Here is a 42,491-nt window from a genome sequence, read left to right as displayed (position 1 = left end):
ACCCAGATCACCGCCACCGCACCCCCCGGAACCGGAACCGTCCAGGTCACCGCCACCACCCCCAGCGGCACCAGCAACGGACTCAGCTACACCTACATCCCGGCCCCGACACTGACGTCGCTGAACCCCACCTCCGGACCGACCGGCGGCGGCACCACCGTCACCCTCACCGGCACCAACCTGAACGGCGCCACGCAGGTCAAGTTCGGGACGGCCAACGCCACCTTCACCGTCGTCTCCAACACCCAGATCACCGCCACCGCACCCCCCGGAACCGGAACCGTCCAGGTCACCGCCACCACCCCCAGCGGCACCAGCAACGGACTCGGCTACACCTACACGCCCGCCCCCACGCTGACGTCCCTGGTCCCCGCCTCGGGGCCGGCCGCGGGCGGTACCACCGTCACGCTGACGGGCACGAACCTGACCGGGGCCACCCAGGTCAAGTTCGGTTCCACCAACGCCCCGTTCACCGTGCTCTCCCCCACCCAGATCAACGCGACGGCGCCGCCGGGCACCGGAACCGTCCAGGTCACCGTGGTCACCCCCGACGGCACCAGCAACGGGCTGGGCTACACCTACGTCACCGCACCGGTGATCGGCTCGGTGACTCCGCTGCAGGGGCCCACACCGGGCGGGAACACCGTCGTTCTCACCGGCTCCGGGCTGGCCGGGGCGACGGCGGTGAAGTTCGGGAACGTCCCGGCGGCGAGTTTCACGGTGGTCTCCGGCACGCAGATCAACGCCGTCGCGCCGCCGGGCGCGGCCGGACCCGTGACCGTGGAGGTGACCACTCCCGGGGGCACCAACGGACCGGGGGCGTACTACTTCTACGTGGCGGCCCCCGCCGTCACCGCGGTCTTCCCGAACACCGGGCCCACCGCGGGCGGAAACACCGTCTCGGTCACCGGGTCGAATCTGACCCTGGCCGACTCCGTGCAATTCGGTGCGGCCGCCGCGGCGTTCACGGTGGTGACGGACAATCTGCTCACCGCGGTGGCCCCGCCCGGCACCGGCAACGTCGCCGTGAGCGTCACCAGCCCCGGCGGCACCGGCGCCGGAGTCGACTACGGCTACATCGCCGGGCCGGTGCTCACCGCGCTGACCCCGGCGACCGGGCCGGAGGCCGGCGGCAACACCGTCACCCTCACCGGGTCCGGGCTGACCACGACCACCGCCGTCCAGTTCGACGCGACCACCACGGCGTTCACCGTGCTGTCCCCGACCCAGGTCACCGCGGTGGTGCCGCCGGGCACCGGCAGCGCCGCCGTCACCGTCACGACCACGGGCGGGACCAGCAACAGCCTGACGTACACCCGCGTCACCCCGCCGGGTTAGGCGCTCGGCGCGGCTCGTCCCGGGCCGGTCCGGCAGGACCGGCCCGGGATCCTCAGCGAGGCCCGGCCGGTGCCGAGGGCCTCGCCATGCCGGTGCCCTTCAGGGCGTCCAGGGCGTAGACACAGCGGTCCTTGCTGCACGCGTAGACCACACCGCCCGCCACCAGCGGGGATCCGGTGATCTCGCCGCCGGTCGCCAGCTTCCAGCGCAGCTGGCCGCCGCCGGCGTCCAGCGTGTAGAGGCAGTGGTCCGCCGAGCCGAAGTGGACCCGGCCGTCCGCGACGACGGGGGCGCCGATCACCTCTCCCTGGGCGGCGAAACGCCACTTCGGGGTGCCCGTGACCGCGTCCAGCGTGTACAGCGCGCTGCCGCTGCCGACGTGCACCGAGCCTGCCGCGACCAGCACCGGTTCGGTCGACTGGCGGGCCTCGGTCGCGATGCGCCAGCGTTCCCGGCCGTCGGCCGCGTCCAGCGCGTAGACCGTGCCGAGGTAGTCGGCGACGTAGACACCGCCGCCCGTCACCGCCGGGCCGGGCGCGAACGCCGGGGCGCTCAGGAAGGCCGCGGGCGCCTCGAAGCGCCACCGCACCTCGCCGCGCGCCACGTCGAGGGCGAGGACGCGGGTCCCCGCACAGACGTAGACGGCGCCGTCCGGGGCGGGCAGCAGCCGCACCGGGACACCGCCGCAGGCGGCGGCGTCGCCGACCGGGTAGGACCAGCGCTCCCTTCCGGTCCGTGCCTCGAGGGCGCGCAGCCGTCCGTCGGACCACACGTAGACCACGCCGTCCTGGACGGCCGGTCCGGACTCGGGGGTCTCGAAGTCGGCCTGCGCTCCGGAGATTTCCCACAGCTTCTCGCCGTTGGCCGCCTCCCACGCCTGCACCCCGCCGCCGCGGGTGCCGGTGACGACCGTGCCGTGGTCGACCTTGAGCGAGTACACCCAGCCGTCGGCGGCCAGCCGCCAGCGCTCCGAACCGTCCGTGGCGTCCAGCGCGTAGAGGGTGGGACCGTCGGACGCGTGGATGCGCCCGTCAGCCACCGCCATGGCCCACGCCACGTCACGGGTCTTGAACTGCCGCCGTCCGGTGGCCACATCGAGGGCGTGCACCTCGAAGGAGGTGACGTACAGCCGGTCGGCGGCGACGGCGGGGGTGCCCCACACGTCGTTGGACATCCGGAACCGCCACGGCCGCCAACGGGCGGGCGCGCCCGGCGGCTCGGCGGGTCCGGCGTGCGGAGCCGTGGTGGGCGGCATCGGGCCGTCCGGCGCGGGCGACGGCGCGGGGAGCGGCAGCGGTCCCGGGGCGGCCACGGCCGAGCCCTCGGGGGCGGCAGCGGCGGACTGCCCGGTGAAGGCGCCGGCCGGCGGCCGCACCCAGCCGGTGGCCGACCCGGAGGCCGCCCCCGCCTGCGGGTCGCGCGCCTCGCCGGCGCGCGGGCCGGGCCCTATCGGCACCTGCGTGCCGGGCAGCCGCAGGGAACGGCCCTGCGGCTGCGGTCCCGCCTGCTGCTGCGGTGCGGCATCGGCGACGACGGCGGACGACGCGCCGTCCCAGCCCGCCGCCCGGTCACCGGTTGGGACCATGCCGCTGCGCGGATCGGCGGCCGGACGGCTGGCGGAGGGGCCGGGGCCGATCGGCGCGGAGGTGCCCAGCGGCGCGGCACCGCCGGCGTCCTGCCGGGCCGCGCTCGGGGCGTGGTTCGGGGGCGGCGGCACCGCGCCGCCCCCGGCTGCCTTGCGGCCTCCGGCAGCCGCGCCCCGGCCCGCGCCGGCACCCCGGCCGGAGGCCGGGGAGGTCCGGCCGCCGCGCCGGTCCTCGATCATCGTGACCGCGCTGGCGGGCAGCCAGGCCGACGCCGTACCGCTGTCGTCCCCGCCGGCCGCGAACAGGTGCGGCGCCAGCTGCGACTGGAGGTCGGCCGGGCTGGGCCGGTGCTCGGCGGCCATCTGCATACAGGAGTCGATGAGCGGCCGCAGGTCGTCGGGCAGCCCCTCCAGGTCGGGCCCTTCCCGCAGCAGCATGAAGACGGTCTCCACCGGGTTCGCGCCGTGGAACGGCGCATGCCCCGTCGCCGCGAACGCCAGTGTGGAGCCCAGGGAGAAGATGTCGCTCGCGCCGGTCACGCTGCGCGAGTCCCGCGCCTGCTCCGGCGACATGTAAGCGGGCGTGCCGACAGCCACGTTGGTCATCGTGAGCCGGGTGTTCGACACCCCGCTGGCGATACCGAAGTCGATGACCCGGGGACCGTCCTCGACGACCAGCACATTGGACGGTTTGAGGTCGCGGTGGACGAGCCCCGCCCCGTGGATGGACTGCAGCGCCTCGGCGACGCCCGCCGCCAGCCAGCGCACGGCCTGCGTCGGCAACGGCCCGCACTCGTTGACTATTTCCTCGAGGGAGGGAGCGGGGACGTAGGCGGTCGCGAGCCAGGGCACGGCGGCCCGCGGGTCGGCGTCGACCACCGCGGCGGTGTAGAAGCCGCTCACCGCACGAGCCGCCTCCACCTCGCGGGTGAAGCGGACCCGGAACAGCTGGTCCTCGGCCAGTTCGGTCCGCACCGTCTTGATCGCGACCCGCCGGCCCGATGCCGAGCGGGCGAGATAGACCAGCCCCATGCCGCCGGCACCGAGTCGGCCGAGCACCTCGAAGGGCCCGATCCGCCTCGGGTCGTGCTGCGTCAGCTGCTCCACCACTTGCCTGCCACCTCCCCGTCGGGGTCTGACGGATTTCAGCCCCGTGCAGCGTCTCACCGTGAACCGTCCCGGGATACGCAGACCGATTCTTCCTGGCGAAGGCAGTCGTTGCGAACCGGGGGCCAAATCGGGGTGTCTCCCCAGACATTTGTGTGCATAGCGGCAGGCCAACGGAGGTTACCGATGGTCACCCGGAAGAGGTGGCGCGGTTCAACGCTCCGCGGCCGCCAGATCGATGACGGCGAAGCTCGCCCCCTGATTGTCGACCAGGACCGAGAACCGTCCGTACGGAGTGTCCTCCGGTTCGAGGACGACGCGCCCACCGAGCCGCACGGCCGTCCCGGCGGCACGGTCGCAGTCCTGGACGGCGAAGTAGACGAGGAAGTGCGCGGGGAGCTCCGCCGGGAAGCTGCCGTCGATCACGCCACGGCCCGCCACGGCGTTCGCCACGTCCACGGGCCTGCCCGCCGGCGCCCACATCGCGAAGTCCGTGCCGTCCTCGGTGTCCAGGTCCTGCCGCCCGTATCCGAAGACGGCCTCGTAGAAGGGGTCGGCCTTCGCCTTGTCGCGGGTGTAGAGCTCCGTCCAGGCGTACGAGCCGGGGCGGCCCTGCTTCGCGAATCCCGGATGACTGCCGCCCTGCCACAGCCCGAAGACCGCGCCACCGGGGTCGACGGCCATCGCCATCGTTCCGAGCCCGTCGATCGGCCGGGGGTCCATGATGACCTGGCCGCCGGCCGCACGGACCTTCGCGAGGGCGGCCGGGGCGTCCGCGGTGGCGAAGTAGATGTTCCACACCGTGGGGAGGCGCCCGTCCGGCTTGCGGGTGAGCGCGGCGACGGTCTTCCCGTCGTGCGACGCCTGCTCGTAGGGGCCGTAGGCCGTGTCGCCCGGCCGAAAGCTCCAGCCGAAGAGCTCACCGTAGAAGCGCTTGCCCGCCTCGACGTCCGCGAGCATCGCGTCGGTCCAGCAGGGCACTCCCTCAGCGAATGCGGCCATGGCGCCCGGCCCTCTCCTGGGTGGGTGCGCACGCCCTCGGCAGGGGCGCACGTCCTGCCCAGGGGGTGCGTGTCCTGCGCAGGGGGTGCACGGCCTGTGTGCGGGGTGCACGGATGCACGATGGATACCGTCATCGACACGCTAACGGCAGATCAGGGGTTACGCCCGGGTAACCACCGTCCGTACGGACCGGTGCGAGTTTCGGGAACGGGCGGAGGCAGTGCCTCGCCGTCGGGCGATGTCTCGTTCACTACGCTATCCAGCGTTTTCCACCCGTGCGCGGCGCCATTATCCACGGAACTTGTCCACAGCCTGTTGATAAGAGAATTCACCCGTCCGGCCCCGGCCGCGCTTTTTCACTCCGGGGTGATTTGACGCTCGGTACACCGGAAGTCACCGGGTGCCACAGAGGGCTCCACCGCCTCGGAAGTGGCTGGTATTCGCACCGCCGGGCTCCAGCCCCCACCCTCCCTGAGCTGGTTCTTCTCCACAAACGCTGGTCCACTCCCCATTTGCATGCGGCCGAATCGCGATCCGATCACCCCTCGGTAAGCTGACGGCATGACAGGACAAGTTCGCACCGTTGACGGCCGGGTCGCCGGGCGCCGCGGGCAGGCGACGCGGCAGAAGCTGCTCGACTGCCTGAGTGAGATGCTCAGCTCCTCGCCGTACCGCGATGTCAAGGTCATCGACGTCGCCCGTAAGGCGGGAACTTCCCCCGCGACCTTTTACCAGTACTTCCCGGACGTCGAGGGCGCCGTCCTGGAGCTCGCCGAGGAGATGGCCAAGGAGGGGCAGAGCCTGACCGGTCTGGTGGCGGGCCGCTCCTGGGTCGGGAAATCCGGCTGGCAGACCGCCGAGGAACTGGTCGACGGCTTCCTCTCCTTCTGGCGGAAGAACGACGCCATCCTGCGCGTCATCGACCTCGGAGCGGCGGAGGGGGACAAACGGTTCTACAAGATCCGTATGAAGATCCTCAACGCCGTCACCAATTCCCTCACGGATTCCGTCAAGGAACTCCAGTCCAAGGGAAAGGTCGACAAGGACGTCAGCCCGGCGGCCGTCTCCGGCTCCCTGGTCGCCATGCTCGCCGCGGTCGCCGCGCACCAGAAGGGCTTCCAGAGCTGGGGCGTCAAGCAGGCCGAGCTGAAGCCGAACCTGGCTCTGCTGGTCCACCTCGGCGTCACGGGCAAGAAGCCCCCGAAGTAGCGGCGGCCGCTCCACGCCGTTGCGGTGACGCACGGTGCCACGGCCCGGGCAGCGGTGCCATGGCCCGGGGCCGGTGCGAGCTCCGCGGCCGGCACGGTCGGGGAGCGGCGCCGGCGGGGAGCGGTGGCTGCCGGGGAACGACCCTGTCGAGGGGTTGGCACTGACAAGGAGCGGCACGTTCGAGGAGCGGCACCGGCGAGGAGTGGCGCGTTCGAGGAGCGGCACCGACCGGGGATCGGCGGTTCGGGACGAGGACCGACCGGTTGTTCGAGGTGTCCGTGCCCGCCCTGCACACGCCGCGTCCGGTCCGGTGAGGGACCGTGCCGCGCCGACGCCCTCCTCCGACGCCCTGCCGCGCCGCCCTGCCCTGCTGTCCTGCTGTCCTGCTGTCCTGCTGTCCTGCCACGCCGTCCCTGTCCAGGCGCGTCCTGTCATCACCGCGGCGGAGGCTCGGGCCCGTCCGAGCGTCCGCCGCGGTGCCGTTCCGGACTGCGGACGGTGTGTGCCCGGTCCCACGGGGCGGTGGTGGTGTTCCGGGTTCGGGGGTGTTCCGGGTTCGGGGGTGTTCCGGGTTCGGGGGTCCGGGTTCGGGGCGCTCGGGCTCAGTGCCGGTCCGGCCGGGTGACGGTCCGGTCCGGCGTGCTCCGTCAGGCCCGGGGTTCCAGTCGGAACAGGCGGATCCGCCGCTCCACCCTGGCCTGATACTGCGCGTAGGGCGGCCAGAAGCCGACCACCGCGGACCATGCCGACTCCCGTTCCGCATCCTCCAGCAGCCGGGCCCGCACCGCGATGTCGCGCCCCTGCCAGGTGATCTCCGCATCCGGATGCGCCAGCAGGTTGGCGGACCAGGACGGGTGCCCCGGGCGGCCGAAGTTGCTGCCGACCAGGACGAACGTCCCGCCGCTCTCCGGCATGCAGGCCAGCGGCGTCCGCCGCGGCTGCCCGGTCCTCGCCCCCGTCGAGGTGAGGATCAGCCCCGGCAGGAGCCGGGCGCTCAGCAGCACCCTGCCCTTCGTCAGCCGGTGCACCGCACGGTCCAGCGCGGGCACGACGTGCGGCGCGACCTTGGCGAAGACCCGTGTCGTGGAGACCTTCCGGATCAGCCGCACCCCCGCGGGCACCGGTCGGCCTGCGGCGCTCATCGGACGCCCACCGCCCCTCGGCCGCGGCCGTCCCCGAACCGCTCGCCGTCGTCCCGGAACAGCCCGGCGCACGCCGCCGCATGGGCCCGCAGCCGGTGGACGGGGCCGAAGAGGAGCTCGTCCGACGCCGCCCGTTTGAAGTAGAGGTGCGCATCGTGCTCCCACGTGAAGCCGATGCCACCATGGAGCTGGATCGCCTCCCCCGCCACCGTGCGCTGCGCCTCCAGCGCCTGGGCCAGAGCGAGGCTGCCCACCGGAGGCGCGGTGACAGCGGTGGCCGGAGACGGTTCCCGAAGACGCCGGCCCGCGTCCCACGCCGCGTAGTACGCGGCCGACCGGGCCGCCTCGATCCGCACATGGAGGTCGGCCAGCCGGTGCTGGACCGCCTGGAAGGAGCCGATGGGCCGGCCGAACTGTTCCCGCCGGCGGACGTACTCGACGGTCGCGGTGAACACCGCGCCCGCCGCGCCGACCGCCTCCGCCGCGAGCACCGCGGCCACCGTGCCGCCGAGTCCGGCGAGGGCGCTCACCACGTCGGGTGGCTCCACGCCTCCCGCTCGTGCTCCTGCTCCGCGCGCTGTTGCGCCCCCGATTCCCCCGGCTCCCCCGGCTCCCCCGGCCGTACTGGAGGCACCCGGACGGTTCACGGCGGTGGAGTGCGCAGGGCCGCCCGTGGAGTCGGGCGCGCCGGAAGGACGGGAGGTGGCGGGTGAACCGGAGGTGCCCAGCACCTCCGCCGGAACGTCACGCAGTTCGATACGGGCCTGCGGCCGGGTCTCGTCGAGGACGGTCAGCCGGGTCCGCGCCAGCCCGGCAGCGCCGCTCCGGACGAGGAACAGCAGCGTCCGGCCGTGCGTGTAACCGCCTGTGCGGGCCGCGACGAGCAACAGCCCGGCGCTGTGCCCGTCGAGCACCTGGTCGGCCTGCCCGTACAGTCGCCAGCCGTCGGCCCCCCGTCGCGCCTGGACACCGCCCGCACGGCCACCGCCCGCCCAGCCGCCGGCGTCATCAGCGGCACCGTCCGCCGCACCTGCCCGGTGGCCACGACGACCGGCCCCCTCGGCTCCCCGGCCGGCGACGGCACGGCTCCGTGACCGGGGCCCGGTCCGGTCACCGATGGGGGCGGGGCCGGCGTCGCCGGTGGCGCCCTCCGCACCGGTGAGACCGAGGGCGACCGGCAGCAGCGCGGCGGGCACGGCGAGCGCCGCCGTCAGCACACCCGCCGCCAGCTGGGGCAGCAGCGCGGCCCGCTGCTGCTCCGTGCCGAGTGCCCGGATCAGCGGTGCCACCAGCACCGCGCTGGACAGCAGCGGGGAGGGCAGCAGGGCACGGCCGGTCTCCTCGCAGGCGAGGGCCAGTTCGGCCGGACCGCAGCCCACGCCCCCGTACGCGACCGGAAGCGCCAGACCGGGCAGCCCGAGCTGCTCGGCGAGCTGCCGCCAGAGCGCGGCGTCCCAGCCGTACGGGGTCCGCACCGCGGCCTTGACCCGGTCGGGGCCGCAGCGCTTGAGCAGCAGTTCGCGCAGCGTGCGGCGGATCTCGTCCTGCTCCGTGGTGAACGCGGCGTCCATCGGCTCCGGCCTCCTCATCTGACGGTCCGTCATTTCGGAAGGCCGACATCGTAGGGGCCGGGAGGGGAGATGGACAGAGGCGGACGGGCACTCGCGGCGACTTCCGCGGGGTGGCGCGCCCCCGGATCTGATGTACCGTCAGATTCATGTCACCCCTGACAGCCACTGCCGCCCGCAAGGTCGCCGTCGTCGGTGTCGCCCTCTCGGACTGCGGCCGGGTGGACGCGATGTCACCCGAGGGCGGCACCCCGTACGCCCTGCACGCACAGGCGGCCCGGCGCGCGCTCGCCGACTCCGGGCTGGACCGTTCGGTCATCGACGGCTTCGCCTCGGCCGGGCTGGGCACCCTGCCGCCGGTCGAGGTGGCCGAGTACCTCGGACTCCGCCCCACTTGGACCGACTCCACAGCGGTGGGGGGCGCCACCTGGGAGGTGATGGCGGCGCACGCGGCGGACGCCATCGCCGCCGGACACGCCAACGCCGTCCTGCTGGTGTACGGCTCCACGGCCCGCGCCGACCTCAAGGCCGGCCGGCGCACCGCGAACCTGTCACTCGGTGCGCGCGGTCCGCTCCAGTTCGAGGCCCCGTACGGCCACACGCTCGTCGCCAAGTACGCCATGGCGGCCCGGCGGCACATGCATCAGTACGGGACCACGCTGGAGCAGCTCGCCGGGATCGCGGTCCAGGCGCGGGCCAACGCCGCCCGCAATCCCGAGGCCATGCACCGGTCGCCGATCACGGTCGACGACGTCCTCTCCGGCCCGATGATCGCCGACCCCTTCACCAAGCTGCACTGCTGCATCCGTTCGGACGGCGGCTGCGCGGTGCTGCTGGCGGCCGAGGAGTACATACCGGACACGGCGAAGGCACCGGTGTGGGTACTGGGCACCGGCGAAGCCCTCTCCCACTCCGCGATGTCCGAGTGGGAGGACTTCACGGTCTCGCCCGCCGCGGTGTCGGGGCGCCTGGCCTTCGCACGCGCAGGAGTCCGGCCCGACGACATCGATCTGGCCGAGATCTACGACGCCTTCACCTACATGACCCTGGTGACCCTGGAGGACCTGGGATTCTGCCCGAAGGGGGACGGCGGCGCGTTCGTGGAGAACGGACGGCTGTTGCGGGACGGCGCTCTGCCGGTCAACACCGACGGCGGCGGCCTGTCCGCCTGCCACCCGGGGATGCGCGGGCTGTTCCTGCTGGTGGAGGCGGTACGACAACTGCGCGGCGAGGCGGGCGAGCGGCAGGTACGGAAGCGGGCGACGAGCGGGACGGCACACGACTCCCGGACGGCGTCGGGCGCAAACGTGGCGACGAGCGGGGGCCGGGCACAGGGCCGACTCCCCGAACTGGCAGCGGTCTCCGGTACGGGCGGCTGGTTCTGCTCCTCGGGGACGGTGATCCTCGGCCGGGGCTGAAGCGCCGCCCCGCACGTCAGCCCTGCGAAGCACCGCCGGGCACGAGACCGTCGGCGGCCAGCCCCGCGTACACCGCCTCGCCGAGCGCGCTCAGCGCGGACTGCGGGCGGACCATGACGGTGAACTCCTTGATCAGGCCGGCCTCGTCGAACTGCAGCATGTCCATCCCATGGATCTCCTTGCCGTTCACCGTGGCGCGGAAGATCAGAACGTGCGCGTCGGCCTCGGCACCGCCGCCGACGGGCTCGGCCGCGCCCTCGGCCCCCGCCTCACCAGTGGACCGGTCCGCGTCGCTGGACCTGTCCGTCCCGCTGGACCCGTCCGTGGGCCTGGACTTGTCCGTGCTCCTGGACCTGTCCGTGCTCCTGGACCTGGCCGTGCCGCCGAGCTGGGCCGTGCCGCTGAACTCCCCGACGTAGCGGAAGTTCTCGAAGGTCCGCAGCAGCACACCGAAGAGCCCGTGGACGGTGGGACGCCCCTCGAACGGAGTGAACTTCACCGGGCTGTAGAACCGGATGTCCGGTGCGAAGAGGCGCTCGATCGCGGCCAGATCCCGCTTCTCGACGGCCGAACGGAAGCTCTCCGCGGTCGTGTGGACGTTCTCTGCAGCGGGCATGACGCCTCCGCCTCTCCATACTCAACAATATGACTGATCATGCTAGTGACTATGCTGCTCGGGGAACAGGGGCGACGACGTCGCCGTGGCGCAGGCGATCAGGATCGGGAGGGCGAGGCCATGTCGCTGCGCCATGCGGTGCTCGCCGCGCTGCTCGACGGCGAGTACAGCGGCTATCAGTTGGCGAAGGTTTTCGACCTCGGAGTGGCCAACTTCTGGCATGCACTGCCCCAGCAGCTGTACCTCGAACTGTCGAAGCTCGAACGGGACGGGATGGTGGCCGGGCGGCAGATCGTCCAGGAGACCCGGCCGAACAAGCGGCTTTTCACGGTCACCTCGGCCGGTACGGCCGAGTTGGAGCGGTTCGCGGCGAGCGCGTCCAAGCCGTCGTTCATCCGGGACGATCTGCTGGTCAAGATCCAGACCGCCGACCATGTCGCGACGGACCCCCTCATCGAGCAGCTCACGGAGCGGGCGACGGTGGCGGCGGCGAAGGTCGCGCTCTTCGATCAGACCCTGCGGCAGCTGCGCGGCACCCTCGACGAGGAGACGTTCCTGCGGGAGGGCGCGCGGATCGGGCCCTACCTGACCTGCCTGCGGGGCCGGCGGTTCGAGCAGGAGAACCTCGACTGGTGCCGGCAGACGGCCGCCGTCCTGCGGCAGCGGACGGCGGCGCGGCCGGGCCCGTCAGCCGACGGACGGCCCTGAGGGGGCGGGACGGAAGACCGGGACGGCGATCCGCTCGGTCCCCTGAGCCGCATCCCCCTGAGACTCGGGCCGGCGGGATTCGCCCCCTCGGGCCACGCCACGGAAGGCCACTTCGAGATCCTGCCCGACGGCCAGCCGGTCCGGCTCGCAGTCCACGATCTCCGTCATCATGCGCGGCCCCTCGGCGAGGTCGACCACGGCGGCCACATAGGGGAGCCGCTCACCGAACGGCGGCAGGTCGTTCCGGTGCACCACGGACCAGGTGTAGAGGGTGGCCCGCCCACTCGCCCACTCCCAGGACACGTCCTCACTCCAGCAGCGGGGACAGAACTCCCGCGGATAGTGGTGCGCGACACCGCAGTCCGCGCAGCGCCGGATCAGCAGCAGCCCCTCGGCTGCCGCATCCCAGTAGGCGCGGGCGAAGGCATCCGTCTCGGGAAGGTCGAAGCGCGCCGTACCGACCAACGGGGTGCGGGCTTCGACGGATCCCGACTCGGCGGCTCGCGGGCCGTTCGGCCGGCGCGTCACAGGAACAGCCCCCACGCCCCGTCGAGCGACCAGGACTGCCAGCTCACTCCGGTGAAGGCCACGAGCGAGATCAGCGCCATCATGGAGTTCTGCCCCTGCTCGGCCCAGTCGTGGATCATCAGCAGCAGGTAGACCAGATTGAGCAGCAGCCCTCCGACCAGCGCGACCGGCGTGAGGAAGCCCAGGATCAGCCCCAGCCCGAGGGCCAGTTCGGCATGGACGACGACATGCGCCATGAGCTTGGGACGCGGGGCGACGACCACATCGAAGCCGCGTCGCACGAAAGGCCAGCGGTGCTGCGCCGCGACACTTCCCGCCCAGGCTATTCCGGTGCCACGTTCGAACCAGCCCTTCTTGTCCTTGTGACGCCAGCTCTCCAGCCACCACAGGCCGAGGCCGATGCGCAGCACGGCAAGCCATTCGGTTCCGCTGAGGAAGATCGTCCGCACTGGGCCCACCCCTCCACGAATCTGACGATACGTCAGTTCAGCTGATCCGGGCGCCCCGCGCAAGAGGTTGCGGACCGTGATCAATCCGCAACGCATTCGGTATGGGTTTGACGTACACGCGTCAACTGCGGGGCTACGCTCGCGAACATGCCCGACATCACCCCCACGACGCCCACGGCCCGCACGACCTCTACGCACCGTTCCCCCGTGTACGTCATAGGTGGCGGTCCGGGCGGCCTGGCCACCGCTGCCGCACTGGGCGAACAGGGGATACGCGCCGTCGTACTGGAGAAGTCCGATGCCGTGGGCGGCGCCTGGCGCGGGCACTACGACCGGCTCGAACTGCACACCACACGGAGGCTGTCGGCGCTGCCCGGCTTCCCGATCCCGCGCTCGTACGGACGGTGGGTCGGCCGGGACGACCTGGTGCGCTATCTGGAGCACTACGCCGAGCATCACCGCCTGGAGATCGTCACCGGCGTCGAGGTCTCCAGGATCGAACAGCGAGGCTCCACGGCTCGCGCTGCCCAGGAGACCGGCTCCGCATCCGAGTCGGGCTCCGCCCCGGGTCCCGGGGCGGAATCCGGGGCGCATGAGGCATCGGGCTCGGACTCCGCTTCGGGACCCGGCACCTCTTCGACGGCGGGTCCCGCATCAGGACCAGGCGCCCTTCCGGCGGCGGATCCCGCGTCGACTCCCGATTCCGCTTCGCTGCCGGACTCCGGCTCGGGGCTGGACTCCAGGTCGGGGCCGGGCTCCGGGTCGGCGCCGGAACCCGGCACCGGCGGCGGACCGGGCTGGCTGCTGCGGGGCACCGGAGGACGGGAACTCACCACCGATGCCGTCGTCGTCGCCACCGGCTTCAACCACACCCCCTACGTCCCCGACTGGCCGGGCCGGGACGCCTTCGGCGGAGAGGTCGCGCACGCGAGCCACTACCGCAACGCCGCCCCCTACCGCGGTCTGGACGTCCTGGTCGTCGGCAGCGGAAACACCGGTGCGGAGATCGCCGTCGACCTCGCCGAGGGCGGGGCGTCCCGCGTACGGCTCGCGGTGCGCACCCCGCCGCACATCGTGCGCCGTTCCACACTCGGCTGGCCCGCACAGCGGACGAGCATCCTCGTACGCCGGTGGCCGCGCCCCGTAGTGGACGGTGCCGCGCGCGCCGTCGCCCGGCTCTGTGGACCGGACCTCACCCGGCACGGGCTGCCGCGCCCGGACACCGGGCTCTCCACCCGGGCCCGGGACGGTGCGATCCCGGTGCAGGACGTGGGACTGATCAAAGCGGTGCGCTCGGGACGGGTCGAACCGGTCGCGGCCGTCCACTCCTTCGAGCACGACCGGGTGATCCTCACCGACGGCAGCGCCCTGGCCCCCGACGTCGTCATCGCGGCCACCGGTTACCGACGCGGACTGGAGGAGCTGGTCGGCCACCTGGACGTACTGGACCAGCGCGGCCGCCCCCGTTCCCACGGCCGCCGGCCGCCCGCTCCGGGCCTCTACTTCACCGGCTACACCAACCCCATCAGCGGAATGCTCCGCGAACTGTCCATCGACGCGGGCAGGATCGCGCACGCCGTCCGGCGGGAGGAGGCGCGACGGGAGCTGAGCGAGCGACGGGCCGCCCGCCAGGGGCGGCAGGGACGGCAGCGCCGCACGCCCCGGTCCGCGTCCCCACGCGTCCAGGAGAGCTGATCACCCGCTTCCGCGCCCTCCGCTCACCACTCCGCACCCGCCCCGGGCGGGGTCGTGGACGGTGTGGCGGGCGGTGCGGTGGGCGGTGCTTTCCGGACGCTGCGCCGTGGACGATGCGTCCCGGGCGGCGTCATGAGCGGTGCGTCGGGGGCGGTTTCGTGGGGCGGTGTCGTGGGGGCGGTGTCGTGGGGGCGGTGTCGTGGGGGCGGTGTCGTGGGGGGGCGTCATGATCGGCGCATCCCGGGCGGCGTCGTGGGCGGCACGCTCGGGCGGGGCAGGGAGGCGGAGTCGAGCCGGGCGAGAGCGCCCGTCTCCAACGCCGCCCAGATCGCGCCGTCCGGCCCCTGCACCAGGCCATGGGGCTCGGACGACGGGGTGGGCAGGTCGTACTCCGCCAGTTCGCCGTCGGCTCCGATCCACCCGACGCGGTTCGCACCCCACTCGGTGAACCAGCAGCCGCCCCGGGCATCGGCCGTGATGGCGTGGGGGCGGGCCTCGGCGTCGGGCAGCGGGAACTCCGTGATCCCACCGTCCGTCGTGATGCGGCCGATCCGGCCCGCGCCGATCTCGACGAACCACAGGGCCCCGTCCCCTCCGGCCGTGATCCCCACCGGAGCGGACCCTTCCGTGGGCAGAGGAAAGACCGTGACCCGGCCCGCGGTGGTGATGCGGCCGATGGCGTTGGCCTGGTTCATGGTGAACCACAGCGCCCCGTCCGGCCCGGCCGTGATGGCGGAGGGAAAGGCGCCGACGACCGGCAGCGGGAACTCGCCGACCTCCCCCTCGGTGGTGACCCGGCCGATCCGGTCCACGGCGGTTTCGGTGAACCACAGGGCACCGTCCGGCCCGGCGGCAATGCCGAACGGCCCGGCCTCCGCGGTGGGCAGCGAGACATGGCTGACCTCACCGTCAGCCGTGATGCGGCCGATCCGGTGAGCTCGGTACTCGGTGAACCACAGCGCCCCGTCGGGACCGGTGGTGATGACCGTCGGCCCGCACGACGGCGGGTCCAGCGCGAACTCGACGAACTCCCCGGCCCCCTCCTCCTCCCCGGCCGTGGGGAGCACCGAGGACGCAGGGCCGTGCGGATGCGGGGCGAGGCGTCCGATCTTCCCGGCGTGCACCAGGGTGAACCAGAGCGCACCGTCGGGACCGGACGTGACGGCGTACGGCCCGGCCGCCCCGTCCGACACCACGACCTCCCGGATCGCGGCCGCGGCAGGCGGACCGGAGGTTGATCCGGGCGCCGGGCCGGCGACCGGTGCGGCGGCCGGTCCCGGAGGTGAGCCGACCGCCGGTCCCGGAGGCGAGTCGACGGCCGGTCCCGGAGGCGAGTCGGCCGTCGGACCCGAGAGCGAACCAACGGCCGGCTCCGGGGGCGAGTCGACGGTCCGTCCCGGAGTCGGGGCGGAGGACGTGGCAACGCTCGGGTCGTTTCGTGAGGCGTCAGTTGCACCGGACGTCGAGGCGGCGGGCGACGTGGCGGGCGAGCTGGGCGTGGCGTCGGTCATTCACAGTGCCTTCGGTTCGGGTGGCGTTACGGTCATCGAAACGTGCGGAGCGCCCGGAGAGTTGCAACACCCGCGAAGCCCGCGAAGCCCGCGAAGCCCGCGAAGCCCGCGAAGCCCGCGAAGCCCGCGAAGCCCGCGAACAGTGCTACAGGATCCCTCCAAGGTCGACTTTTTCCTGCAGCCCTGTTCCTGACTACGCGTCAGTTGCGTAATCTGACTGAGCGTCAGTTTGTCTGGCGGCGTCCTATCGGCCATCGAGCAGGAGCGGGCGAGACGATGCTTGGATCGACTCATGGCACCCTGACCACGCACTCCCGCCCGGCCCGCGTCGCGGCCTGCGGTGAGCACTCCCGGACCACGGTCCACGAGACGGCGGATCCGGGCAAGGGCACCGACGTCAGTGGGCGCCCCCTGCACCTGCCCGTTCCCGATCTCGACCGCTTCTTCCGGCCCGAGTCCATGGCCGTGATCGGCGCGTCGGACAGTCCGGGCCGCCCCAATGCGGGGATCACCCGCCGGCTCATCGACTGGTCCGAGCGGGTCGGTGCCCGCCTCCACCCGGTCAATCCGAGTCGCCGCACCGTCTACGGGCTGCCCTGCCACCCGTCCGTAGCGGAGCTGCCGGGCCCGGTGGACCTCGCTGTCGTCCTGGTGGCCGACCCCCTTCCCGTGATCGAGGAACTGGCTGCGACGAAGGTCAGGTTCGCTGTCGCGTTCGCGTCCGGCTTCGCGGAGACCGGCGACGACGGTGCCGCCGCGCAGAACCGGCTCGCCGCGGCCGTCCAACGCTCCGGGCTCCGGCTCCTCGGCCCCAACACCAACGTCAACGCCTTCGAGGAGTTCCGGGAGGACCTTTCGGGCCCCGCGATCGCCCTCATCACCCAGTCCGGCCATCAGGGCCGGCCGGTCTTCAGCCTTCAGGAGCTCGGCATCCGGCTCTCCCACTGGGCGCCGACGGGCAATGAGGCCGATCTGGAGACCGCGGACTTCATCTCCTACTTCGCCTCACAGCCCGAGGTCGGCGCCATCGCCGCCTATGTGGAAGGGCTGAAGGACGGCCGCAGCTTCCTGCTGGCCGCCGACCGGGCCGCCCGCAACAAGGTGCCGGTCGTGGCCGTCAAGGTCGGCCGGACCGCGACCGGAAGCCGGACGGCGGCCTCCCACACCGGGAAGCTGACCGGAGCCGACGAGGTCATCGACGCGGCCATGCGGCAATTCGGTGTGATCCGTGTCGACGGGCTCGACGAGCTCCAGGACACCGCCGCGCTCCTTGCCCGCGCACGCCCCCCGCAGGCCGACGGCGTGGTCGTGTATTCGATCTCCGGGGGAACCGGTGCCCACTTCTCGGATCTGGCCGCCGCCGCGGGCCTTCCGCTGCCGACGCTGTCCGACGCCAAGCAGGCCGAACTGCACCAGTGGATACCGGACTACCTCGATGTCGCCAACCCCGTCGACAACGGGGGCCACCCGGTGGGCGACTGGCGCGGCCGGAAGATCATCGACGCGATCCTCGCGGACCCCGGAGTGGGTGTGCTCATCTGCCCGATCACCGGCCCCTTCCCGCCTCTGAGCGACAAGCTCGCGCAGGATCTCGTCGACGCCGCGGAAGCCACGGACAAGCTGGTCTGCGTCGTCTGGGGATCGCCGGCCGGCACCGAGGACGCCTATCGCACGACCCTGCTCGGCTCCTCCCGTGTCGCCACCTTCCGGACCTTCTCCAACTGCATCACCGCCGTCCGGTCCTACCTCGGACACCATCGCTTCACCGCGCACTACCGCTCCCCCTTCGACGACGCCCCGCGGACGCTGTCCCCCTCGGCCCGCAAGGCCCAGCCCCTGCTGGCGCCCGGCAGGGAACTCAGCGAGCACGCCGCGAAGCAGCTCCTCCGGGCCTACGGGATCCGGGTGCCACGCGAGCAGTTGGTGACCAGCGCGGCCGCCGCCGTCCGGGCCGCCGGGCCGGTCGGCTATCCGGTCGTCCTGAAGGCATCCGCCCCCCAGCTCGCCCACAAGACCGAACTGGGGCTGGTCAAAGTGGGGCTGACCTCGGCCAGTCAGGTCCGGGACGCCTATCGGGAACTCACCGACATCGCCCGGTACGAACGGATCGAGCTGGACGGCGTGCTGGTCTGCCAGATGATCGAGCGGGGAGTGGAGATGGTCGTGGGCGTCACCCACGACAGTCTCTTCGGCCCCACGGTGACGGTCGGGCTCGGCGGGGTGCTGGTGGAGGTCCTGCGGGACACGTCCGTCCGGGTCCCCCCGTTCGGCGAGGACCAGGCCAGGTCCATGCTGCGCGAACTGCGCGGGCATGCCCTTCTGGAGGGGGTGCGCGGAGCACCTCCGGCAGATGTGGACGCCTTGGTCGAGGTGGTGCTGCGCACCCAACGGCTGGCACTCGAACTGGGCGACGGCATCGCCGAGCTGGACATCAACCCGCTCGTGGTGCTGGAACGGGGTCAGGGCGCAGTGGCGCTCGACGCCCTGGTCGTGTGCCGGTGAGCGAACGCGCCCGTGCAGGGGCGGCGTCCGGATCCGCGCGGCGTACGCCATGGACCGCGCCGGAAGCGCCCGGGGCCGGGCCGACCGGCCCGCCATACCGCTGGCTCCCGTACGGATGCATCCGATCCCGGTGCGGGCCGGGACCGGGACGCCCCACCGTGGCGGCCGGTGCACCGCGCCTTTCCCGCCCCCCGCGCGGGAAAGACACCTCACCGGCCGCCGCGACGAACGCGGATCACCCCGCGCCCGCCCCACCGTCCGAGCGACGAGCCACCACCACATCCCCCACCACCCGCCAAGGAGCTTGCGCATGAATGCCTCCCCCGAGAAGTCCTTGGAGACAGGTGTACTGCACGCCACTGACAACGGCGTCTCGTGGATCACCCTCAACCGCCCCGAGGCACTGAACGCCATCGCCCGGGACCAGCGGGAACGCATCATCGCGCTGCTCGAAGCGGCCTCCGCCGACCCCGCCGTGCGGGCCGTCGTCATCACCGGCTCCGGCCGGGGATTCTGCTCGGGTGCCGATCTGCGCGGCGACACGGCCGCACCCGAACGGGAACGCGTCGCGGGCGATGTGGCCCGGACGATCCGGGGCGGCGCCCAGCGGCTCGTCGCGGCCGTCCTCGACTGCGAGAAGCCGGTGATCGCCTCGGTCAACGGCGCGGCCGCCGGGCTCGGTGCACATCTGGCTCTCGCCTGCGATCTCGTCCTGGCGTCCGAATCGGCCACGTTCATCGAGGTGTTCGTGCGCCGGGGACTCGTACCGGACGGGGGCGGCGCCTACCTGCTGCCCCGTCTCGTCGGTCCGCAGCGCGCCAAAGAGCTGATGTTCTTCGGAGATGCCCTGTCCGCGACGGACGCCGAGCGTCTGGGCCTCGTCAACCGGGTGGTTCCCGCAGCGGCTCTGGAGAAGGTGACGCGCGCCTGGGCCGAGCGCCTGGCGGCGGGGCCCACGCGGGCCCTCGCTCTCACCAAGCAGCTGGTGAACACGTCACTCGACGACAATCGCGCCTCCGCGTTCGCCGCGGAGGCCGCCGCCCAGGAGAGCAACATGACGACGCTGGACGCCGGCGAAGGGGTGGCGTCGTTCAGGGAGCGCAGGCCACCGTACTTCCGCGGCCGCTGACCGCGGGAGCGGTTGCACTGCCGGAAGCCGATGCTCCGCCGGGGATGTGGGCCCGCCGCCGAACGCAGGACCGTCGGAGTACGTGCGACCACCGGTGGCGTCCACCCCGCGCGAAAGGGGAGCAGCCGAGCAGCACCCGAGGCAGTGGCGCATACGGCAGCCGGGAGCAGCCTCGCGAGCAGGAGGTGGCCGGCGCCCTGCCGCCCTCGGACCAACGGCAGCATTCCGGTACTCCGGGCCACCGGTGTTCCGGCACGTCGAGGCACAAAAGCCTGCCGCACAGGCAGCGGCCGCGGCCCTTCTCATCTGACGGAGCATCAGTTTCAATGGTTCTCATGATGGGACATGCGGGCATGGCTGCCACCGTCGTGCGCTACCTCCGCGCGACCGGCTCACCGACCTCCGAGCATCCGGTCGACCCCCTCCCCCGCCCCGACCTGCGCGCCGTCCGGGACGGCGAGCGTCCGCCGATCGACCCGGCTGACTTCCGCCGTGTCCTGGGCGCCTTCGCCAGCGGCGTCACCGTGATCACCGCGCCTGCGCCGGCGAACGCCCCGTCCTGCCCGGACGGACGCCGGCCGACGCCACAGGACGGCACCGGCCCCGCTCCGCGGGGAGAAGGCGGACCGGCGGCATTCGCGTGCCAGTCGTTCGCCTCGCTCTCCCTCGCCCCGCCGCTGGTCGCCTTCATGGTGGCGCGGACGTCCACGACCTGGCCCCGTATCGCCCGGGCCGGGGTCTTCTGCGTGAACATCCTGGGCGCACGTCAGGGCGCACTGTGCCGGAGCTTCGCCGTGAGCAGCGCCGAGCGGCCGGACAAGTTCGCGGGGGTGGCCCACGCACCGGCGCCGGTGACGGGCTCGCCGCGGCTGGACGGCGCGCCGGCGTGGATCGACTGCACGATCCACGCCGTCCACACGGGGGGCGACCATCTGATCGTGGTGGGCCGCGTCGAGGCGCTCGGCACCGACGACGCCGCCGCGGCGGAGGGCCCGCTGCTCTTCCACTGCGGGGCGTTCGGGCGCTTCACCGATTGACCAGTACGCGTCACCTCAGCGCCCTCGCACCCACCGCCGAAGGCCTCCCGCCGCCGACCGCTCAGAACGTCAGCACCCCGCGCGCCACCCGGCCGTGCCGGGCGTCGTCCGCCGCCTTGGCGAAGTCCTCGACGGGGTAGCTCCGGCTGACCAGTTCGTCCAGCATGAGGCGGCCCGCCCGGTACAGCTCGGCGTAGAGCGCGATGTCGCGCTGCGGCCGCGACGACCCGTACCGGCAGCCGAGAATCGACTTGTCGAGATACATCGAGGAGACGCGGAAGGACGCCTCGGCATCGGCGGGCGGCACGCCGAGGAGCACCGCCCGGCCGCCCCGGTCCAGCAGGTCGACGGCCTGCCGGATGAGCTCGGTCCGTCCCACGCACTCGAAGGTGTGGTCCGCGCCGGTGGGGAGGACGCGCCGGACGGCGGCGACGGTGTCGGGCGTGGCGGAGGCGTCGATGAAGTGCGTGGCACCGAACTGCCGGGCCGCTGCCTCCTTCTCGGGGTTGGCGTCCACCGCCACGATGGTCAGCGCCCCCGCCATCCGGGCACCCTGGATGACGTTCAGCCCGATGCCGCCGGTCCCGATGACGACGACGCTCTCGCCGCGGCCCGTCCCGGCCCGGTTGAGCACGGCCCCCACGCCGGTCAGCACTCCGCAGCCGATGAGGGCTGCCGAGGTGAACGGGATCTCCGGGTGGATCTTCACCGCCTGGACCGCCTTGACGACGGTGCGTTCCGCGAAGGCCGAGTTGGAGGCGAAGTTGTGGAGCCGTTCCCCGGCGCGGGAGAACGGCCGGCCGGGGCGCCCGATGGCCGCGCGGCACATGGTGGGCCGGCCGCGGTCGCAGTCGGCGCACGCACCGCAGTTGGCCAGCGTCGACAGCGCCACGTGGTCTCCGGGACCCACGTGCGCAACACCGGGGCCCACGGCTTCGACCACCCCCGCGCCCTCGTGGCCGAGAACGACCGGGACCGGAAAGGGAATGGTGCCGTCCACGACCGACAGATCGCTGTGGCACAGCCCCGCCGCCCGCACACCGACCAGTACTTCGCCCGGCCCGGGGTCGCGAACCTCCAGGTCGTCGACGACCCGGGTCCGCGTGCCGTCGAAGATCACACCTCTCATGACTGCTGTCCCTTCAGGAAGGCCGGACGTCAGGGGGTGGGGCCAGGCGGGCCGAAGCCGAACGAGGCAGGAGGCGAACGGATCAGCTGCGAACGGTTTCAGGAAGGCCAGACGACGGACTGGAGCTCGCTGTACGCGTGGAGGCCGAACGATCCGCCGTCCCGTCCGACGCCGCTCTCCTTGAAGCCGCCGAAGGGCGTCTCGGGGTGGCGCTGAACGGTGTTGATGCCGACATTGCCGCTGCGCAGCCGCGCCGCCAGCCCCCAGGCCCGTCCGGCGTCGGCGCTGAACACGTAGTCGTAGAGGCCGTACGGGGTCCCGTTGGCGATCCGGACCGCCTCGTCCTCGTCGTCGAACGGGATCGCCACCACGACCGGTCCGAACAGCTCCTCCTGGGCGACGGTCATCTCCGGTGCGACGTCGGCCAGGAGCGTCGGGGCGACGAAGAAGCCGGTGGGGAGCGCCGGCCGGGTGCCGCCCACGACGAGCCGGGCCCCCTGCCGGACGGCCCCGGCGATGTACGCCTCGACCCGGTCCCGCTGTGCGGCGGAGATCAACGGGCCGACGACCGTGGAGTTATCCACAGGGTCCCCGACGGTCAGTGCACCGGCGTACTGTCGGAGACCGGCAACGACCTTCTCGTACAGCGATCGATGGACGAGAGCGCGGGTCGGTGCCGTGCAGATCTGACCGCTGTGGAACGACCAGGTGGTACCGACCGCCCGGATCGCCGACGTGGCCACCCTCTCGTCGGCGTCCTCCAGCACGATGGCCGCGCCCTTGCCGCCCAGCTCCATCAGGGTGCGTTTCATCGTGTCGCCGGCGGACTGGGCGATCCGCCGCCCGACAGCGGTCGAACCGGTGAAGCTGATCATGTCGACATCCGGGTGCCCCACCAGCGCCTCTCCGGCCGCCGCACCGGAGCCGGTGACGACATTGAAGACGCCGTCGGGCAGCCCGGCCTCCTGGAGCAGAGGGCCCAGCTCCAGGCAGCCCAGCGGGTCCTGCGGGGCCGGCTTGGCCACGACCGTGTTGCCCATGGCCAGGGCGGGCGCCACTTTGCCCGCGAGGTTGACGATCGGAAAGTTGTAGGAGGTGATACAACCCACGACACCCACGGGGCGGCGGACGGCGGCGGCGCCGATGAGCCCACCGGGCGCGAGCGGACTCGCCTTCACGGGCTGCGGGGCGAGCGGCACGGTGTCCGGCTCCACGGCACCGCGCGCATAACGCCGGAACCGGTCGGCGGCGGTGGGGACCTGGAGGGTTGAGGCGACGCGCAGGGTGGCGCCCGTCTCGGCCTGAAGGAGCGGCACCAGGTCCTTGCCGCGCTCGACGAGCAGATCCGCGATGCGGTCGAGCACGGCGGCCCGCTCGCGGGGATCGGTCCGTGCCCAGTCCTCGTACGCGGCCCGGGCGGCGGTGACGGCTCGGCCGACCTGTGCACCGTCCGCCTCGGGGGCGTGGCCGACCGTTTCCTCCGTCGCCGGATTGATCACCGGGTAGTGGCCGTTGGCGGGCGCCCGCCAACGGCCATCGATCCAGTGCCCGTAGTGCGTCTTCACAGGCATCCGCGTGACTCCTTCGGGAGGCCGAGGACTCGCTCGGCGATGATGCCGCGCTGGATCTCGTCCGATCCCCCGTAGATGGTGTCGGCCCGGGTGAACAGGAACAGATGCTGCAGCGCGTCGAGTTCGTACGGGCTGTCCGCCGACCAGTCCGCCGGCCCGGCTGTCGCCGCCGCGCCCCGTACCTGCATGGCGAGTTCGCCGAGCCGCTGATGCCAGCGGCCCCACAGCAGCTTGGCGACGCTCGGCGCACCCGTGGCCGTCCCCGTGGACGATCCGAGGGTGCGCAGCGCGTTCCAGCGCATGGTGTGCAGCTCGGCCCACTGCCGTACGAGGCGGTCGCACAGCACCGGATCCCGGAGGGCGCCGGTTCCGGCACCCAGCCGCAGCACCCGGTCCAGCTCCTCGAAGAAGCCGATCTGCTGGACCAGCGTGGAGACACCGCGCTCCAGGGCGAGCAGCCCCATGGCGACCCGCCAGCCGTTACCGGGGCCGCCGACCAGGTGCTCGGCCCGCGCCTCCGCACCGTCGAAGAACACCTCGTTGAACTCGGCCGACCCCGACATCTGACGGATCGGCCGCACCTCGATCCGCCCCGGCTGATCCATGGGAACCAGCAGGAAGGAGAGACCGTGATGGCGCCGTGAGTCCGGTTCCGTCCGCGCGAGAACGAAGCACCAGTCGGCGTCCCGGGCGAGAGACGTCCAGATCTTCTGCCCGGTGATCCGGTACGTGCCGTCACCCGGATCCCGCACGGCGACGGTGCGGAGCCCGGCGAGATCCGACCCCGCGTCCGGCTCGCTGTAGCCCTGGCACCACAGTTCCTCACCGCGGGCCACGGCGGGCAGGAACCGTTCGCACTGTGCCGCGTCGCCGTGGGCGAGCAACGTCGGAGCCAGCAGGTTCTCCCCGATGTGCCCGACCCGGCCGGGCGCCTGCGCCCGGGCGTACTCCTCCGCCCACACCACTTGCTGGGTCACCGAGGCGGACCGGTTGCCGTACTCCCCCTGCCAGCCGAGCCCGATCCAGCCGTCCGCGCCGAGCTCACGCTCCCAGCGCCGCCGCACCTCCGGCTCCCCGCCCGCCGCGACGTACTCGCCGGCCAGGTGCTCCCGAAGCCATGCGCGCGCCTCTTCGCGGAAGCAGTCGTCCTCCGCACCGAAGCTGAAGTCCACGCCTTCTCCCCTCGCCGCCCACCTCGTACGGGGTCTGTGTTCTCCCGGGTGCCCGACTGCACCGCGCGGCACCGGTCACCCGACGCGCCATGCCGGGTCGACCGACCCTGCGCCGGCCGACTCCGCGTCGCGGGCTGGGCCTTGCTCCGTTCGCCGGACCGCTTCTGCCCGCACCCCTCGATGAACGCGGTGCGTTCGGTGCGCGCCATTCCGCTCGCTGCGGTGCATGCGGTGCGCAACGTTCCGCTCGCCCCGGTGGCCCGCTCCGGCCCGTCGCCTCCGCCGGGTGCCCCGATCGGTTGCTGCCCGGCCGGCGTCATCGCCCCGGCCGGCGTCGTCACCCCACCGGCGTCACGTACCGGGCCGGGCGTTGGGCCGGTCCCGGACGGCCGCCGCGGCTGCCATCGCCTCCAGCTGAGCGAGCATCGGCATCGGGTCGGTCCCCACCGATCCGGGCAGGAAGTCCGCGATCCGCTCGGGAGTCCAGGCACCCTCGGCATAAGCGGCCCGCAGCTCACGCGGCTGCGCCCACACCGCGATCTTGGGGCCGGCCACGGTGTAGACCTGGCCGGTGATCTTCTCCTGTCGCGCCCGCTCGCTCAGCAGATAGACGACGAGAGCGGCCACGTCCTCGGGCTCCCCGATCTCCTTCAGCTCCATCGGCACGTTCGCCGACATGCGCGTCCTGGCCACCGGGGCCACACAGTTCGCCGTCACCCCGTACTTGTGCAGTCCCAGCGCGGCACTCCGTACCAGCGAGATGACACCGCCCTTGGCCGCCGCGTAGTTGGCCTGGGCGACGCTTCCCTGGTGGTTGCCGCTGGTGAAGCCGATCAAAGCACCTGTGCCCTGGCGCCGCATCACCGCCGCGGCGGCACGGAAGACGGTGAACGTGCCCTTGAGGTGAGTGGCGACGACCGGGTCCCACTCCTCCTCGCTCATGTTGAAGAGCATCCGTTCCCGCAGAATGCCCGCCACGCACACGACGCCGTCCACCCGTCCGTACTCCGCGAGGGCGGTGTCGACGATCCGCTGTCCGCCGGCCATCGTCGAGACGTCGTCGGCGACGGCGACTGCCTCGCCACCAGCCGCCTCGATGTCCTTGACCACGGCTTCTGCGATCGCGCTGCTCGGATCGCCGCCCTCGATCGACACCCCGTAGTCGTTGACGACGACCCGCGCGCCCTCGGCGGCACAGGCCAGAGCAACGGCCCGCCCGATACCGCGACCGGCGCCCGTGACGGCGACCACCTTGCCGGCCAAGAAGTTCCCCACGCCGCGCCCCTTCCCGCAGTTTCTGACGAACCGTTAGATTCTGAGCAGAGGTGGCGCCGAACACAAGACCCGTACCTCAGCGATCCGGCCCCGCCGCACCGAGCCTGGCGACAACCCCTCACCCCCAGCCCTCCGCTCACCGGCAGGCTCCGGCCTCGCACCGACCCCAGAAGGAGACCTCGTGCCACTGCCACCGGAGTTTCACGACATCGCCCGCCGGGTCAACAACTGGGGCCGGTGGGGCGAAGCGGATGAGACCGGCACGCTCAACCTCATCACCGACCTCGTCGTACAAGCCGCCGCGGCCACCGTCCGCAGCGGCCGTCGGGTGCCCTTGGCCCTTCCGCTCCAGCAGGACGGGGTGCAGACGGGCCTCATCCCCGGCCGGGTGAACCCGCTGCACACCATGGTTGCCGTGAACCTGGAGATGTTCGGTCCCGGCACCGTCGCCACCAGCGACGACACCGTCACCATGGCCCTTCAGGCGGCCACCCACTGGGACGGCCTGACGCATGTCTCGCACTCGGGAAAGATCTACAACGGCCGCCCGGCGAACACGGTGACAGCCCACGCGGGCTCGGCGTTCAGCGGCATCGAGAAGGCGAGGCACATCGTCTCCCGAGGGGTCCTGCTCGACGTCGCCCGCGCGCACGGCCGAGAGCGGCTCGACGACGACCACGCCGTCACCCCGGACGACCTGGACGCCGCCGAGGAACTGGCGGGCACCACCGTCCGGTCCGGGGACATCGTGCTGATACGCACCGGCCAGATCCAGCGGTACCTCGCCGGTGACAAGCAGGGGTACGCGTTCCCCTCCCCCGGGCTGTCCATCCGCTGCCCGGAGTGGTTCCACGCCCGCGACGTGGCGGCCGTCGCCAATGACACCCTCACCTTCGAGATCTTCCCGCCGGAGATCGAGAACCTGTGGCTGCCGGTGCACGCGCTCGACCTGGTCGAGATGGGCATGCTGCAGGGTCAGAACTGGAACCTGGAGGAGTTGTCGGAGGCCTGCGCGGAGGAGCGGCGCTACGCGTTCCTGTTGTCCGCGATGCCGGAGCCGTTCGTGGGAGGCACCGGCACCCCGGTCGCCCCCGTGGCACTGCTGTGAACCCACAGCGGTGACCACCCAGGCTTGCGACCGCCGACTGCGGCCACCCTCCGGTGGGGACGCGATCGCCGATCCGCACATGAGGAGCGAGGGGCCCCAAGGGTCGGGACGAAGGAAGACCGGTCGGGTGGCGGCGCGCCCATGCGCACCCCGAGCACGGCACGGCGGACCGCCACCCGGCTCCGGTGCTCAGCCCCGCAGTTCAGCAGGGGCTCGCGGCGAGCACCGGACCACGACCCGCACTCGCCGAGGACCAACAGCACACACGCCCTCGACGTCCCCTCGCGACGAATCGCTCCCACAAGGGTGATCAAGTGAATACGAGTCGTCAACACCCGATCCGAACTTTGCCGCCTATGCCCCATGCGAAATGGCGCATTGGGGTTCATACGCGCCCGCGTTCAGCGGCTGACAGCGGTCGATCTCGCACCAGATACTCTTCCCCGCCCCCTCGGGCTCCCAGCCCCAGCGGTCGGCGAGGCCGTCGACGAGCTCCAGGCCGCGACCGTTGGTGTCGTCACCGTCGGCGTGCCGCGGCATCGGCGCCCGGGCACTGCGGTCGGCGACCTCGACCCGGACGGTCTCGGCCCCGGGGTCGGCCGCATCGGCATCCGGCAGGAGCATCCTCAGAACCGCCGGACAGCCGGTGTGCACCACAGCGTTGGTGACCAGCTCGGAGATCAGCAGGATCAACGTCTCGGCGAGCGGCTCATCGGGCCGTATGCCGGATCGCGCGAGGCGCGATCGAGCCCATCTCCGAGCCCGCCCCACCTCTGCGGGGTCGGGCCGCACCTCCAGCTGAACCTGAAGCACCTGCACCGCTCACACCATCCGAACCGGCGGACACATCGCCGCGCGCCTCCATGTGATCACGGAACGTGATCCCAACGGAGAACAGCATGGTTGACGTACAGTTACCCCAACAAGCGCTTCGGGCATATTCCGGCGCAAAGGAGTATGCGTACTGCATACTGTGCGACACGCGCTGCGGCGACTCGAACAACGGGGCCCGGAACGCCCCCACCGGGCGCGAGCAAGGTGCCTTCGCTCCCCCGGGAGCCTCGCCGCATCGGCCGCACCGGGGTTGTTGCGCATCGGAACCACTCGCACGCATGGGAGCGTACCGGAGGCCGGTGACGGCTCCCCCTTCTCACGCGTCACGTCTCGGACACAACCCGGTATCAACACTGAGTGACGAATCCGGTTGAACCAATCGGGCATTTCCCTGATGTCCACCAGCGGGCGACATCACCACCCGCCCACTTCGTGTCAGCCACCCTGCCCGTCAGCCGCCGGCTCCGCCTCCAGCAGGGAGGCCGCCAACGCCTCCTCCGCTGAGGATTCCGACAGCCACTGGCCCGCCCGCAACCATGCCCGCTTGAGGTGCAGATGCACCTCGGACTCCCAGGTGAAGCCCATACCGCCGCACACCTGCAGACAGTCGCGTGCGTTGCGCGCGGCGGCTTCGTCCGCCAGCAGCTTCGCGGCGGCGATGTCACCACCGTCACCGGTGACCGCGGCGGCGTACACGGCGCTCCGGGCGAGTTCCGCCCGCACCAGCATGTCGGCACACAGGTGCTTGATCGCTTGAAAGGCTCCGATGGCCTGTCCGAACTGGCGTCGCTCGCGCGCGTGCAGCACGGCTGCCTCCACGGTCCGCGCGGCGCTGCCGAGTTGCTGTGCGGCGGTGAGCAGTACGGCTTCCCGGCGCAGTTCCGCCGCCTCGCACCTCGGCGAGCCGAGCTCCGGCGGCGCACCGTCGGACGGCACCGCCGCTGCATGACTTCCGGCGGAAGCAGCGCCTCCTCCGATGGCGCCCCTGCTTCCGGAAGCCTCCTCGTGCCGGTGCAGCGGTGTCAGCGGATCCACCGAGCGCAGCGGGCGGGCGGCGATCCCGTCCGGTGGCAGCACTGCGACAGCCGTTCCACCGATGACGAGTACGGCGTCGGCACTGCTCAGATGCTCCACGAGGGCATCGGCTTCCGCGACGCCCCCGACGCCCGCGGCCTCCCCGGCCTGCACGGCGCCCTCGGTGATTCCGTCCGCGGTCCCGTCGGTGATTCCGTACGGGGCCCCGTCCATCGCGGTGACGATCACTTCGCCGGTCGCCGCGCCCTCGACCAGCCCTGCTGCCAGATGGGTGGCCAGGAGCGGTCCCGGCACCAGCGCCCGCCCGGCTTCCTCGAAGATCAGCACGGCCTCCGGCAGTCCGAGCCCCGCTCCGGCTCCGCTCGGGTGGTCCTCGGGCAGACGCAGCCCGAAGAGCCCCACGGCGCCGAGGTGCCTCCAGAGCTCCCGGTCCACCCGGCCCCCGGACGACTCCGCCACCGGCCCCCCGCTCCCCCACGCATCCGCACAGCCCCCGGAACCGCCGGGTCCAGCCGCCCGATCCGCCACAGCCGCGCCGAAGCCGCCTGACTCGTCGGCCCCACCGAACCCACCCGACCGGACCGCCGCGGACCCCGCGGACTCCGCGAACCCCGCGGCAGCCCGCAGCCGTTCGGGGCCGAAGTGTGTCTCCAACAGCGCCCGGACCGTGCTCCGCAGCGCCGCTTGCTCCTCCGTGAGCCGGAAGTCCATGGTCAGCGCCCCTTGGGCAGGCCGAGGATGCGCTCGGCGACGATGTTCCGCTGGATCTGCGAGGTGCCCGCGGCGATCGTGTAGGAGAGCGACGCCAGCCGGTCCGCGACCCATTCCCGGTCGGCGTCCAGCGCGTCGGCCGCCCCCAGGACGTCCGCCGCAGCGTCGTACAGCTCCTGCCGCGCGTGCGAGTAGCGCAGTTTGAACACCGAGCCGCCGATGCCGGGAACCCCCGCGCCCGCACCACTACCGGGAGCCCCCTGGCGCACCCCGGCTCCCGGAACTCCCCCGGAGCCGCCGCCACCGGCGGCCCGCGCCCCGTCCGCGCTCCCCGGCCGGTGCTGCGCCTCGCTCACGTTCCACTGGGTGAGCCGCCACAGGGCCGTGAACTCCGCCGCGAGCCGACCCAGCCGGCGCCGCAGCACCGGGTCGTCCCAGCGGCCGTTCCGCCGCGCCGTACGGGCCAGTTCGCCCAGCACGCGCCGACAGGCGACAACCTCTCCCACGAAGGCGGTGCCCCGTTCGAAGGACAGGGTCACCATGGTGACCCGCCAGCCGTCGTGCTCCGCGCCGATGCGGTGCGAGACCGGCACCCGCACCTCGTCCAGGAAGACCTCCGCGAACTCCGTCGATCCGGCCAGGGTGCGCAGCGGCCGTACGGTCACCCCCGGCGCGTCCATCGGCATCGCCAGCCAGGAGATCCCCCGGTGCCGCGGCGCCTCCGGGTCGGTGCGGACCAGCAGTTCGCACCAGTCGGCGACCTCCGCGTGGGAGGTCCAGAGCTTCGATCCGCTGACGACGTAACAGTCCCCGTCGCGGACGGCGCGGGTCCGCAGCGCCGCCAGGTCCGACCCGGCCTCGGGCTCACTGAACCCCTGGCACCACACTTCTTCGCCCCGCAGGATCGGCGGCAGCCACCGACGGCGCTGCTCCGAAGTCCCCTCGGCGGCGATGGTCGGGCCGGCGTGCAGCAGTCCGACGAAGTTCGCGCCGACGTAGGGTGCCCCCGCCCGCTCGGTCTCCTCCAGGAAGATCAGGTGCTGGGTGGGGGTCGCCCCTCGGCCGCCGGCGTCCCGCGGCCAGTGCAGCCCCGCGTATCCGGCGTCGTACAGCGCCCGCTGCCAGCCCAGGTCGTACGCCCGCCGCCCCGGCCAGTCGTGCGGGCCGGGCCGCGGCGGCAGCTTCGGCAGCGCGCCGCCCAGCCAGGCCCGGAGCCGGTGCCGGAAGTCTTCCTCCTCCTCGGTGTACGTCAGGTCCATCCGCCGCGCTCACCCGTCCAGATCGAGGTCGAGCATCCGTATGGCGTTGCCGCGCATGAGCTTGTGCACGGTCTCCTCGTCGAGCCCCTTCACATGGTCGAGCGCGACCTCCTTGGTATGCGGGAAGGTCGAGTCCACATGCGGGTAGTCGGTCTCGAAGGTGGCGTTGTCCCGTCCGACCACGTCCAGCGAGGCGACTCCGTGCTTGTCGCGGAAGAAGCAGCAGAAGATCTGCCGGTAGTAGTACGTCGACGGGGGTTCGGGGATCAGATCGCGGACGCCGCCCCAGGCGCGGTGCTCCTCCCAGACGTCGTCGGCCCGTTCCAGGGCGTACGGGATCCACCCCATCTGACCCTCGCTGTAGGCCAGTTTCAGCCGGGGGAACCGCACCAGCACCCCGCTGAAGAGGAAGTCCGTCATCGAGGCCATCGCGTTGTTGAAGCTCAGCGTCGCCTGGACGGCCGGGGGCGCGTCCGGCGAGGCGGCGGGCATCTGCGAGGACGAGCCGATGTGCATGTTCACGACGGTGCCCGTCTCCTGACAGGCGGCGAAGAAGGGGTCCCAGTAGCCGGAGTGGATGCTCGGCAGCCCCAGACAGGTGGGGATCTCGCTGAAGGTCACGGCCCGGACGCCGCGTGCCGCGTTCCGCCGGATCTCCGCGACCGCGAGGCCGACGTCCCAGAGCGGGATGAGGCACAGCGGGATCAGCCGGCCGCCGCTGTCCCCGCACCACTCCTCCACCATCCAGTCGTTGTACGCGCGGACGCAGGCCAGGGCGACCTCCTTGTCGTGCGCCTCCGCGAAGGTCTGCCCGCAGAAGCGGGGGAAGGTGGGGAAGCAGAGGGAGGCCTCGACATGGTTGAGGTCCATGTCCTTCAGCCGCGCCGCGGGGTCCCAGCAGCCGCGGCGCATCTCCTGCCGGGTGATCCCCTCGAGGGTCATCTCGTCCCGGTCGAAGCCGACGGCGGCGATGTTGCGCTTGTACGGGAACTTCAGGTCCTCGTAGATCCACCAGTCGGTCGGCGGCCCGTCCGGGTCCATGGTGATGACGTACTTGCCGCCGGTGTACTCCAGCTGTCCGATGCCGGCGGTCAGAGGCCGCGGCCCGCGGTCCCGGTGCTTGGCCGGCAGCCAGGTCTCGAAGAGGTGCGCGGGCTCGATGACATGGTCGTCGACGCTGACGATGCGCGGCAGGTCGGCCGGGGCCGCCGACGGCGTTCCCGGGGTGACTGCGGTCATGGCCTCTCCCCTTCGTTTTTTCTGATGCTCCGTCAGATATCGAGGCTAGCCCGCCCCCTCTGGACCGACAAGGCGTCCCGCTCTACGCTTCCCGCGCGATCTGACTATCCGTCAGCTAGGAGGGGGTCCGGAGATGACCGGCGGCGCGCACGGCCCGGAGGACATCGCGCACGGCCTGGAGGGGGCGGCGACGCTGTGGGAGCTGGTCACCCGCCGCGCCGCCCTCACCCCGGACGCCCCGGCACTCCTCCAGGACGCCGACGGCCCGCCGGCCGCCGGCACGAACGTTCCGGCCGGCAGCAGAACCTCGGTCGGCGGTGACGGCACCCCCGCTCCGGGCGCCGGCGCAGCAGAGAGCGCCACCGCCCCCGGCGTGCGCCGACTGACCTTCGGGGAGCTGTGCACGCGGGCGGAGCGCACCGCGGCGGGGCTGTACGAGCTCGGCGTACGCCCCGGGAGCCGGGTGGTCTGGCAACTGCCCACCCGGATCGAGACGGTGCTGCTGTCGGTGGCGCTGGCCCGGATCGGCGCGGTGCAGAGTCCGGTGATCCCCTACCTCCGGGACCGCGAGGTGGGCTTCGCGCTGCGCGAGGCGCGCGCCGGGTTCTTCGCCGTTCCGGGCCGGTGGCGCGGCTTCGACCACACCGCGATGGCCCACCGACTGGCCCGCGGGCTGCCCGGACCGCCGCTCGTACTCGACCTGCGCACGGGCCTCCCGGACGGGGATCCGTCCGTCCTGCCGCCACCGCCCGCCAACGGCACGGATGTCCGCTGGATCTACTGGACGTCGGGCACGACCTCCGACCCGAAGGGGGTGCTGCACACCGACCGCAGTCTGATCGCGGGCGGTTCGTGCCTGGCCGGCGCCCTGCGGCTCACCCCGTCCGATGTCGGTTCGGTGGCCTTCCCGTTCGCCCACATCGGCGGCCCGGACTATCTGGTGATGATGCTGCTGTGCGGCTTCCCCGCCCTGCTGCTGGAGCAGTTCTCCCTGCCCGGCTCGCTCGACGCCTACCGCCGGCACGGGGTGACGGTGGCCGGCGGCAGCACCGCTTTCTACACGATGTTCCTGGCCGAGCAGCGCAAGGACCCCGGACGGCGGCTCCTCCCGGCGCTGCGCCTGCTGGCGGGCGGCGGCGCGCCGAAGCCGCCGGAGCTGTACCACGCGGTCGTGGCGGAGCTGGGCTGCGAACTCGCCCACGGCTACGGCATGACCGAGGCCCCGATGATCACGATGGGTTCACCGGAGGACACCGCGGAGCAGCTGGCCGGTACGGAGGGACGGCCGCCCGCGGGCATGGAGATCCGGATCGTCGGCGCAGACGGCAAGCCGGCCGCGCCGGGGGCGGAAGGCGAGGTCCGGCTGCGTGGCGAAGCCGTCTGCCGCGGGTACTCGGACCCGGCCGTGACCGCCGCCGCGTTCGACGACGACGGCTTCCTCATCACCGGCGACCTGGGACGGCTCACCGCGGACGGCCATCTCGTCCTCACCGGGCGGCTGAAGGACGTCATCATCCGCAAGGGCGAGAACATCTCGGCGCGGGAGGTCGAGGAGCTGCTGCACGGCCTCCCGGGCGTCGGCGACGTGGCCGTCATCGGGCTGCCGGACGCGACGCGCGGGGAGCGGGTGTGCGCGGTGATCGAGCAGCCGGACGGGGCACCGCCGCTCACGCTGGAGGCGGTGACCGGGCATCTGCGGGACGCCGGGCTCGCCGTCCACAAACTCCCCGAGCAGCTCGAGCTGGTGGCCGAGCTGCCCCGCAACGACACGCTGCGCAAGGTCCTCAAGTACCGACTGCGGGAACGGTTCGCCGGATCCCTGCCCGCGGAACCGTCGCCCGGACCGGCCCCGGGAACCGGCCGCTGAACCGGCCGCGCGGCCACCGGGAAGCCCCGGGAGCGAGCCCCGGGCCCCGGTCGGGCCTCCGGTCAGGCGTCCGGTTCGGGCGTGGTGAAGAAGGCGGCGAACGCGGCGATGACCTCGTCCTCCGCGATCCGCCCGTCGCCGTCGGCGTCGAGGGCCGTCGCCACCTGGGTGCACTCCTCGGGTGTGACACCGAGCACCCGCAGCACGCGCTCCGCCTCGCCCGGGGTCATTCCGCCGTCACCGTCCGAGTCGGCGATCGCGATCACGGAGTGCAGGAAGGGCCGGGCGATCTCGGCGAAGCGCTGGGAGTTGTCCCGCAGCCGCTTCACGGCGCCGTTGACGAATTCCTCGCGGGTGATGCGCTGGTCGCCGTCACGGTCGGCCATCCCCGCCATGCCCTGCCAGAACGCTTCCGCGCCGTCGTAGAGCGCCTGGCCCTTCATCGAGCGGGCGGCGGTGTCGAACTCCGCCAGGACGGCGGCGGCCGCGGCGTTGAAGTCCTCACGGGAGATGTAGCCGTTGCCGTCCTGGTCGAAGGTGGCGAAGCGGCGGGCGATCTTGCGCTCGTACTCTGGGCGGTCCACGTCGGCCTCACGTTCTGTCGGGTACCGGCTGCTCAGATAGTAAGTGGTCTGGCGCGGGCTCGTGTTCAGATGATCTCCTCCGGTCATGGAGGCGGTTGCGGCAAGTGTCATAGCGGTCTTGGGAACTCTGCTGGGATCGGGGGTCACTCACGCCTTCCAGCGACGGGCATCCGACCGGAATGAGCAGTTCGCCCGGGACGAGCGGCGCCGGCAGGAGATGCTGGACGCCTGCGGCGCGTACGCCGGGCTCCTGGTGAATTACCGGCGCATCCTCATCCACCGGTGGTTCTTCGCACACGAGGGCCGGACGGACGAGAACGAGACCGAGATCCGGACGCGCTCGTACGATCTGCGCTCCCAGGCGCAGGAGGCGTTCTTCCGGATCCAGATGCTCTCCGACGACGACACCCTGGTCGCCCTGGCGGGCGAGGCGCTGGACGCCGCGAGTGTGGTGCACAAGGCCGTCGACCGGCCCGACATGGACACGCGCCGGGACATCAGCCGGGACGCTATCCACGCCTTCGTGACCGCGGCCGGGGGCCGCATCCGGTGAGCCCGCCCTCCGGCGGACACCGGGCCGGGGGCGAACGTTCGGACTGACGGTGAATTCTCCGCCCGAAGGTGAACGTTCCGCCCGAAGGTGCGCGTTCCCGCCGGCGCGGAACCGTTCCGGCGGTGCTGCGGGAGGGTCAGGCGGAGAGCGGGCTCGCCGCCTCGTCCACGGCCGCCGTGACGTCCGGGTAGACCTCGAAGAGCCTTCGGACGCCCAGCGCGGCGAGAACCCGGTTCACGTGGGAGCCGTCCTCGGCGCCGCGCGCCGGAAGGATCAGCCGCAGCCGCCCCTGGCACGAGCGCATCAGCCGGCGGGCGGCGATGAGGACACCGACGCCGCTGGAGTCGCAGAAACGCACCCCGGAGAGGTCCAGTACCAGGCTGCGGCGGCCGTCCGCCACGGCGTCGTGCACATGCTGCCGAACCGCGGGCGAGGTCACCAGGTCCATCTCTCCGGAGACTTGCAGAACAGCCCATTGGCCCTGCTCGTCCTCCATTACTTTCAACGTCACGCGCCCGAAGTCCCTTCACTCGCGCACTCTGCGATCGCTATGCGGAAGCAGTCCTTCCTCCTTCGGCTGCCCGAGGGCGTTCCCATGAAACACCCGCCTCGGTCGCCGCTCCGTCGACCCTACGCACAGCACGGAACCCCCGTCTCCGGGTACCCGGGCAAAGTGACCGGATCTATACCAGCCACGAGGACGGAAGGGGTGCACATTGCCGCAAAGAGAAGTCCGGTGTCCGTTCTGCCCACTACATTCGATGGGACGGTGAACGCCAGGGACGACGACGGCACAGGGACGAGGGCCGTATGACGAGCGACGCAGCACCCCGCTGGGACCGGAAGATGCAGCAGCGGCTGGCGCGCGGCGAGGCCGCGGCGCTGGGCGAGCTGTACGACCGGTTCGCGTCACTCGTGCACAGCCTCGCCCACCGGGTCCTGGACGACGAGGACGCCGCGGACCGGGTCACTCGTGAAGTCTTCGGCTACATCTGGGAAAATCCGGACGCCTACGACCCCAAGCAGGGTCCGCTGCGCTCCTGGGTGGCGATGCTCACCCAGCGCCAGGCCGTCCACCGGCTCCGGCAGGCCGAGTCGGAGCTCATACGGCGGGGCGGGGACGGCACACCCGACGAGGTCGAGGAGAAGGTCCGGGAGGCATCCACCGCGGCCCGCGCCGACTACATCCGGACGTCCATGCCCGCCTCCCTGCGCGCCGCTCTCGAACTCGCCTATTTCCAGCGCCGGGACTACCGGCAGACCGCCGCCGACCTGGGCGTCACCGAGGACGAGGCGCGGCGGAGGCTGCGTCTGGGGCTGCAGTTGCTGGCCACCGCGCACAGTCACTCACCACACGCGGCGTCGCCGCCCGGCTACGGGAGGGCTCTGTGAGCGGACCGTTCGGCCCCGGGCGGCACGATCCGGAGGACGACGGCCGGGACGGCGGGCGCAACGGCGGCGCCGGGCCGGGCCCCCGCCGGTTCGGCAGCGCCGGACGCCCGCGGATACCACCGCCGCGCTCGGCGCCGGAGGACAACGGACCGCTGCCCGACCCGCCGCCCGCGGTCCGCGAGGACATCACCCGGGTGCCCGCGCCCCGGCCGCCCGGCGCCCCGCGGCCGCTCCGGCCGCCGCCGGCTCCCGTCCCGGTCTACGACCACCGGGTGCTGAAGTCGCTGCTCGGCGCCTGGGCGCTGGCCGCCTGCTCCGCCGAGGAGACGGCCGCCGTCGAGGCGCACCTCACCGACTGCGCCCCGTGCGCGGACGAGGCGGTGCGGCTGCGCGACGCCGTCGGCCTGCTGCACAAGGAGGACAATCTCGACCTGGACCCCCTGCTCCGCTCCCGGGTCCTGGAGGGCTGCCTGGGCCGCCGGCCCGCGCGCATCCCGGTGCCCGAGTGGGCCGCGCCGTACGACGCGGAGTCCGCGCGGCTGGACGCCCTGCTGCGCGACATGGGCGCCGCGGAGTGGCGCGCCCCGGTCCGGCTGAGGTGGTTCGAGGAGGACCACGCGGTGGAGCGGGAGGTCACCGTGGCCGCGGTCCTCGGGCATCTGATGACGGTGGACTCCCTGGTGGCCGTGGCGCTCGGGCTCCCCGACCCGCTCGGCGCCGCGGCGCCCGCCGAGCCCTCCCCGGCGTCCCGGACGGAGGCGTACTGGCGCGGCGGGCTGCCGGAACAGCCGCGCTCGCTCCGGGAGCCCTGGCGGGACCAGGCGCACACCCTGATCCGCACGGTGTCGTTCGCCGGGCGCGGCGTCGCCGAACTGGAGGTGCCGTACGGGGACTTCACACTGCCGCTGCGGGACTCCTTCGTCGACCGGGCCTTCGAGTGCTGGGTGCACGCCGGTGACATCGCCGAGGCCGTCGACTACCCGTACGAGCCGCCGGTGCCCGGCCACCTCAACCTCATGATCGACCTGGCGGTGCGGATACTGCCGGCGACGCTCGCGGCGCGGCGGCGGGCCGGGCTGGCGAGCCCGCCCCGCACCCTGGTCGCGGCGGGCGCCCCGGGCCGCTCCCTCCATCTCGAAGTGGAGGGCAGCGGGGGCGGCGACTGGCACATCCCGCTCGACTCGCCCGCCGCCGTGGCATCAGAGGACCACGCGGTGGCGCATGTGGCACTGGACGGGATCGAGTTCTGCCGGCTCGCGGCCGGACATGTGCCGCCGGAGCAGGCCGCGGCGGGCCAGGAGGGCGACCGCGAGGCGATCCGCGACGTGCTGTCGGCCGTGGCCTCCCTCTCCCGCCTCTGAACCGGCGCAACCCGCGCATTCCGGGCCCGCTCCCGCGCGGCAGGATCCGGAGGACCCGGCAGGACCCGGAGGCCCCGGCAGGACCCGGAGGCCCCGGCAGGACCCGGAGGAAGGGCCTCAGGCGAAGACGACCGTACGGCTGCCGTTCAGCAGTACCCGGTGCTCGCTGTGCCACTTCACGGCACGGGCGAGCGCCTGGCACTCGACGTCCCGGCCGATCGCCACGAGCTGGTCCGGGGTGACCTCGTGGCCCACCCGCTCCACCTCCTGCTCGATGATCGGGCCCTCGTCGAGGTCCGCGGTCACATAGTGGGCGGTGGCCCCGATGAGCTTCACCCCGCGCGCGTGGGCCTGGTGGTACGGCTTGGCGCCCTTGAAGCTCGGCAGGAACGAGTGGTGGATGTTGATGATCCGGCCGGAGAGCTCCTTGCAGAGGTCGTCGGAGAGGACCTGCATGTAGCGGGCGAGGACGACCAGCTCCACGCCCTCGGACCGCACCAGCTCCAGCAGCCGCGCCTCCGCCTCGGGCTTGTTCTCCTTCGTCACCGGGATGTGGTGGAAGGGGATGTCGTAGGAGCCGACGAGCTCGGCGAAGTCGGTGTGGTTGGACACCACGGCCGCGATCTCCACCGGTAGCGCCCCGATGCTCGACCGGAAGAGCAGGTCGTTCAGGCAGTGCCCGAATTTGCTGACCATGAGGACGATCCGCATCCGCTCCTCGGCGCGGTGGATCTGCCAGTCCATGCCGAAGGAGTCGCCGACCGCCGCGAAGCTGGCCCGCAGCTTCTCCAGCGTGACGGGCACCTCTGCCTCGAAGTGCACCCGCATGAAGAAGAGCCCGGTGTCCCGGTCCCCGAACTGGTGACTGTCCTCGATGTTGCACCCGGTCATGAAGAGGTAGCTCGACACGGCGTGCACGATGCCCCGCTTGTCCGGGCAGGAGAGGGTGAGGACGTACTGCTCAGGGGCCTGCTGGGGTGCGGCGGACTGCGACTCGTTCATGACCCCATAGCGTCGCACACCCGCGGAGCTCAAGCCGTCCGGGTCATGATCGCGAGCACTTCCAGCGAGCGCGGCGGCGCGTCCGGGTCCTCGCCGTCGTTCGCGGCGAGCCGGACGTGGGCCTCCCGGGCGGCCCGTACGGCCTCCTGCCACCCGTGGTGCTCCAGATAGGCGGAGACGGGCGCGTCGGGGCCCACCTGGTGCATGATCCGGAGCACCCGCAGCACGGCGACGTCCACGAGGGCCGCCTCCTGCGAGTCACGGAAGATCGTTCCCACGTACTTCTCGGCGGACCAGTTGTCGAGCCAGGTGTCCTCGACGAGCCGGTAGACGGCGTCCGTGACGTCGCCATAACCGTCCCTGCCCGCCAGCCAGCACTCCTGCTGGAACACGGGGTCGGAGAGCATGTGCAGCGCCGAGCGCACATTGCTGCGCCAGCGCCACCACGGCATGTCATTGAGCGGCATGTCGCCCATGGTGGTGGAGCGACGGCCGCGGCGGGAAGACTTCTCCGAACCTTGCATGGTAATCGAGCATACGTTCTCCACACGGGATGCCGACCGGGCCCCTTCTGTTCACCCCGGCGTCACCGAGCGTTGAGATCTCATCACTCCGGCGTTACGGGGCAACCGGAAGGGTTGCCGAACATGACCGGACGGCGACGCCCCTCCTCCCCCCGCCCCTTCAAGGCCGCGGCGCTCGCCACGGCGGCCACGGCGGTCGGTGCGGCGCTGCTGAGCCTCTGCGGTGCGATACCCGGCATACCCGAGGGTTCCAAGGCCCCGGTGACGGTCATGACCTGGGCCCCGGAGGGCACCGGGGCGACCAATATGCCGGGGATGCCGGCCATGGCCGAGGCCTATGCCCGCTGGGTCAACCGGCACGGCGGCCTGAACGGCCACGAGCTCAAGGTCCTGACGTGCAACGACCACAACAACACCGTGGGCGCGGGCCGCTGCGCCCGGCGCGCGCTGTCCCGGGACGTCGTCGCGGTGGTCGGCTCGTACAGCCAGTACGGACACTCGTACATGCCCCAGCTCGAGGCGGAGGGCATCCCGTACATCGGCGGCTACGGGGTGACGGACGAGGAGTTCACCAGCCCGCTCTCGTATCCGGTCAACGGGGGCCAGGCCTCCCTGCTGGCCGGTAACGGCCGCCAGCTCGCCCGGTCCTGCACCCAGGTCTCCCTGGTCCGCCCGGACACCATCGCGGGCGACCAGATGCCGTCGTTCCTCAACGCGGGCCTGGCACAGGGCAGGCGCGGCACCGCGGACGACGTACGGGCCCCCGAGGACGCCACCGACTACAGCCGGCAGGCCCGCCGGGCGATGGGCGGTGCGGACTCCTGCGTCACCGCCGCGCTCGGCGACCGCACCGACACCTTCTTCGACTCCTTCCGCCGCCTCCAGCCGGACGGCCTGCGGGTCCGGCTCGCCTCCGTCCTGGGCAGCGTGCAGCAGTCACTGGTGACCCGCACCGGCAGCAAACTGGACGGGGCCTCCGTGACGGGCTGGTACCCGGTGGCGAGCGACCGGCGCTGGGACCCGATGCGCCGGGTCATCCGCGATCACGCCTTCGGCGACAACCGCATCGACGCCGCCGACCCCGGCGTGCAGACCACCTGGATCGCGTACACCGTGCTGCGCGAGGCCGTCGAGTCGCTCGGCAACGACGGCGAGGTCACCGCACACTCCGTACGCCGCGCCCTGGACGGCCCGCTCGGCGACGGGGGCGTCGACACCGGCGGCCTGACCCCCAAGCTGAGCTGGCGCTACGAGGACATGCTCGCCGTCAAGGGCTTCCCCCGCATCACCAACGCGATGGTGACGTACCAGCGCGTCCGGGACGGGCGGCTGGTCGCGGAACGGAACGGCTTCGTGGACGTCTCCGGCACGCTGGAGCACCGCCGCGAGGAGGGCTGACCTCCGAGCTGGGCGGCCGCCCTCAGAGCTGGGTGAACTGGCGCTGGGGAAGGCCGTACTTCGACGCGATCTTGTTCCAGAGGGCGGCGGCCTCCTTCTTGGCCACCGTGGCCTGACCGCTCGCCCGGTTGCCCGCGGCCGCCTGCGGGGTGACCCGCGCCCGGCCCTTGTGACAGCCCTTACGCCCGCCGACCTGGTCGGCCCACGCGGCGTAGTGGTTGTCGGCGGCGGCGGACGCCTTCCAGGCGCGCGTCAGGGAAGCGGTGAGCGCCGCGTTGTTCGGCAGTTCGTCGACCGAGAGCTTCTGCAGCCGGGTCACCAGTCCATTGCGCTGCCCGGCGGCGGCGCGCAGATCCTGCGCGGACTGACCCAGGTTGGTGCAGGTCCGGGTGTTCTCGACGGAACGGATCACCGTCGACCGGCTGTTGTTGCTGTCCTCCAGCAGGCTGTCGAGCGACTTCGCCTGCTGCTCCGCCGGATCGGCCGCCGCCGACGGGCTCTCCTTCTCGTCCTCCTCCGCCCCCGCGGCGCTCGACTGGGCGGCCTTCTTGACACCCTTGTCCCCGTCGTCGCCACTCAGCGCGGCACCGGCCGCGAGCCCCGCGACGGTGCAGCCCGCGATGACGATCGCGATCAGCGCCACCGGCGAGAGCCCCTTGCGGGAACGCGCCGGGGGCTCGTACTGCTGCTGCGGGGCGTCGAACTGCGGGTCGTACCGGGGTATCTGCTGCGTGGAGCCCGGGGACGAGTCCCCGGCGTCCGCACGGAACAGCCCGTCGAACTCCGCGGGCGGCTGCCGGTCACCGGGCATACCCGGCCGGATCCCGTACGGGGCCCGCGACGGCGCCTCGGGAGCCGGCACGGGGGCCCCGATGAGCTGCGTCGCCTCCGCGTCCGAACCCTGCTCCGCCAACGAGCGGCGGCCGAGGAACTGCGTCGGCTGATCCCGGACCTCGGGCGGCAGTGGGGCACCGGCGGACACCGGCGGTATGTACTGGGTCGCCTGCGCATCGCCGGACTCCTCGGCCGGCAGCGGCTGCGCCGCCTGCGGCTGCGTGGCGTGCGGCTGCGTGGCGTGCGACTGAGGGGCCTGCTGCTGGGCGGGCTGCTGCTGGGCGGCTTGCGGCTGGGCGGGCTCCGGCCCCCAGGGCTGCCCCCACGGCTGCCCGGCCGCCGGCCCGGACTGCTCCGGCACCCACGACTCCCCGTGTGCGGGCAGCACGACGCCTTCATGTGCGGGCGTGGCCGCAGGCAGATGCGGGTCGTTTCCCTGTCCGCTGTGCGACACCGGGACTCCTATGACTGGGCGGAACTTACGGAACCGTCGGGTCACGCTACCGGGTCGCCGCACCCCTCTGCCATGTCCCTGCCCTCACCCGTCCCCACCTGCACAGATACCCCCCACCCCCACCGGAATCCAACGTTCCATCACCCCCGCACCCCACCACCCCACCCCCACAAACCAACCCAAATACCAACCCCCCAGCCCCACGCCCCATATCACCACAAACAACCCAAATCAATTCCGAAGAAACGCCCCCCACGGACACCCCGGACCCACACACGAGACGAACACCGTGAGCAATGACGATTGAAGGGACCCCCGGAAGGCCGCAGCGCCCCGGCTGAACATCAGGAGGCGCCCCACAGGCGACCGGGCCAAGGTGACACCTCGCACGTCAAGACCGCCCCGGACGCAAGGAGCTCAGGGACGAGGTGATCGCCGACGTACGGGGAGGGCAGACGAAGAGGCGCGGTGCCACCTGCCCGGCGGTCCGGACCGCAAGGGCGCGGTGCCGCAGGGCTGGGTGGACGCAAGGGGGTGGGGGCGCAGGGGTGGGGGGTTCCGGAAGCTGCCGTGTATTTGTGGGCCCCCAGGGCCCGTAAATATACGTTCCGGAACCCCCCCCCCCCCCGGCCCCCCCCCCCCCCC

The 42,491-nt window shown here is 72.4% G+C and carries 35 protein-coding genes; 14 read left to right on the top strand and 21 right to left on the bottom strand.

From position 1 onward, the window contains the following. On the top strand, positions 1-1,338 hold a 1,338-nt coding region (locus ACFYYR_RS17260), incomplete at its 5' end, for an IPT/TIG domain-containing protein (RefSeq protein WP_388853295.1). Positions 1,339-1,390: 52 nt separating this feature from the next. Here ACFYYR_RS17260 and ACFYYR_RS17255 read toward each other — a convergent pair. Both ACFYYR_RS17255 and ACFYYR_RS17250 read right to left on the bottom strand, forming a co-directional pair. Then, positions 1,391-4,033: a PQQ-binding-like beta-propeller repeat protein gene (locus ACFYYR_RS17255; RefSeq protein WP_388853292.1), complete on the bottom strand. Its 2,643-nt coding sequence runs from the start codon at positions 4,031-4,033 to the stop codon at positions 1,391-1,393. A 210-nt stretch (positions 4,034-4,243) separates the two neighbouring features. Beyond that, complete coding sequence (locus ACFYYR_RS17250) at positions 4,244-5,032, bottom strand: VOC family protein (protein ID WP_388853289.1); 789 nt, start codon at positions 5,030-5,032, stop codon at positions 4,244-4,246. A 561-nt stretch (positions 5,033-5,593) separates the two neighbouring features. Here ACFYYR_RS17250 and ACFYYR_RS17245 point away from each other — a divergent pair. Next, a complete protein-coding gene (locus ACFYYR_RS17245; protein WP_351514396.1) occupies positions 5,594-6,241 on the top strand; it encodes a TetR family transcriptional regulator in 648 nt (215 codons plus the stop codon). A gap of 647 nt (positions 6,242-6,888) precedes the next feature. Here ACFYYR_RS17245 and ACFYYR_RS17240 read toward each other — a convergent pair. Beyond that, positions 6,889-7,383, bottom strand: coding sequence for a nitroreductase family deazaflavin-dependent oxidoreductase (locus tag ACFYYR_RS17240; RefSeq protein ID WP_388853284.1), 495 nt, complete (start codon positions 7,381-7,383; stop codon positions 6,889-6,891). Further along, positions 7,380-8,954: an acyl-CoA dehydrogenase family protein gene (locus ACFYYR_RS17235; RefSeq protein ID WP_388853281.1), complete on the bottom strand. Its 1,575-nt coding sequence runs from the start codon at positions 8,952-8,954 to the stop codon at positions 7,380-7,382. Before ACFYYR_RS17235 ends, ACFYYR_RS17240 begins: the two co-directional genes overlap by 4 nt. Before the next feature lie 146 nt (positions 8,955-9,100). On the opposite strand from ACFYYR_RS17235, the gene ACFYYR_RS17230 reads away from it, so the two are divergent. Further along, positions 9,101-10,369 carry an acetyl-CoA acetyltransferase gene (locus ACFYYR_RS17230; protein WP_388853278.1) on the top strand — a complete coding sequence of 423 codons (1,269 nt, stop codon included), beginning with the start codon at positions 9,101-9,103 and terminating at the stop codon, positions 10,367-10,369. A 16-nt stretch (positions 10,370-10,385) separates the two neighbouring features. Here the strand turns inward: ACFYYR_RS17230 and ACFYYR_RS17225 are convergent, their stop codons facing one another. Continuing rightward, positions 10,386-10,985 carry a nuclear transport factor 2 family protein gene (locus tag ACFYYR_RS17225; protein WP_388853275.1) on the bottom strand — a complete coding sequence of 200 codons (600 nt, stop codon included), beginning with the start codon at positions 10,983-10,985 and terminating at the stop codon, positions 10,386-10,388. Between the two features lie 120 nt (positions 10,986-11,105). On the opposite strand from ACFYYR_RS17225, the gene ACFYYR_RS17220 reads away from it, so the two are divergent. Then, positions 11,106-11,693, top strand: a complete 588-nt coding sequence (locus ACFYYR_RS17220) for a PadR family transcriptional regulator (protein ID WP_388853271.1) — start codon at positions 11,106-11,108, stop codon at positions 11,691-11,693. On the opposite strand, the gene ACFYYR_RS17215 is transcribed toward ACFYYR_RS17220, so the two are convergent. Both ACFYYR_RS17215 and ACFYYR_RS17210 read right to left on the bottom strand, forming a co-directional pair. After that, positions 11,673-12,158 (bottom strand): Zn-ribbon domain-containing OB-fold protein, encoded by a 486-nt coding sequence (locus tag ACFYYR_RS17215; protein WP_388853568.1) that lies wholly within the window; start codon positions 12,156-12,158, stop codon positions 11,673-11,675. The two genes, ACFYYR_RS17220 and ACFYYR_RS17215, sit on opposite strands and share 21 nt — an antisense overlap. Positions 12,159-12,217: 59 nt before the next feature. After that, positions 12,218-12,670, bottom strand: a complete 453-nt coding sequence (locus tag ACFYYR_RS17210; protein ID WP_388853268.1) for a DoxX family protein — start codon at positions 12,668-12,670, stop codon at positions 12,218-12,220. 147 nt (positions 12,671-12,817) lie between these two features. Between ACFYYR_RS17210 and ACFYYR_RS17205 the strand changes: the two genes are divergently transcribed. Continuing rightward, positions 12,818-14,365, top strand: coding sequence for an NAD(P)-binding domain-containing protein (locus ACFYYR_RS17205; protein ID WP_388853265.1), 1,548 nt, complete (start codon positions 12,818-12,820; stop codon positions 14,363-14,365). Between the two features lie 224 nt (positions 14,366-14,589). Here the strand turns inward: ACFYYR_RS17205 and ACFYYR_RS17200 are convergent, their stop codons facing one another. Continuing rightward, the gene (locus tag ACFYYR_RS17200; RefSeq protein ID WP_388853262.1) at positions 14,590-15,561 is read right to left on the bottom strand and encodes a virginiamycin B lyase; all 972 of its coding nucleotides are present in this window, start codon (positions 15,559-15,561) and stop codon (positions 14,590-14,592) included. Positions 15,562-16,152: 591 nt separating this feature from the next. Between ACFYYR_RS17200 and ACFYYR_RS17195 the strand changes: the two genes are divergently transcribed. The 3 genes from ACFYYR_RS17195 to ACFYYR_RS17185 all read left to right on the top strand — a co-directional run bounded on the left by ACFYYR_RS17195 (position 16,153) and on the right by ACFYYR_RS17185 (position 20,544). After that, a complete protein-coding gene (locus ACFYYR_RS17195) occupies positions 16,153-18,378 on the top strand; it encodes an acetate--CoA ligase family protein (RefSeq protein ID WP_388853260.1) in 2,226 nt (741 codons plus the stop codon). Between the two features lie 310 nt (positions 18,379-18,688). Next, positions 18,689-19,507 (top strand): enoyl-CoA hydratase/isomerase family protein, encoded by an 819-nt coding sequence (locus ACFYYR_RS17190; protein WP_388853257.1) that lies wholly within the window; start codon positions 18,689-18,691, stop codon positions 19,505-19,507. A 353-nt stretch (positions 19,508-19,860) separates the two neighbouring features. Next, positions 19,861-20,544, top strand: a complete 684-nt coding sequence (locus ACFYYR_RS17185) for a flavin reductase family protein (protein ID WP_388853254.1) — start codon at positions 19,861-19,863, stop codon at positions 20,542-20,544. A gap of 61 nt (positions 20,545-20,605) precedes the next feature. On the opposite strand, the gene ACFYYR_RS17180 is transcribed toward ACFYYR_RS17185, so the two are convergent. The 4 genes from ACFYYR_RS17180 to ACFYYR_RS17165 form a co-directional block, all read right to left on the bottom strand. Continuing rightward, a complete protein-coding gene (locus ACFYYR_RS17180) occupies positions 20,606-21,673 on the bottom strand; it encodes a Zn-dependent alcohol dehydrogenase (protein ID WP_388853251.1) in 1,068 nt (355 codons plus the stop codon). A gap of 98 nt (positions 21,674-21,771) precedes the next feature. Further along, complete coding sequence (locus ACFYYR_RS17175; RefSeq protein WP_388853248.1) at positions 21,772-23,244, bottom strand: aldehyde dehydrogenase family protein; 1,473 nt, start codon at positions 23,242-23,244, stop codon at positions 21,772-21,774. Then, positions 23,235-24,416, bottom strand: a complete 1,182-nt coding sequence (locus ACFYYR_RS17170; RefSeq protein ID WP_388853245.1) for an acyl-CoA dehydrogenase family protein — start codon at positions 24,414-24,416, stop codon at positions 23,235-23,237. The genes ACFYYR_RS17175 and ACFYYR_RS17170 overlap by 10 nt, the downstream gene beginning before the upstream one ends. Positions 24,417-24,767: 351 nt before the next feature. Continuing rightward, positions 24,768-25,691: an SDR family oxidoreductase gene (locus ACFYYR_RS17165; protein ID WP_388853242.1), complete on the bottom strand. Its 924-nt coding sequence runs from the start codon at positions 25,689-25,691 to the stop codon at positions 24,768-24,770. A 181-nt stretch (positions 25,692-25,872) separates the two neighbouring features. Between ACFYYR_RS17165 and ACFYYR_RS17160 the strand changes: the two genes are divergently transcribed. Continuing rightward, a complete protein-coding gene (locus tag ACFYYR_RS17160) occupies positions 25,873-26,799 on the top strand; it encodes a cyclase family protein (RefSeq protein ID WP_388853239.1) in 927 nt (308 codons plus the stop codon). A 354-nt stretch (positions 26,800-27,153) separates the two neighbouring features. Here ACFYYR_RS17160 and ACFYYR_RS17155 read toward each other — a convergent pair whose 3' ends face one another. From ACFYYR_RS17155 to ACFYYR_RS17140, 4 genes are all read right to left on the bottom strand, one after another. Then, entirely contained in the window at positions 27,154-27,618 is a 465-nt protein-coding gene (locus ACFYYR_RS17155; protein WP_388853236.1) for an ATP-binding protein, read from the bottom strand. A gap of 450 nt (positions 27,619-28,068) precedes the next feature. Then, positions 28,069-29,127, bottom strand: coding sequence for an acyl-CoA dehydrogenase family protein (locus ACFYYR_RS17150; RefSeq protein ID WP_388853233.1), 1,059 nt, complete (start codon positions 29,125-29,127; stop codon positions 28,069-28,071). 254 nt (positions 29,128-29,381) lie between these two features. Continuing rightward, positions 29,382-30,638 carry an acyl-CoA dehydrogenase family protein gene (locus tag ACFYYR_RS17145; protein ID WP_388853230.1) on the bottom strand — a complete coding sequence of 419 codons (1,257 nt, stop codon included), beginning with the start codon at positions 30,636-30,638 and terminating at the stop codon, positions 29,382-29,384. A 9-nt stretch (positions 30,639-30,647) separates the two neighbouring features. Then, a complete protein-coding gene (locus ACFYYR_RS17140; protein ID WP_388853227.1) occupies positions 30,648-31,877 on the bottom strand; it encodes an amidohydrolase family protein in 1,230 nt (409 codons plus the stop codon). Positions 31,878-32,010: 133 nt separating this feature from the next. On the opposite strand from ACFYYR_RS17140, the gene ACFYYR_RS17135 reads away from it, so the two are divergent. Continuing rightward, on the top strand, positions 32,011-33,744 hold the full coding sequence (locus ACFYYR_RS17135; protein WP_388853224.1) for an AMP-binding protein: 1,734 nt from the start codon (positions 32,011-32,013) through the stop codon (positions 33,742-33,744). 62 nt (positions 33,745-33,806) lie between these two features. On the opposite strand, the gene ACFYYR_RS17130 is transcribed toward ACFYYR_RS17135, so the two are convergent. After that, entirely contained in the window at positions 33,807-34,328 is a 522-nt protein-coding gene (locus tag ACFYYR_RS17130) for an EF-hand domain-containing protein (protein WP_351514355.1), read from the bottom strand. Positions 34,329-34,446: 118 nt separating this feature from the next. Between ACFYYR_RS17130 and ACFYYR_RS17125 the strand changes: the two genes are divergently transcribed. After that, on the top strand, positions 34,447-34,881 hold the full coding sequence (locus tag ACFYYR_RS17125; protein ID WP_388853221.1) for a hypothetical protein: 435 nt from the start codon (positions 34,447-34,449) through the stop codon (positions 34,879-34,881). A gap of 136 nt (positions 34,882-35,017) precedes the next feature. Here ACFYYR_RS17125 and ACFYYR_RS17120 read toward each other — a convergent pair whose 3' ends face one another. After that, positions 35,018-35,392: an STAS domain-containing protein gene (locus ACFYYR_RS17120; protein WP_388853218.1), complete on the bottom strand. Its 375-nt coding sequence runs from the start codon at positions 35,390-35,392 to the stop codon at positions 35,018-35,020. A gap of 299 nt (positions 35,393-35,691) precedes the next feature. Here ACFYYR_RS17120 and ACFYYR_RS17115 point away from each other — a divergent pair, with 299 nt between their 5' ends. Both ACFYYR_RS17115 and ACFYYR_RS17110 read left to right on the top strand, forming a co-directional pair. Next, positions 35,692-36,273, top strand: a complete 582-nt coding sequence (locus ACFYYR_RS17115) for a sigma-70 family RNA polymerase sigma factor (RefSeq protein ID WP_388853215.1) — start codon at positions 35,692-35,694, stop codon at positions 36,271-36,273. After that, entirely contained in the window at positions 36,270-37,634 is a 1,365-nt protein-coding gene (locus ACFYYR_RS17110) for a maleylpyruvate isomerase N-terminal domain-containing protein (RefSeq protein WP_388853212.1), read from the top strand. Before ACFYYR_RS17115 ends, ACFYYR_RS17110 begins: the two co-directional genes overlap by 4 nt. A 117-nt stretch (positions 37,635-37,751) precedes the next feature. Here the strand turns inward: ACFYYR_RS17110 and purU are convergent, their stop codons facing one another. Together purU and ACFYYR_RS17100 are read right to left on the bottom strand one after the other, a co-directional pair. Next, positions 37,752-38,636 carry a formyltetrahydrofolate deformylase gene (gene purU / locus ACFYYR_RS17105; RefSeq protein ID WP_388853209.1) on the bottom strand — a complete coding sequence of 295 codons (885 nt, stop codon included), beginning with the start codon at positions 38,634-38,636 and terminating at the stop codon, positions 37,752-37,754. Positions 38,637-38,665: 29 nt separating this feature from the next. Then, on the bottom strand, positions 38,666-39,160 hold the full coding sequence (locus tag ACFYYR_RS17100; RefSeq protein WP_388853206.1) for a hypothetical protein: 495 nt from the start codon (positions 39,158-39,160) through the stop codon (positions 38,666-38,668). 123 nt (positions 39,161-39,283) lie between these two features. Here ACFYYR_RS17100 and ACFYYR_RS17095 point away from each other — a divergent pair, with 123 nt between their 5' ends. Further along, positions 39,284-40,558, top strand: coding sequence for an ABC transporter substrate-binding protein (locus ACFYYR_RS17095; protein WP_388853203.1), 1,275 nt, complete (start codon positions 39,284-39,286; stop codon positions 40,556-40,558). Between the two features lie 22 nt (positions 40,559-40,580). Here ACFYYR_RS17095 and ACFYYR_RS17090 read toward each other — a convergent pair whose 3' ends face one another. Next, positions 40,581-41,846, bottom strand: a complete 1,266-nt coding sequence (locus tag ACFYYR_RS17090; RefSeq protein WP_388853199.1) for a hypothetical protein — start codon at positions 41,844-41,846, stop codon at positions 40,581-40,583. Positions 41,847-42,491: the final 645 nt, after the last annotated feature.

The sequence above is a fragment of the Streptomyces sp. NPDC001922 genome, from assembly GCF_042891165.1.
GTDB lineage: Bacteria > Actinomycetota > Actinomycetes > Streptomycetales > Streptomycetaceae > Streptomyces.
This window is presented reverse-complemented; position numbering and strand designations above follow the sequence as displayed.

Excerpts from the sequence above, each read along its gene's own strand:
- ACFYYR_RS17220 (WP_388853271.1), top strand. The coding sequence starts at position 11,106 with ATGTCGCTGCGCCATGCGGTGCTCGCCGCGCTGCTCGACGGCGAGTAC.
- ACFYYR_RS17100 (WP_388853206.1), bottom strand. The coding sequence starts at position 39,160 with ATGCAAGGTTCGGAGAAGTCTTCCCGCCGCGGCCGTCGCTCCACCACC.
- ACFYYR_RS17135 (WP_388853224.1), top strand. The coding sequence starts at position 32,011 with ATGACCGGCGGCGCGCACGGCCCGGAGGACATCGCGCACGGCCTGGAG.
- purU (WP_388853209.1), bottom strand. The coding sequence starts at position 38,636 with ATGAACGAGTCGCAGTCCGCCGCACCCCAGCAGGCCCCTGAGCAGTAC.
- ACFYYR_RS17145 (WP_388853230.1), bottom strand. The coding sequence starts at position 30,638 with ATGGACCTGACGTACACCGAGGAGGAGGAAGACTTCCGGCACCGGCTC.
- ACFYYR_RS17190 (WP_388853257.1), top strand. The coding sequence starts at position 18,689 with ATGAATGCCTCCCCCGAGAAGTCCTTGGAGACAGGTGTACTGCACGCC.
- ACFYYR_RS17095 (WP_388853203.1), top strand. The coding sequence starts at position 39,284 with ATGACCGGACGGCGACGCCCCTCCTCCCCCCGCCCCTTCAAGGCCGCG.
- ACFYYR_RS17205 (WP_388853265.1), top strand. The coding sequence starts at position 12,818 with ATGCCCGACATCACCCCCACGACGCCCACGGCCCGCACGACCTCTACG.
- ACFYYR_RS17175 (WP_388853248.1), bottom strand. The coding sequence starts at position 23,244 with ATGCCTGTGAAGACGCACTACGGGCACTGGATCGATGGCCGTTGGCGG.
- ACFYYR_RS17195 (WP_388853260.1), top strand. The coding sequence starts at position 16,153 with ATGCTTGGATCGACTCATGGCACCCTGACCACGCACTCCCGCCCGGCC.
- ACFYYR_RS17230 (WP_388853278.1), top strand. The coding sequence starts at position 9,101 with ATGTCACCCCTGACAGCCACTGCCGCCCGCAAGGTCGCCGTCGTCGGT.
- ACFYYR_RS17140 (WP_388853227.1), bottom strand. The coding sequence starts at position 31,877 with ATGACCGCAGTCACCCCGGGAACGCCGTCGGCGGCCCCGGCCGACCTG.
- ACFYYR_RS17115 (WP_388853215.1), top strand. The coding sequence starts at position 35,692 with ATGACGAGCGACGCAGCACCCCGCTGGGACCGGAAGATGCAGCAGCGG.
- ACFYYR_RS17240 (WP_388853284.1), bottom strand. The coding sequence starts at position 7,383 with ATGAGCGCCGCAGGCCGACCGGTGCCCGCGGGGGTGCGGCTGATCCGG.
- ACFYYR_RS17225 (WP_388853275.1), bottom strand. The coding sequence starts at position 10,985 with ATGCCCGCTGCAGAGAACGTCCACACGACCGCGGAGAGCTTCCGTTCG.
- ACFYYR_RS17235 (WP_388853281.1), bottom strand. The coding sequence starts at position 8,954 with ATGGACGCCGCGTTCACCACGGAGCAGGACGAGATCCGCCGCACGCTG.
- ACFYYR_RS17245 (WP_351514396.1), top strand. The coding sequence starts at position 5,594 with ATGACAGGACAAGTTCGCACCGTTGACGGCCGGGTCGCCGGGCGCCGC.
- ACFYYR_RS17250 (WP_388853289.1), bottom strand. The coding sequence starts at position 5,032 with ATGGCCGCATTCGCTGAGGGAGTGCCCTGCTGGACCGACGCGATGCTC.
- ACFYYR_RS17180 (WP_388853251.1), bottom strand. The coding sequence starts at position 21,673 with ATGAGAGGTGTGATCTTCGACGGCACGCGGACCCGGGTCGTCGACGAC.
- ACFYYR_RS17185 (WP_388853254.1), top strand. The coding sequence starts at position 19,861 with ATGGCTGCCACCGTCGTGCGCTACCTCCGCGCGACCGGCTCACCGACC.